The following is a 53687-nucleotide window of genomic DNA, read 5'->3' as shown; positions in this document are numbered from 1 at the left end:
CTGGACCTACACGCTCCTGCCGCTCCCCGACCCGTCGAGCATGCGGTGCGCCGGGTCCAACCTGAACCTCTTCGAGCTCGTCGACGACATCCGCGGCGCCGCGCAGCGTGCGGGAGGCAGCCCGCGGGCGTTCCTCTCCGACTCGGCCTTCCTGCAGCTCGCCCTCAACGTCCTGCTCTTCCTCCCGCTCGGCTTCTTCGTACGGGTTCTCGCCCGCCGCGGCATCCTCGTCGCGTTCGCGGCCGGCCTCGGCATCTCTCTCATCGTCGAGCTGACTCAGCTGACCGGAGTCTGGGGCGTCTACCCGTGCGCCTACCGCGTCTTCGACGTCGACGACCTGCTCACCAACACCGTCGGAGCGGTCATCGGCTCGATCCTCGCGCTCCTCGTGCCACGCCGCCCGGTCTCCGAAGAGCCGGACGCCCCGCGACCGGTGACGCGCGGCCGCCGCATCCTCGCGATGGTGTGCGACCTGCTCGCCTACTCGCTCGTCGGCATCTTCGTGAGCGTGGGCATCCAGGCGGCCCTCGTCTTCACGGGCAACCGCGACGTCGCCGTCGAGACCGACCTCGCGGGTCAGGCCGGGTCGATCGCCGCGCTCGCGGTCGTCGGCGGATGCGTCCTGGTGTCGGGCCGGACGATCGGCGACCTGACCGTGCGCCTCCGCTACGCCGGTGGCCCGGCCCCCGCCGTGGTGACCCGGCTCACGCGGTTCCTCGGCGGCATCGGCGGGTACGCGCTGCTGGATCAGCTCCCCGACGCCTGGGGCTTCCTCGCCTTCGTCTTCCTCGTGACCTCCACGATCCTCACGTTCACGACGCAGGGCGGCCGCGGCCTGCCCGGCGTGCTCGGCGCTCAGGTACTGCGCGACAGCCGGGAGCATGGTCCCGCAGGACGAGTCGAAATCACCCGTATGGGGGACGCGCCCCGGCGCTGAGATCCGTAGCGTCGAGAGCATGGACGTCGAAGCACTCGCCCACACCGCCACCGGCGCTCTCGTCGGTATCGCCCTCGGATTCCTCGTGGGGCTCCTCACCCTCAACCCGATGCTCGGCGTCATCGTCGGCGGCGTCGCGATGGTCGTGCTCGCCGTCGCTGCGGGCATGCTGCTCCCGCGCGGCGTCTCTCGCTGACCCGGGCACGCCCGCTTGACCCTCACGCGACGTGAGGGCCGAGAGTGGTCGCATGACCGACCACCACACCCCCTACTACGACGCTTTCGAGATCAGCCCCGTTCCCCCGCCCGGACCGGATGCCGTGGCCCCCGAGCCCTATCGCGGTATCTACGGGATGCCGGCGTTCGTCACGATCCCCACACACGATCTGACGGACTCGTCGCGGTTCTGGACCGCGGGCCTGGGATTCTTCGAGCTCTTCTCGATCCCGGGCACGCTCATCCACTTGCGCCGGTGGGCGTTCCAGGATGTCCTGCTCGTCGCCGCCGACCCGGCCTCGGCGCCGACGTCCGAACCGCCCGCGCTGACGTACAGCTACGCCTGCGTCCTCGCCGAGCTCGACGGCATCGTCGAGGCCTGCCGCGCGCTGGACCCGGGGGCGGTCGGCGAGCCCCGTGACACCCCGTGGAACAGTCGCGAGGTCGAGATCCTGACCCCGGAGAAGGCGCGTATCGTCGTCACAGCGGCGAAGCCCTACGAGCCCGACAGTGCCGCAGCACGCTCCCTCGCCGCCATCGGCATCACGCCCCCGAAGAACCCGGCGAAGGAGGAGCAGCAGCCATGAGCGACATCAGCACGGACGGGGTGACGGTCGGGCGGGCGGCATCCGATCTCGGGGTCACGGTGCGCACCCTGCACCACTGGGACGAGATCGGCCTCGCCTCGCCGTCGCTGCGCACCGACGCCGGGTACCGGCTGTACACCGCCGCCGACATCGCTCGCCTGCAGCGCATCGTCGTGTACCGCGAGGTCGGGCTGGGGCTCGACCAGATCCGCGCCGTCCTCGACGATCCCGGTCGCGACGCCTCCGGGGCTCTCCGGGAGCAACGCGACGAGGTGTCGCGATCGCTCGCCCGGCTCGAGGGCCTCCGCGCCGGTCTCGACCGCATGATCGAGGCGCACGAGCGCGGCGTGCTTCTCACCGCCGAGGAGCAGCTGTCGATCTTCGGCCCCGACTGGAACCCCGACTGGCCCGCCCTCGCCCGGCGCCGCTACGGCGACTCCCCGCAGTGGCAGCAGTACGCCGAACGCGCCGCCACCCGCACCCCCGACCAGTGGCGGGCGATCACCGCGACGATGACCGCGCTCGAGGCCGACCTCGCCGCGGCCTCCGACGCGGGCATCGAGCCCGGCGCGCCGGAGGCCGAGGCGCTCGTCGAGCGCCATCGTGCCGCGATCAGCGAGTACTTCCCGGTGAGCCGGTCGATGCAGGTCTGCCTCGGTCGGATGTACGAAGCGGATGCCGCGTTCGCCGCGCACTACGATCGTCTCCGTCCCGGCCTCACCTCGTGGCTGCGCCGCAGCATCGACGCGAGCGCCCGCGCGCACGGCATCGACCCCGACGCTGCGGTTTGGGAGTGACGACGAAGAAGTGACGTCGCGAGCCCGCCGGCTCAGCGGCGTCCGCCGGTGAACGCGCGCCACATGACGGCGGCGTGCGACTCCTTCGCGTGCTCGACGCCGACCTCGTCGCCCTCCCGCGCGCTGAACCACTCCTGCACGCGGTAGCGCGCCGCGCGCCACATGAGGGCGATCCCGCCGTACGCAGGCCGGGGCACGCGTGCCTCCTCCTGCGACATCTGACCGCGGCGCGGCAGGTCGCCCGCGACGAAGGCGTCCATGAGCTTGGCTACGCCGATCGCGTTGCCGTTGATGACCGAGTGCGCGGCGCCGTGGATCTCCCACCGCCACGCGTCGCGCGCGACGGCCAGGAGCTCCGAGTGGAAGTACCGCGGCGACGAGAAGTCGCGCGCGCCGCGGATCAGCAGCACCTGCGCAGAGACGTCCGCCAGGCGCTCGCGCAGCGGATACCGCATCATGTGCGGCAGCACCCGCATGAAGTAGGCGAAGCCGCAGAGCAGGTAGGCGCTGACCGCCAGCATCACGAGACGGAACGGCTCGAACAGCGACGACTGCGCGAACCGAATAGCCTGCAGCACCACCGAGCGCTCGCGGTCGTTCACGACCGGCCCGATGAGGACGGCCTGGCGGATGCCGGGGCGCCGCGTGAGCACCTCCGTGACGATCTGCGTGCCGAAGGAGTGCCCGAGCAGCACGGGATCATCGAGCTCGAACCGATCGAGCACCGCCTCCACCTGGTCGGCGAAGAACGCCACCGACGGCTCGTCGCGCGGCGCACGCTGACCGGCGAAGCCCGGAAGGTCGAGAGCGTAGACCCGCGCGTTCTGCGCGAGCGTCGGGGCGAGCAGGTCGAAGTACGTCGCGGCCACCCCGATGCCCGCGATCAGCACGAAGGCCCGCTCCGCATCCGCCGACGACGCGGTCTGCACCCGCGTGACCCGAGTGCGCACCCCGTCGAACGCGACCGTCTCGACGTCGATGTCGGCCGGCTCCATATCATCTTCACCGCCGCGATCGCGCCCCTCCACCATGCCCCTACCGTCTCACACGCCGCCCCGTGCAGACTGTGCCGATGACCCTCACCTTCGCCATCGTCGGCAGCGGCTGGCGCAGTGACTTCTTCCTGCGCATCGCCGCCGCCCTTCCCGAGCGGTTCCGCATCTCCGGCCTCGTCACCCGCAGCGCGGCGACCGCGGCCGAGATCGAGAACCGGTGGGGTGTCCGCGGCTACAGCGACCTCGACGCTCTGCTCGCCGACGGCACCCCCGACTTCGTCGTCGTCTCGGTGCCGCGCGACGTGGCTCCCGGGATCATCGTCGACCTCGCCGACCGCGGCATCCCGGTCCTGACCGAGACACCGCCCGCCGCCGGGATCGACGACCTCGTCGACCTGTGGGAGCACCTCGCCCGCCCGGGGATGCCGACGGTGCAGGTCGCCGAGCAGTACCACCTGTCGCCGCTGCTGTCGGCGCAGCTCGCGGTGGCCCGTTCCGGACGGCTGGGCACCCCGTCACAGGCGCTCGTCGCGCAGTGCCACGACTATCACGGCGTCAGCGTCATGCGGCGAGCGCTCGGCATCGGCGCCGACGAGACCGAGATCACGGCATCCGTCTTCCGGTCTCCGCTCGTGGCGGGACCGGGCCGCGACGGCGACCCCACCGAGGAGCGGATCGTCACCGCGACGCAGACCACGGCACGGTTCGCGTTCGGCGACCGCCTGGGCGTGTACGACTTCGCCGGCGAGCAGTACTTCTCGTGGATCCGCGGCAACCGCCTGCTGATCCGCGGCGAGCGCGGCGAGATCGAGAACGGCGAGGTGCGCCACCTCCGCCGGTTCGACGAGCCCGTCTTCGACTCGCTGCGACGGGTCATGACGGGCGAGGGCGGCAACCTGGAGGGGATGTTCCTGCGCGGCATCCTCCTCGGCGACGAGTGGGTCTTCCGCAACCCCTTCCTCCCGGCCCGCCTCAACGACGACGAGATCGCGATCGCGCGGATGCTCGACGGCATGCCGGGCGCCATCGACGGGCACGCGCCGGTCTACTCGCTGGCCGAGGCCAGCCAGGACCACTACCTCGCGCTGCTGATGCAGCAGGCGGCCGACTCCGGTAACACCGTGCGTTCGACGCGTCAACCCTGGGCCGATGTCGTCGACGAGGAATTGCACGCCCGGGAGGCCAGCGGGTAATTTTTCGGTATGCCGAAAAATCGACATCGCCGCCTTTCCGCGCTGGTCGCCCTGGGGGCGACGGCTGCGCTCCTCGTGGGCTGCGCGACGGGCTCGAACGCCGACGTCGCCGGCGAGCCGTCGGGCGACCGGCCCGTCGTGCTGACGACGTTCACGGTGCTCGCCGACATCGCCCGCAACGTCGCGGGAGACCGACTCGATGTGCGATCGATCACGAAGGCCGGGGCCGAGATCCACGGCTACGAGCCCACCCCGCGCGATATCGCGGCGGCGTCCGACGCCGACCTGATCCTCGACAACGGGCTGGGCCTCGAGTCATGGTTCGCGCGGTTCGTCGAGACCGCGGACGCACCGCACGCCGTCGTGTCCGAGGGCGTCGAGACGATCGACATCACCGGAGACGCCTACGCCGGCAAGCCCAACCCCCACTCCTGGATGAGCCCCCTGAACGTGCAGCTGTACGTCGACAACATCGTCGCGGCGTTCAGCGAGCTCGATCCCGCGGGCGCCGACGCCTACGCCGCGAACGGCGCCGCCTACAACGACGAGCTGCAGCGCATCCACGACGATCTCGTCGCCGACCTCGAGACGGTGCCCGCCGAGCAGCGCGCGCTCGTGACGTGCGAAGGCGCCTTCTCGTACCTCGCTCGAGATGCCGGGCTCACCGAGGCCTACATCTGGCCCGTCAACGCCGAGCAGCAGGCGACGCCCCAGCAGATCCGGCAGACGATCGAGTTCGTCGACGACAATGACGTGCCCGCCGTGTTCTGCGAGTCGACGGTCTCGGACCGCCCGATGCAGCAGGTCGTCGAGGCGACGGATGCCGTCTTCGGCGGCACCCTCTACGTCGACTCGCTCTCCGAGCAGGACGGCCCCGTGCCGACCTACCTCGACCTGCTCCGCCACGACGCCGAGACGATCACGGCGGCGCTGACCGGGAGCGCCTCGTGAGCGGCGTGGCCGGCGCGTCCCCGGGCATCGAGGTCACCGGAGTCTCGGTGCGCTACCGCGACATCGTGGCGCTCGACGACGTCGACCTCACCGTCACGCCCGGCCGCGTGACCGCGCTGATCGGCATGAACGGATCGGGCAAGTCGACGCTGTTCAAGTCGATCACGGGTCTCGTCCGTCCCGCGAGCGGCCGCGTGAGCATCGCCGGCCAGACCCCCGCGGTCGCCCGCCGCCGCGGCGTCATCGGGTACGTGCCCCAGAGCGAGGACGTCGACTGGACCTTCCCGGTCTCGGTGCGAGACGTCGTGATGATGGGCCGGTACGGTCGCCTCGGCCTCACCCGCCGCCCGCGCCCCGAGGACCATCGCGCCGTCGACGCCGCCCTCGAGCGGGTCGAGCTGGGCGACCTCGCCGACCGCCAGATCGGCCGGCTGTCGGGCGGGCAGCGCAAACGCGCGTTCGTCGCACGCGGCATCGCCCAGGATGCCGGCGTCCTGCTCCTCGACGAGCCCTTCGCAGGAGTCGACAAGAAGTCCGAGGCGACGATCGTGCGTCTGCTCCGCGAGATCGCGGCCGACGGCCGCACCGTGCTGGTCTCCACCCATGACCTGCACGCCCTCCCCTCGCTCGCCGACGAAGCCGTGCTGCTGCTGCGCCGCGTCGTCTTCCAGGGAGCCGTCGACGAGGCGCTCCGCCCCGAGCTGCTCGCGCGCGCCTTCGGCCTGACCATCGAGGAGCGTCCGTGAACCTCATCGACATCCTGCTCGAACCGCTCCGGTACGAGTTCATGCTGCGGGCCCTGTCGGCCACGGCGATCGCCGCGATCGTCTGCGCCGTCCTGTCGTGCTGGCTCGTCCTCATCGGCTGGTCGCTCATGGGCGACGCCGTCAGTCACGCGGTGCTGCCCGGCGTCGTGCTCGCGTACGTCCTCGGCGCCCCCTTCGCGATCGGCGCCCTCGTGTTCGGGTTCCTCGCGGTCGCCCTCATCGGCATCATCCGGGGCACGAGCCGCGTCAAGGAGGATGCCGCCATCGGCATCGTGTTCACGACGCTGTTCGCGCTCGGCCTCGTGCTCATCTCGGTCACGCCGAGCCAGACCGACCTCAACCACATCCTGTTCGGCAACGTCCTCGGGGTCTCCACCGGCGACCTCGTGCAGATCGCGGTCCTGGCCGCAGTGGCCTTCGCGGTCCTGTTCGTCAAGCGCCGCGACCTCACGCTGTTCGCCTTCGATCCGATCCACACCTTCGCGATCGGGCTCTCGCCCCGGCTCCTCTCGGGGCTGCTCCTGGGCGTGCTCGCGCTGACGGCGGTCGTCGCGCTCCAGGTCGTGGGCGTCGTGCTCGTCGTCGCGATGCTCATCATCCCGGGAGCCACGGCGCACCTGCTCACCGACCGCTTCGGCCGCATGCTCGTCATCGCGCCGGTGCTCTCGGCGGCATCCTCGATCGTCGGCATCTACCTGAGCTACTGGGTGGACGCCTCGTCGGGCGGACTCGTCGTGCTCGTGCAGGGCGTCGTGTTCGCCGCGGTCTACCTCTTCAGCCCGAGACACGGGATCATCGGGCGTCGGATGGCCTCGCGCAAGTCCGTCGCCGAATCCGTTCCCGCTGGCTAGCGTGCCGCTATGAAGATCAGCGAGATCCACTGGAACGACGAAGCCCGCCAGAAGGTGCTCGACGACGCCGACCGTGTCCTGCAGGATGCCGTCGCCGCCGTCGCCGCGACCGATGACGCGAACGACGCCGACAAGGCCTACGCCGCGCTCGTCAGCCACATGAAGGACAAGTTCATCGACTGGGAGCCCGGCCCCGACGTCCGCACGTACGCCGACGCCCTCGCCGCCGGCGAGATCGAGCTCGAGCAGGCCGGCTGACCGGCCGGATGTCCCGGGATCGGGCCCCGCTGCTGCAGATCAGCCGCATCTACGCCGAGGAGGCCGCGCTCGCGCTGCCCCGCGGGCAGGAGATCGTGGCGCGGTGGCCCGATGCCGAGATCGTGCCGATCGACTCGCACTGGCTCGTTCCCGAGATCCACGGCGACGAGACGAACGTGCGCCGCTGGGTGCGGATCAAGACCGAGGCGCTCGTGCTCGGTGTGAAGAAGTCGGTCGCGACCCGCCTCAACGGCCGCTCGGCCGACTTCATCGCGCCGTCAACGGCGAACGGCTGCGCCATGGCCTGCTCCTACTGCTACGTGCCGCGACGCAAGGGCTACAGCAATCCCGTGACCGTGTTCGCGAACATCGACGAGATCTCGCGCCATCTCGCACGGCACATCTCCCGGCAGGGCCCCAAGACCGAGCCGAACCAGTGCGACCCCGAGGCGTGGGTCTACGACATCGGCGAGAACAGCGACTGCTCGGTCGACGCGATGATCAGCGAGAACGTCCGCGATCTGTGCGAGCTGTTCCGGATGTCGCCGACGGCCAAGGCCTCGTTCGCGACGAAGTACGTCAATCGCGACCTGCTCGACTGGGACCCGCTCGGGCGAACCCGCATCCGCTTCTCGCTCATGCCGCACGACACGGCGAAAGTGACCGACATCCGGACGTCGCCGGTCGCCGAGCGGATCGCCGCGATCAACGACTTCGTCGACGCTGGCTACGAAGTGCACCTGAACTTCTCGCCCGTCATCCTCACCCCGACCTGGGTGGCCGACTGGACCGCGCTGCTGCGCGAGCTGAACGACGTGCTCTCCGACCGCGCCAAGGCGCAGCTGGCGTGCGAGATCATCATGCTCACCCACAATGAGGGGCTGCACGAGGTCAACCTCGGGTGGCATCCGCGCGGCGAGGACCTGCTGTGGACCCCGCGGATGCAGGAGACCAAACGCTCGCAGAACGGCGCCATCAACGTCCGGTACCGCTCACCGCTCAAGGGCGAGGCCGTCGCGACGCTCTGCGCTCTCATCGAGCGCGAGCTGCCGTCGTGCCGCATCCGCTACGCGTTCTGATCCCCCCTCCCTTGCGCGACCGCGCGGATCTGCGCCACCCTGGCGGGGTGTATCTGCTGCTTCCCCTGCTCGTCTTCGTCCTGATGGTCGCCGCCCTCGTCGACGCGATCACCCGCCGCGAAGACCAGGTCAAGCACCTGCCCAAGTTCGCCTGGGTGCTGTTCATCATCTTCTTGCCGTTCGTGGGCTCCGTGCTCTGGTTCACCCTCGGGCGCGAGTGGGACACGGCCTCGCGGGAGTCGATGAGCTTCGGCGACCCGCGCCGGTGGTCGCGGGACGAGCCGGCACCGCCCGCGCCCGCGAGCCGTCCGCAGCCCCGCGACTACCGCACGACCGCGCAGCAGCTCGCCGACCTCGAACGCGAGATCGAGATCGCCGAGCTCGAGGCCGAGGTCCGGCGGCGCCGTGCGCGCGGCGGCTCCTCGTCGTCGGAGGGGCCTCAGTCGCCCGAGGCCGGCTGACGCCGCCCGACGACCCGCCCGCGGGCGATCAGCCAGCCGGCGGTCGCGCCGAGGGTGTTGGCCACGACGTCCCACACGCTCGCGGTCCGCTGTGCGAGCAGAACGCCCTGCGCCGTCTCGATCACGGCAGAGATGATGAGCCCGGCGGGAATGACGTACGCCTGCCAGCGGGGCCAGCCCCGGGCCGCGCACCACCCGAACGGGACGAACAGGGCGATGTTGGCGGCGAACTCGATGCGGGCATAGGTCAGCCACGGCACGGCCGAGGTGATCGCCTGGAGGATCGGGCCGGCGTCGCGGTCGACGGGCGTCGGCCAGAACGCGATGAGCGCGAGGACGACGACGTAGCCGGCGAGCAGGACTCGCGCGGCGCGCGTCACCGCACGATGACGGTCGGAGAGCCGACGTGCGAGGCCACGCGCTCGCTGACCGACCCGAGCAGCAGACGTGACAGCCCGGTACGACCGTGCGAGCCGACGACCGTCAGCGTGGCGCCGCGGGAGGCGTCCTCGATGAGCGTCGAGGCGTCGCCGACGTCGATGCGCGTGCGCACCTCGAGCTGCGGGTGTTCCGCGCGCACCGGCTCGAGCATGCGGTCGAGCATCCCGGCGGTCGCTTCCGTCAGGTCGACCGGCATCGGCCCCGTCCAGAGGTCGAGGCCCGGCTCCGTGCCGACCGAGACCGGCTCCCATGCCGCGAGCGCCACGAGCGGCTGCCCCGTTCGCTGAGCCTCGCGAGCGGCGAAGTCGAGAGCGCGGGCCGAGACGTCCGACGCGTCGACGCCGACGAGCACGCCCTCCCTCGCCACGGCGGGAGCCCCGTCGTCGCTGCTGCGCTGGTCGGGCACGATCGCGATCGGGCAGTGCGCGTGCGCGATGAGCGTGCGATACGGATGACCGTGCTCTTCGGGGAGCACGAGGATCTCGGCATCCGCCGTGGCCGCGGCGACCCGATCGACATCGTCGCGCGTCGGGGCGATCAGCAGCTCACGCAGCGCGAGGCCGAGCGCCTCGGCCCGGCGCACCGCCCACTCGCGCGCCCCCGCGCCGGTCGCGTCGGTCACTCCCAGGATCACGTCGCCCATGGCCCCAGGGTATCGGCCACGGCGGACCGGCACGATGGGCCTCGCGGTCACCAGCGGTTAGAGTCAGTCCGTGGCACAGCGACCCGGCTCCGATGCATCGCATCCCGATGCCGGTCGCGATGCCGGTCCCTATGTCGTGAGCGGCCACTACGAAGCGCCGCCGCGTCCCGAACGGCCCGCACCGCCGCGGCCCTCTCGCCGGCGACGTCGGCTGCCTCGCTGGGCATGGATCGCGATCATCGTCGCCGCCGTCGCCCTCATCGTCGCCGGGATCGCCCTGGCGGTCTCCCTCGTGATGGGCGGAGTGCAGGCGCTCACGGCGAGACCCCCGGGCGTGGGCACCGCTTTCGTCGCGCCCGCGGAGTCGAAGGCCGCGCGCGCCGTCGCCGAGGGCGGCTCGGCCGACGAGGTCGCCGCCGCCGAGTACCTCGCCGCCCAGCCGACGGCGTACTGGCTCACCCCCGAACAGGACCCCATCGGCGAGGTCGGCGAGCGCGTGCTCAACATCGCACAGGAGGCCCGCGAGACGGATACGGCGATGGCCGTCGTCGTCTACGGCCTCCCCGGACGCGACTGCGGCAATCACTCCGCGGGCGGCCTCGACGAGGCGGACTACGAGACGTGGACGACGCAGATCGGCACGGCCCTGCGGTCGGTTCCGGACGTGAAGAAGGTCGTCATCGTCGAGCCCGACAGCCTCGCGCTCGCGCCCCAGTGCGGCAACGTCGACGAACGCGTCGACCAGCTGCGCGGCGCCCTGGGCCGCCTCACGGGCACGGACACCTGGGTGTACGTCGACGGCGGGCATTCGAACTGGCTCGGCGCCGACACGATGGCCGAGCTCGTCGAGCGGGTCGCGGTCTCGGGCGTCCGCGGCTTCGTGACGAACGTGTCGAACTTCAACGACACCTACGACGAGTTCGCCTACGCCCACGCCCTGTCTGATCGGCTCGGCGGCATGCACGCCCTCGTCGACACCTCGCGCAACGGCGCAGGCGCTCCCGGTGACGACGAGTGGTGCAATCCGCCGGGACGCACCGTGGGCGATCCGAGCGGCACCTACGGCGACGACGTCGTCGACACGAACCTGTGGATCAAGCCACCGGGAGAGAGCGACGGGCCGTGCAACGGCGGCCCCGACGCCGGCGTGTGGTGGCCCGCCGGGGCCGTCGAGCTCACCCGCGGCGTCGCGCCCTGACCCGCCTCGTTCGGACGACACTGCCGAGCCCCGTGCTTATGGCAAAATTACCCGAACCTGAGGGAGAAGAGTGGCGAGCATGATGTCCGAGCAGCTGAAGACGGCGGTCATCGTCGAGGACGACCCCGACATCCGCCATCTCCTCGTCGAAGTGCTCGAGGCGGCCGGATTCTCGACCGTCTCGGTGGGCAACGGCATCGACGGCATCCAGGCCGTGCTGTCGTACCGGCCGCTGCTGACGACCCTCGACGTCAACATGCCCGGCATCGACGGCTTCGAGGCCGCCCGGCGCATCCGCGCTCAGAGCGACACCTACATCATCATGCTCACCGGCCTGTCCGAAGAGGCCGATGTCGTCCTCGGTCTGGGCTCCGGTGCCGATGAGTACATCGTCAAGCCGTTCCGCCCGCGCGAGTTCCGCGCACGTGTCGACGCGCTGCTGCGACGCCCCCGCGCCGCCGCGCCCCAGCAGACTCCGCAGCAGGATTCGGTCGGCCCCTCGTTCCCCGGCGCGCGCCCCGCGGCCTCTACCCCGACGCCGGCACCGGCACCGGCCCCGGCGCCGACCCCCGCCGAGGCTGCGCCGATGTCGTACGAGGAGTACCTGGCCCGCTTCCCCGGCGCGGCCCCGCAACAGCCGATGCCGCAGCAGCCCGTGCCGCCCCAGCAGGTGCCACCGCAGCAGGTCATCGTCCACCACCCGAGCGATGCCCCGATGCCCGCCCCGGTCCCGACGGCCGGCGCCGACCTCGTCGTTCACCAGCCCGCCGGCGACCTCGTGCCGGCCGCGGGAGAGCACTGGCTCGCGCACCGCGACCTGCAGGTCGACACCGACACGCGGCTGGCCTACGTGTCCGGACGCGAGCTGGAGCTCACGCGCACCGAGTTCGATCTGCTCTCGACCCTGATGGCCTCGAAGCGCCGCGTGCGGTCGAAGGCCGACCTGACGCTCGTCCTGCGCGGTGAGTCCTACGTCACGAGCTACTTCGTCGGCGAGGCGGACAAGCGGGCGATCGAGGCGCACATGACGAACCTGCGCCGCAAACTCGGCGACAACCCGACGACCCCGCGCTACATCGAGACGGTTCGGGGCGTCGGGTACCGCATGACGTCGGAGACCGCAGCGGTCTGATCGCTCAGACCGGCATCCGGTTCAGACCTTGTAGCCGTTCTGACGACGGACGAGCTTCGAGAACATCAGCAGCGTCTGCAGCACGGTCACGACGCCGACGATCGGCCATCCGATCCACAGGATCGACGACTGCGCGACGGGTCCGATGAGGTTCCAGACCACGGCCATCGCCAGCAGCACGGCGGCGAGGATGACCATCGGCATCCAGTGACCGATGCTGCCGCCTCCGCTCTCGGCCTTGGCCTGCATCGCCCAGTTGTCGACCTTCTTCTTCGACAGGAACCGCGACCACGAGCGCATGAAGTGGCCGAGCCTGATCCACATGAACGCCTCCGCGGGGAAGACGAGGATCGCGAAGAGGATGTCGCGCTGGTTGTGGTCCTTGATGCTGCGGGCCATGCGGAGGTTCAGCAGCACGGCGACGAGCGGCGGGATCAGCCACAGCGGCGAGAAGACGAACGCGCTGATCGACAGCGAGCCGGCGAGCAGGACGAGGAACGCGACGCGCACGAACAGGTTCGTCAGCATCCCGAAGTTCTCGAACCAGCGCAGTCGCAGGTTCGGGTGGAACGGCTGTCCCTTCGTGTCGCCGCGCTGGCCCGGCCACATCAGCTCGATGGCGCCGTAGGTCCACTTCACCTGCTGCGCGTCGTACCCCTTGAGGGTCGTCATGCCGCCGACGTTGGCGCGGGCGTACGGGCTGATCTTCGTCAGGTAGCCCGCGCTCTTGATCTGCAGCGACAGCAGCGAGTCCTCGACCTCGGAGTCCTTCACCCACGGCGTCGACTGGTGGTTCTGCTTCATCGCGTCGCGCAGCGCGTTCGTCGAGAAGATCGAGAACTGCCCGCCGAGGACGGCCATGTTGCGTCCGCGCAGCAGGTTCTGCATGTTGAACGCCGCGAACTGCGTGCGCTGACCGGCGATGAGGAACTTGGCGATCGTTCCCTTGATGGGCTTGTCGTCGATCGAGTAGATGGCCGAGATGCCGCCGATGCGCGAATCGCCGACCGCCTCCGACTCCAGGTACTCGACCGCGCGCCGGTCGGCGATCGTGTCGCCGTCCACGCCGAGCAGGTAGTCGTACCCCTCCACGAGCGAGTAGCCGTAGTTGAGCGCCCCGACCTTCTTGTCGGGGTTCTTGCCGATGTCGTGGACGAAGACCTCGGTGAACTGCGTGCCGAGCTCGGTCGTGACCTCGTGCGGCCCGGCGTACCTGGCCGCGATCTTCACCGTGTTGTCGGAGGTATTGTTCGCAATGACGTGGATGACGTCCGGCACGCGCGTCTGGGCGAGCAGGCCCTCGATCACGTCGGCGATCGACTCCTCCTCGTTGTACGCCGGGATGACGCAGCCGATGGTGGAACGGTGGACCGTCGTGTTCTCGAGGACCGACTCGAAGTCGTCGGGGAACGCCGTCTCGAAGTGGTCGGCCAGCTGCACCGGCGCCTGCGGGGCGGGGTGCTGCTGCTGGCCGAACGCCGGGTTGGGCGTGTACGGCGTGTACGGCGTCTGAGTCATGCGGTCACATCCTGTGCGAGGTGATGGGCGGCTGTTGCCTGCCGGGAACCATTCTGGAACGCGCCGTGTTCAGAGAGGACGAAGTCAACCGCAATTTCTGCGCAAGGAATTCCGGGCGTCTGACGGTCAGGGAGTCGCGGTGGGAGCCGGCGCGGGAGCGGCATCCGCGGCCTGCTCGTCGCTGAAGATCGCGACCGGCAGGTACTGGTACACCGTCTGCTGGGTGAAGCTGGCGTCGTCGTTGGCGTTGCCCTCGACCCAGACAGTCATCGCGAACTCGAGCGTCATGCCGTAGGTGTCGGCCGGCAGCCCGTGGATGACCGTCTCGGGCACGTAGAGCCCGCCCTGGAAGCTGTTGAGCAGCAGCCCACGGTCGGAACGGATCGTGTCGCTGGGAACGAGCGTGCGCGGGTCGGCGCTGAACTGGAACGGGCTCTGCACCTGGCCCGAGGTCTGCGCGGTCTGCGAGGTGATCGAGATCGACGAGATGAACACGCGTCGCTTCTGCGAGAGCACCGACTTCTCGTCGACGCGGTTGTCGTGGACGTTGACGGCGAAGCCGAACGTCTTCTCGGCGCCGGGAGTCCACTCCTGCGTCCGCTTGGGGTCCTGAGCCCACACGTCGAGTCGCAGCTCGAGGTCCTGCGCCACGTCGGAGGAGAGCGAGACCGAACCGTCGTAGGTGAACTGCGAGTTGAAGGCCATGGCGGGCGACTGCGACGGCGCCGGCGCCGGAACCGCCGACACCGGCTCGCCCTGGACCGAGTTGATCATCCCGGTCAGCTGCGAGCAGCCCGACAGGGCGACGAGCGAGAGGGCGATGGCGCCCGCCGACACGGCGGTGCGGAGGGCACGAGTGCGGGATGCGGGTGTGCGGCGCGGAGACATGGCAGACCGGATTTCTCAAGGCGGGACCAGCGTCGGATGCCGCGGGCCTCGCCATACAAGCACCCCGGCCGACGCGATCCCGGCCGCTTTCCGATCTCTTCAGGTTGCCTTGCGGCGACCTTGAGGTTTCACCCGCCGTCGGCCTCGGATGCCGCCGCGATCGCGACGGTGATGCTGTCGGTCGCGGTCTGCTTCGCGAACTCGTCGGAGGTCGGCGTCGTCTGCACGAGGAAGTCGTAGGTGAACCGGATGGTCACGAACGTCGCCTCGGGCGGAACCTCTCCGACGTAGAAGGTCTGCGAGTAGCTGTAGGGCGAGAGCACGAGGTAGCCCGGGTTCGTGGCCGACTGGTCCGACGTCGGCGCGAGCGGGCTGAGGTCGCCCTGGGCGTTGCCGGGGACGGCGATCATCGTCGCCTTCTGCAGGTAGACCTTCTGTCCGTCGTCGGGACTGACGGTGGTCACGAGCGACAGGCTGACCGGTTTGAGGGCCGTCGCCGACCACCGATCCATCGACAGGTCCGACCAGTAGTTCAGCGACCCGGTCACGGCGCCGGCAGTCACCTGGCGCTCGGTCGACCCGCTCGAGAGGTCGTTCGGCACCGGTGGCGGTACGGCGGTGCGCGAGACGCTCGGAGAGGGCGCGGGACTGCTCGCGTCGCCGTCGTCACCGGACGGGAGGTTCCACGGCGCGGGCCCGCATCCCACGAGAGCCACAGCCATCACCGCTGTCGCGGCGGCCGTCCCCCAGCGTCGCTTCATCGAGTCCTCCGCTTCCTCTTGCAAAGTGTACGCACGCCCCCGCCCCTTAGAGTGATCGGGTGCGCACCGCTGACCAGCCCCGCCCTCTGCGCCGGACGCAGCTCGTCTTGGCAGCCTTCGCCGGGGCGCTCCTGATCGCCCTCGTCGCGATCGCCGCGTGGGTCGGGGTGCGCGGCGCCCTCGCCTACGGCGAGCTCCGCGAGGTCGAGGCATCCGCCCGCACCGCCGTCGATCTGATCGCCGACCCGGCGGCGGCCGCACCGCACATCAACGACGTCGCCGACCACGCCGAGCGGGCGCGCGAGCTCACGTCCGACCCGGTCTGGTCGCTCGTCGAGGGCACCCCCTGGGTCGGCCCTCAGCTCCACGCCGTCGGCACGATCGCCGCCGCGGCCGATGACATCGCGCGTGATGGCCTCCTCCCGCTCGCCGATGTCGCGTCGGCCTTCTCGCCCGATTCCTTCCGACCGGTCGACGGCCGCATCGACACCGCCGTGTTCCGCGAGATCGCCGAGCCCGCCCGCGCCGGCGCCGACACCGTGGCCGCCGCCGCGGCATCCGTGCGGGCTCTCGACGACACCCCCCTCATCGGCCCGGTGCGCGCCGCCGTCGACGACGTCACCGACCTCCTCGACACGGGCGCCACGGCCACGGACGCTCTCGCCCGCGCCGCCACGCTCCTGCCCGCGATGCTCGGCGCCTCCGGCGAACGCAACTATCTCTTGGCGTTCCAGAACAACGCCGAGTGGCGCTCGACGGGCGGCATCGTCGGCGCGATGGCGATCGTGCGCACCGTCGACGGCCGGATCGAGCTGGCCGGCCAGGCCTCGTCCTCGGATTTCTCGAACTTCGGCGACCCGGTGCTCCCCCTCGACGCCGAGGTCGAGCGCATCTACGAGACCCGTCCGGGCCGCTACATCCAGAACGTCACGCAGATCCCCGACTTCTCTGTCGGCGGGCCGCTCGCGCGAGAGATGCTCCTGCGGCAGACCGGGCAGAGCGTCGACGGTGTGATCGCGACCGACCCCGTCGCCCTGTCGTACATCCTCGACGCCACGGGCCCCATCGAGCTTCCGACGGGCGATGTGATCTCCGCCGACAACGCCGTCTCACTGCTCCTGAACGACGTGTACGCGCGCTACGAGAGCCCGCGCGAGCAGGACGCGTTCTTCGCCTCGGCGTCGGCAGCCGTCTTCGAGCGGCTCGCGGCCGGCGGCGCCGACCCGGCCAAGCTGATCGCCGCGCTCGGTCGTGCCGGCGACGAGCGACGGCTGCTGCTGTGGAGCGCGATCCCGGAGGACCAGGCGGTCCTGGCCGACACGACGCTGGCGGGTCCGCTGCCGACCACCGATGCCGACACCGCCGGGTTCGGAGTGTTCCTCAACGACGGCACCGGCTCGAAGATGGACTACTACGTCACCGCCGACACCCGCCTCGCCTGGGACACGTGCGCGGTGGGTGGCGACGGGCGCACCTCGTCGCCCGTGACGCTCGAGGTCACGATCGCGAACAACGCCCCGGCGGATGCCGCGACCTCGCTCCCGTCGTACGTCACCGGCGGCGGCAGCTTCGGCGTTCCCGCGGGCGTCGCCCGCACCGTCGCCTACCTGTACCTGCCCGAGGGCTACGCCCTGTCGTCTGCGGCCCGATCCGACGGCGCGGGCTTCGGCGGCGGCTCGCACGCCGGGCGCCAGGTGATGGTGTTCTCCTCCGATCTCGCGCCCGGCGAGTCGGTCACAGCCACCGTGAGCGTGGTCGCGCAGGGCGGTCCGACGACGGCGACAGCCGCCGTCACCCCGACGGTCGACGCGGACCGGCCTACCGTTGTTGTCGCTCGTTGCGGCGACGCATAGACTCACCGATCATGCGCCGCACCGTCTCCCTCGTCGCCGTCGCGACCCTCGCCGCCGCGATCATCGCGCTGCCGGCCGCGGCGTCCGCCGCCACCGGCGCGACCATCTACCCGCCGACGAACTCCTGCACGACCACGCCGAGCGCGTTCGTCGCCGGCGGCACGGTCGAGTTCGCCTGCGCCGAGGGCACGTTCGGTCCGGAGGAGGCCGTGACCATCACGGTCCGCGGCGAGAACGGCGCCGGCGTCACGTTCGCACGCGTCGCCTTCGCCGTCTCCACGGGCAGCACGGTGCGCGAATCGTCCGCCGAGGGCGCGCTCGCCCCCGTGGCCCTGACCTTCCCTTCCGACGCGGTCGGCGTCTACAACATCGAGGCGATCTCGGCGTCATCGGCCGGCGGCACCGCGAGCGCCTCGGTCGTCGACGCGGCCGGTCTTCCCGCCACCGGTGGCGACGCGCGCACCACGCTCGGGCTGTGGGTCGGGGGCGGCGCACTCGTGGCCGCGGGCGCGACGATCGCGCTCGCCTCGGTTGTGCGCCGCGCACGCGACGCGCGCTGAATCCCCCGTCCACGGCGCGCCGCCGGGCATCCGGATCGCGAAATGTTAACGCGATGGAAATGTTCCAGCTTGCATCCAGGACCTCCGACCCTGAATACTTGCTATGACCACTCCTGACGTAATCCTTAGTATTACTTCTCCGTTGGGTGTGAGCCTCCGGATGACCCCAAGGAAAGCAGGACACATGAAGAACCGTCTCATCAAGGCGGCGGCGGCCTCGGCCATCGCAGCAGCGGCTGTCTTTGCAGCCCCCGCGATCGCCAACGCTTACACCCCGGCACCGGTGGGCGGCTCGTCCGTCACCGTCACCGCGGGTGGCACCGTGACGATCGCGTTCAACAACTTCGAGCCCAACGAGTCCGTGACCGGCACCCTGACGGGCGAGAACGCTGCCGCCGGCAGCGTCGCGTTCGTCAAGTTCGCCGTGACCTCGACCAGCACCACCAAGGCCGCCAACGCTGCCGGTGAGGTCGCCTTCCAGGTGACTCTCCCCGCCAACGCGACCGGCGAGTACACCCTGACCGCTGCGGGCACCGTCTCGGGCGCCAGCACCGTCACCATCGCCGTTCCGGCCGCCGCCGGCGGCACGGGCGGCACCGGCGGATCGGGCACCCTGCCCGCCACCGGTGGCGACAACGCTGCTCTCCTCGGCCTGTGGATCGGCGGTGGCGCTCTCGCCCTCGCCGGCGGCAGCATCGCCGTGGCCAGCACGGTCCGCCGTCACCGCAACGCGGAGGCCGCTGCCTGATCAGGCGCAACGCATGATCGGATGCCCCGGAGCTTCGGCTCCGGGGCATCCGTCGTTCTCAGACCGGTTCGGGCGTCTCAGACCGGTTCAGCTCACACCGGTTCAGCACTGACCAGGATCGGCAGGTGGTCGCTCGCCCCCTGCGGCAGCGTCTGCACCCGTGAGATGTCGAACCCGACGCTCGTCGCGAAGTCGTAGTGCCCGCGGAAGAACTTGTACCGCGTGTACGTGCGGGCATCGCTGAGCGTCAGCTCGTACCCCTGCTTGCGCACCACCTGCCCGAGGTTCTCCTTGAAGACGGGGTAGTTGTAGTCGCCGACCATGAGGATCGGCAGGCCCGCGCCGAGCTCGGACAGCGCACCGAGCGCCGCCTGGATCTGGTTGCGGCGCAGCGAGTTGAGCGCGGTCAGCGGCGCCGCGTGGAAGCTCGCGACGATCAGGTCGCGCCCGTCGTCGATGTCGCGCAGCCGAACACCGAGCATGCGCTCCTCCGCGGGCTTCAAGACGCGGTCGTGCAGCGACTTCTTCAGCGCGAGCGAACGCACCTCGACGGCGCGGTAGGTGTTCTCGCGGTAGTAGACGGCGAGTCCGAGCCGGTTGCGGGCTGTGGCATCGGCCAGCCGCAGGCCGCCGATCCGGTCCGGGATGCCGCTGGTGTCGGCCTCCTGCAGGCACAGGACGTCGGCACCGTGCTGCTCGACGAGCTCGGAGAGCTCGGATGCGGCGCGGTGCTTGCGCAGGTTGTACGAGATGACCTTCATGGTGCCGCCAGGCTACGCCCGCTTCCTTTCGGTCAGGTGTCTGTTGCGCGGCGGGCGCGGGTCTGCTCCGCCCGCGCCGCGAGGAGGTCGTCGGCGGGGTACCCGACCTCTGTGAGGGTGAGCCCGCGAGCGGCGAGCACCGCGAAGGCGCTGGTGCGCTGACGCTCGTCGCGCAGCGCCGCCACGTCCTCGACGCCCAGCCGCCCCTCGCCGACCGCGACGCAGGCTCCGACGAGCGCGCGGACCATGCTGTGGCAGAACGCGTCGGCCTTGACGTTCGCGACCAGCACGCCGCTCTCGTCGCGCCGCCAGTCGAACTCGAGCAGCGTGCGGATCGTCGTCGCCTCGGGGCGCGGCTTGCAGTAGGACGCGAAGTCGTGCAGCCCGGTGAGGCTGCGGGCTGCGGCATCCATCGACGCGTCGTCGAGAGCGACGGGCACGAACGTCGTGCGGAAGCGCTCGAGCGGGTCGTATCCGGTCGTCCGGTCGGCGACCCGGTAGGCGTACCGTCGCCAGACCGCCGAGAACCGCGCATCGAAACCGGCCGGCGCTTCCGACGTCGCCCGCACGTGCACGTCTGCGTAGCGCCCGAGCACGCCGTTCAGCCGCCCGGCGAGGGCGGCCGGTTCGGGGTCGCGTCCGCGTCGCAGTCTCGCGGCCTGCGCCTCGCTCAGGTCGAGGTGCGCCACCTGGCCCGACGCGTGGACACCGGCATCGGTGCGCCCGGCCACGACGAGCTGAGCGTCGCCGCCGAGGACCCGGCTGACGGCGGCCTCGATCGACCCCTGCACGGTGCGCAGACCGGGCTGGCGCGCCCACCCCGAGAAACCCGATCCGTCGTAGGCGATGTCCAGTCTCAGGCGCACCCGATCAGTCTTCCAGCTCTGCGCGCGAGGGCGGGTTCGCCCCCGGCCGCGACACCGTGATCGCCGCGGCGCGCGCAGCGGTCCGCATCGCCTGCGCGAGCGCTTCGCCGTGGGCCGGCGCGCCGCTTTCGACGAGGGTGACGATGAGGCTCGCCATGAACGAGTCGCCCGCACCGATCGTGTCGGCCACGGTCACGGCGACCCCGGCGACCTCGACGATCGCACCGTCGGGCGCCCGGCCGATCGCTCCCTCTCCCCCGCGCGTCATGACGACCGCCGAGGCGCCGAGGTCGGCGATGGTCTCGAGCACCGTCCGCGAGCCGGCGCCGGGCCAGAGCCACGCGGCATCCTCGTCGCTGAGCTTCACGAGGTCGGCCGCGGCGGCCGCACGCGCGAAGCGCGCGTGTGCGCTCTCGCGCGAGCCGACGAGCGCCGGACGGATGTTCGGGTCGACCGTGACGACGGCGTGACCACGAGCCGACTCGAGGGCCGCGAGACAGGTCTCTCCGCCCGGATCGAGGAACAGCGCGATCGATCCGGTGTGCACGAGGACGGCATCGCCACGGGGAGCGGGCTCGACGACGCCGGCGACCTCGAACGTGTACTCGGCCGAGCCATCGGGGCGGATGCGGGCGTGCGCCGTGTCGGTGGCGGCGTCGGTCCACGACGCCTCGGCGATAACGGCGCCGGCCTCGCTCACGTGGCGGGCGACCCGCTCACCGCGCTCGTCGCGTCCGAGCCGCGTCGCCAACCGGGCGGGAACGCCGAGCCGGGCGACGCCCACCGCCACGTTCGCCGGGCTGCCTCCGACGTGCTCGGTCACACCATCGTCGGTCTCGACGATGTCGACCAACGCCTCACCCAGCACCAGCACCTCGGGAGCGCCCATGTTCCACCTGTTCTCGCGACACGGTCCGCGCGGGATCCGCGCCTCTCCTCCGGTCTACCACATCACCCCCAGGCACCCGCTCTACACTGGGAGGCTGCCGCCGCCCGTCCCCCCGACGACCCCGGACACAGCCGTATGACTCCTCCGCCTCTTCCGCGCGCCCGCATCGCGGGACTCGACGGCCTGCGCGCCGTCGCCGTGGTGCTCGTCGTCGTGTACCACCTCTTCCCCGACGCCTTCCTGCGGAGCGGCTACGTCGGCGTCGACGTGTTCTTCGTGATCTCCGGCTTCCTCATCACGACGCTCCTCCTGCGCGAACGTGCGCGCGAGGGGCGGATCCGGCTGCGACGCTTCTGGGCGAGGCGCGCGCGGCGCCTGCTGCCCGCCCTCGCGGCCGTCGTCACCGTGAGCGCCTCGCTGGCCTGGCTGGTCGGCGGCGACGTCCTCGTCGACATGGGCCTCCAGGTGCTGGGGGCGGCCACGTTCTCGTACAACTGGGTGTCGATGGCCGACGGCGGCACCTATTTCTCCGCGGCCGACCCCGAGATCTTCCGCAACCTGTGGTCGCTCGCGGTCGAGGAGCAGTTCTACCTGCTCTGGCCGCTCCTGCTGCCGCTCTTCCTCCTGCTTACCGGCCGCCGCTCGCGCGCCGCGGCCGCGCTGGGGCTCGCGGCGCTGTCGGCCGCGTGGGCGTTCGCGAGCGTCACCGCGGGCGCCGACCTCACTCGCGTCTATTTCGGCACCGACACGCACGCCTTCGGGCTCCTGATCGGCGTCGCCGTCGCGTTCGCCCTCCACGGCCTCGTCGTCAGGAGGTCGTCGGTCGCCGGCGTCGGACCCGTGTGGGGCGTGATCGTCGGAGCGCTCGCGACCGCGGGCATCGTGGCCGCCGCAGCCGTGGGCGGCGGCGAGGCGATCACGTTCCCGGCCTCGAGCCTCGCCGCGTCGCTCCTCACCGCCGTCGTGCTGCTGATCGCGGCGTGGCCGGGCTCGTGGTTCGGTCGCGCGCTCGACATCGCCCCGCTGCGGTGGCTCGGCGAACGGTCGTACGCGGTGTACCTGTGGCACTGGCCTCTCCTCGTGCTGCTGTCGTTCCAGCTCACCGGCGCGGGCCCCGAGACGGGCGTCCCGGTCCTGGCGGGCGCGGGCGTGGCGCTGGCTTCGGTCGTTCTGGCGGCCGGGTCGTACCGCTGGCTCGAGCAGCCCGTCCGCCGCCACGGATTCCGAGGTGCGCTCGCTCTGGCCCGCCACGGGCTGCGCGCCCGCCCGTCGCGGCGCGCCGCGACGCTGGCGGTCGCCCTCGTCGCGGCGCTCGCCCTCGGCGGCACGACGGCGGCGGTGGCGGCGGCGCCGCGCACCACGACGAGCCAGAGCGCGGTGGACGCCGGTCGCGATGCCCTGGAGCAGGCGCGGCGGCTGCCGACACCGGCCCCCGCGCCGGGGGCGCAGACGGTCGACGGCACCCGCGTGAGTGCCGTCGGCGACTCGGTCATGCTCGCCTCCGCCCCGGGGCTCCTCCAGGCGATGCCGGGTATCGAGGTCGACGCCGAGGTGTCGCGATCGCTGTGGGCCGGGGCGCGGATCATCGATGATCTGGCCGCCTCTGGCGAACTGCGCGAGTATGTCGTGGTCGGCCTCGGCACGAACGGCCCGGTCTCGACCGAGGCGCTGCAGAGCATCGTCGACGCCGCCGGCCCCGATCGCTACGTCATCCTGGTGAATGCGTACGGACCGCGGGACTGGATCCCCGGCGTCAACAGCGACCTCACGGCGTTCGCGGCGTCGCACCCTCGCGTCGCCGTCGCCGACTGGTCGCAGGCGATCGCCGGGCACGACGATCTGCTCGCCGGCGATCAGATCCACCCCGAGTCAGCCGGCGGCGACATCTACGCGCGCACGGTGAAGCGCGCGGTCGACGGTGCCGCGACCCAGCTCGCGGCGGCACAGTGGGCCGCCGAGCAGACCCGCACGACCCTGCTCGAACTGTTCGGCCGCGCCGAGGATCAGTAGCGGCGGACGAGCACCCGGTCGCGCTCGTACGGCGTGAACCCGAGACCGCCGTAGAGCGCGTTGGCGCCCGTCGGGCTCTCGGTGTCGACGTCGAGTACCGCCACGCCGAGGCCCGCTTCCCGCATTGCAGCGAGCGACCGCGAGATCACCGCCGGCGCCAGCCCGCGCCTGCGGTGCGACCGGACGACGCCGACGAGGTCGATGTACGCGTTGGGGCCGAGGACGGCGAAGTCGCCCTCGTTCACGGAAGCCAGGCAGAACGCGACGATCTCGCCGCCGTCGAGGGCCAGGGTGCACAGATCGGGCCGCAGGAACGGACCACCGATGAACTGCTGCCAACGCTCCGGCGGGCTCGGCAGGCTACCCCAGTGGTCGCGGAACGCGTCGTTGCGCGCCAGCCGCGCGTCCTCGGCACGATCGGACGAGAACGGCACCAGCTCGATGCCGTCCGGCGTCGTCACCTCGGCGATCGGTTCGGACAGGTCGCGGTGCATCGTCGAGAACCAGCGCTCGGTGCGGTAGCCGAGCGATTCGGCGATGCGCTCGAGAGCCGTGTCCTTCTCCGACGCGTACACCTGGATCTCGGCGGGCAGGCTCGCCGCCGCGGCATCCGCTGCCGCCGCCTCGCGCAGCTGCTCCTCGGCGCGTTCGTGCTGCCATCCGAAGAGCGCGGTGCCGATCCCGCGGCCGCGCCGGTCGGGCCGCACCGCGCCGGTGAGGTAGATGTGCAGGTGCTCCTCGCGCGAGGGATGCAGGGTGACGGTACCGACCGCGAGCGCCTCGCCGGTCTCATCGAACGCGATCAACGTGTCGCGTTCATGGTCGACGTGCGACAGCTCGAACGTCTCGGCGACGTCCTCGCGCGGAGTCGTCCATGTCGGGTGGTCCACCCGGTCGGCGGCCACCAGCACGCCGTGGATGACGTCGATGTCGTCGCGGGTCGCCGTGCGCCAGTGCGCGACGGCGGGGCAGGTCGGTGCGTTCGGCGTGCTCACCCTTCCACCCTTGCACATCGGGCCCGCACCCTCCGAAGAGAGTGCGGGCCCGATGTCAGCGCGAGGCGCTGTTACTTCTTGTCGTCCTCGGCGGGAGCCTCAGCGGCGTCCTCGGCGGCAGCCTCAGCGGCTGCGCCCTCCTCCGGCGACTCGGCGCCGGCGCCGGCCGCGGCGTCGTCGGCGGGAGCCTCGGTGGTCTCCTCGACGGGAGCCTCCTCGACCGGAGCCTCCTCGGCGGCGGCCGGAGCGGCAGCAGCCGACTTCTTGGCCGACTTCGGCTTCGGGTTCACCGGCTCGAGCACGAGCTCGATGACAGCCATGGGAGCGTTGTCGCCCTTGCGGTTGCCGATCTTGGTGATGCGCGTGTAGCCACCCTCGCGCTCGGCGACGAGCGGAGCGATCTCGGCGAAGAGCTCGTGAACGACGCTCTTGTCGCCGATGACCGACGCGACGCGACGGCGGGCGTGCAGGTCGCCGCGCTTCGCGAAGGTCACCAGACGCTCGGCGTACGGACGCAGGCGCTTGGCCTTGGTCTCGGTCGTGGTGATCGACTTGTGGGTGAACAGGGCCGCGGCGAGGTTCGCGAGAAGCAGGCGCTCGTGTGCGGGGCCGCCTCCGAGGCGGGGACCCTTGGTGGGCTTAGGCATTTTTGATTACTCCAGGAAGAAAGGGGGGCTCAGAGGTTCTCGTCGTCGTATCCGCCGTAGAAGTGCGCACCGTCGAACCCGGGAACCGAGTCCTTCAGCGACAGGCCGAGCGAGACGAGCTTGTCGCGCACCTCATCGACCGACTTCTGACCGAAGTTGCGGATGTTCATGAGCTGGGTCTCCGAGAGGGCGACCAGCTCGGACACCGTGTTGATGCCCTCGCGCTTGAGGCAGTTGTACGAGCGGACCGACAGGTCGAGGTCCTCGATCGGCATCGACAGCTCGTTGGTGAGAACCTCGGCGACCGGCGCGGGGCCGATCTCGATGCCCTCGGCCTCGACGTTCAGCTCGCGGGCGAGACCGAACAGCTCGACGAGCGTACGACCGGCCGAAGCGACGGCGTCGCGCGGCGAGATGGACGCCTTCGACTCGACGTCGAGGACGAGCTTGTCGAAGTCGGTGCGCTCACCGGCACGGGTGGCCTCGACGCGGTAGCTGACCTTGAGCACGGGCGAGTAGATCGAGTCGATCGGGATCTGACCGGCCTCGGCGTACTCGTTGCGGTTCTGGGTCGCGGAGACGTAGCCGCGACCGCGCTCGATGACGAGCTCGAGCTCGAACTTCGCGCTGTCGTTGAGCGTCGCGATGACCAGGTCGGGGTTGTGCACCTCGACACCGGCGGGAGCCGAGATGTCGGCGGCCGTGACCTCACCGGCACCGGTCTTGCGCAGGTACGCCGTGATGGGCTCGTCGCGCTCGGACGAGACGACCAGCTGCTTGATGTTGAGGATGATCTCGGTGACATCCTCCTTCACGCCCGGAATCGTGCTGAACTCGTGCAGCACACCGTCGAAACGGATGCTGGTGACGGCGGCACCCGGGATGGACGACAGCAGGCTGCGGCGCAGCGCGTTGCCGATGGTGTAGCCGAAGCCGGGCTCGAGCGGCTCGACGACGAACCGGCTGCGGAACTCGCCGATCTTCTCCTCGGTCAGAGTGGGACGCTGTGCGATGAGCACTATGTGTTCCTTTCGATCACGTGACCGCTATATGACACGTGCAATTCAGTGAGGTGTTGAGTTTTCAAGGAAACGACGGAAGTCCGGATGCCGCGCGATGCGGCATCCGGATCCGTGTCAGCTCAGACGCGGCGGCGCTTGGGGGGACGGCAGCCGTTGTGGGCCTGCGGCGTGACGTCCTGGATGGACCCCACCTCGAGGCCGGCGGCCGTCAGCGAGCGGATCGCGGTCTCGCGGCCCGAACCGGGGCCCTTGACGAAGACGTCGACCTTCTTGACGCCGTGCTCCTGCGCCTGGCGCGCAGCGGACTCGGCGGCCATGCCGGCGGCGTAGGGGGTCGACTTGCGCGAGCCCTTGAAGCCGACGCCACCCGAGGAGGCCCAGCTGATGACGGCGCCCGACGGGTCGGTGATCGAGACGATCGTGTTGTTGAACGTCGACTTGATGTGGGCGTGGCCCAGCGCGATGTTCTTCTTCTCCTTGCGGCGCGGCTTGCGCGCTGCGGACTTGGCCTGTGCCATGTGCGTGTTCTCCTAAACCTGTGGGGGCCGCGCCTTAGCGCGCCTTCTTCTTGCCGGCGACGGTGCGCTTGGGACCCTTGCGCGTACGCGCGTTGGTCTTGGTGCGCTGACCGCGCACGGGCAGGCCACGGCGGTGGCGCAGACCCTCGTAGGAACCGATCTCGACCTTGCGGCGGATGTCGGCGGCGACCTCGCGGCGCAGGTCACCCTCCACCTTGTAGTTGCCCTCGATGTAGTCGCGGAGCGCGACGAGCTGGTCGTCGGTGAGGTCCTTGACGCGGATGTTCTCGTCGATCTCCGTCGCTGCGAGGATCTCGTTCGAGCGGGTACGGCCCACGCCGTAGATGTACGTGAGGGCGATCACCACGCGCTTGTCGCGCGGGATGTCAACGCCGGCAAGACGTGCCATGCGGTTCTCCTAGGAGTAATCGAAGGTGTGGAGCAGGATCGGTGCTCGGGCCTTCGTCCCGAGGTGTCCCCCGCCGGCTGCGCCGCGCGGGTTCTGATCTGCCTGAGGTGTATTGAGTTGTCGTCGTACCGGGTGCCGCGCGGACGCGGCATCCGATCAGCCCTGGCGCTGCTTGTGACGCGGGTTCGACTTGCAGATGACCATGACGCGACCGTGGCGACGGATGACCTTGCAGTGGTCGCAGATGGGCTTGACGGAGGGGTTGACCTTCATGATGTTCCTGATTCGCTGTCTTCGCCGACGGAGCAGGGGCTCCGGGGCGTTACTTCTCGACCGGCGTGCGCTGGGCTCAGCGGTAGCGGTAGACGATGCGACCGCGGGTCAGGTCGTAGGGGCTGAGCTCCACGACCACGCGGTCTTCGGGGATGATGCGGATGTAGTTCTGCCGCATCTTGCCCGAGATCGTTGCGAGGACCTTGTGTCCGTTGCTGAGCTCGACGCGGAACATCGCGTTGGGCAGAGCCTCGGAGATCACGCCCTCGATCTCGATGACACCGTCTTTCTTCGCCATACGCTCGCTTACAGTTGTGCAGGCCGGTCGGTCTGCGTTGGATGGGATTTTCGGTGACACGCCAAGAGAGGCGCAACGCACCAAAGAGCAAGCATACGCGCTACCGCACGCTCGAGCAACTCGCCGTATCTCGCACGGCGCGTCGCCCCGCTCCGCTCAGTTGAAGAGCGTCGCGAACGAACCGCGGGCCGGGATCGTGCTGTTCGAGATCGTCTCGCCGTTGACGGCGATCGTCGGCGTTCCGACGCGGTCCGATCCGGGCTGGAGCGGCGTCTCCTTGGTCTTCGCGGCGACGTAGGACTCGTAGGTGCGGTCGGTGACGCACGAGTCGATGCCCGTCACCCCCGCATCGGATGCGATCTGCAGGAGCTGCTCGTCGGTGAGACCCGTCGACTGCTCGGCGGGCTGCTGCTCGAAGAGGGCCTGCATGAACGGGACGGCGGCGTCGGGATCGGCCTCGGCTACGCAGTACATCGCATTGGCCGAACGCGTCGAGTACTCGGTGCCCTGCGACGCACGGTCGAGGATCGAGATCGGGTGGATCTTGAGGGTGATCGTTCCGTCGTTCACGAGATCGAGGATCTCGGGTCCGTAGGTCGTCTCGAACTGACCGCAGATCGGGCACATGAAGTCGACATACGTGTCGAGCGTCTGCGAGCCGTCTCCGACGACGACGGCGCCGGTCTCCTGCTCGATGCCCGACCCCGTGGGCGGGGTGCCGGGGTCGGTCGCGCTGTTGTTCATCCACACGACCAGCGCGACGATGAGGGCCACCACGACCACCACGGCCGTCGACACCCAGATCGCGAACCAGTTGGTCTTGCCCGTCGCCGCAGTAGCCATCACTTCTCTCCTCAGCCGATTTCCGTCGGCACGATTCCATACGGGGCGAGCCCCGCGGCGCCACCGTCGGGCGCCGTGAGAACCCAGATGCCCCCATCATGCACCGCGACGCTATGTTCCCAATGGGAGCCGTCCGAGCCGTCGATCGTCGAGACCGTCCAGTCGTCGTCCTCGGTGAACGTCTCCTCCGAGCCGGCCACGACCATCGGCTCGATCGCGAGCACGAGACCGGGCTTCACCTCGGGGCCCAGGTCGGCCACGCGGTAGTTGAAGACCGAGGGCGCTTCGTGCATCTTGCGGCCGATGCCGTGCCCGACGTAGTCGCGCAGGATGCCGTACTGCTCGCCGGACGCCTCGATCGAGGTCTGGATCGCGTCACCGATCTCGCCGATGCGCTTGGCGCTGGCCATGGCGGCGATGCCGGCCCACAGCGATTCCTCGGTGACCTGCGACAGCCGCTCGCGCGACGCAACGAGCTCCGGTCGCTCGGGATCGGGGATGACGATCGTGAACGCCGAGTCGCCGTTCCAGCCGCGGAACTGCGCGCCGGCGTCGATCGAGAGGATGTCGCCCGGCTCCAGCGGACGCGAGTTCGGGATGCCGTGCACGACCTGCTCGTTGACCGAGGCGCACACGGTGTGGCGGTAGCCCCGGACGAGCTGGAAGTTCGACTCGGCACCGCGTGAGCGGATCACGTCCGCGGCGATGGCATCGAGCTCGAGCGTCGTCACGCCCGGCGCGACGTGGTCGCGCACCGCCTGCAGGGCCGCGGCCGTGATCAGGCCGGGCTCGACCATCGCCTGCAGCTGCGCGGGCGACTTGTAGATGGAGCGGCGACCGATCACGCCGTGATGCCGCGGGCCGTCAGAGCCGCGGTGATCCGCTCGGTGATCTCGTCGAGCGAGCCGACACCGTCGATCTGATCGACGATCCCGCGCTCGCGGAAGACGTCGAGGATCGGGGCGGTCTCGTTCTCGTAGATCGAGAGGCGCTTGGCGATCGACTCCTCGTTGTCGTCGTCGCGACCCTGCTCGGCCGCACGCTTGGAGAGTCGCGCGATGGACTCCTCGCGGGGGACGACGAGCTCGATCACGGCCGTCAGCTCTTCGCCGCGACCCTGGAGGAAACCGTCGAGATCGCGGACCTGAGCCAGGTTGCGCGGGTACCCGTCGAGCAGGAAGCCGCCGGCAGCGTCGGCCTGCTCCAGCCGGCCGCGCACGATCGCGCTCGTCAGCTCGTCGGGAACCAGGTCGCCGGCGTCGATGATCGCCTTGACCTGCTGGCCGAGCTCGGTGCCCTCCTTGACGTTCGCCCGGAAGACGTCGCCCGTCGAGACGGTGGGGATGCCCAGCGCCTCGGCGATGCGCACTCCCTGAGTACCCTTGCCCGAGCCCTGGGGCCCGACGATCAGCAGACGTGCAGCCGTCATCGCAGCAGCCCTTCGTAGTGGCGCTGCTGGAGCTGCGCGTCGATCTGCTTCACCGTCTCGAGACCGACACCGACGATGATGAGGATCGAGGCGCCGCCGAACGGGAAGTTCTGGTTGGCACCGACCGTCGCCAGCGCGATCAGCGGAAGCAGGGCGATGAGACCCAGGTAGATCGAGCCGGGAGCGGTGATGCGGGTGAGGACGTAGTCGAGGTACTCCGCGGTGGGCCGGCCGGCGCGGATGCCGGGGATGAACCCGCCGTACTTCTTCATGTTGTCCGCGACGTCGACCGGGTTGAACGTGATGGCGACGTAGAAGTAGGTGAAGCCGATGATCAGCAGGAAGTAGACCGCCATGTACAGCGGGCTGTCGCCCGTCGTGAAGTACTGCTGGATCCACGCCACCCAGCCGGGCACGTTGCCGTCGGCATCCGGGTTCTGGTTGAACTGCGCGATCAGCGCGGGGATATACAGCAGCGACGACGCGAAGATGACCGGGACGACACCCGCCATGTTGACCTTGATGGGAATGTACGTGTTCGTGCCGCCGTACGTGCGCCGGCCGACCATGCGCTTGGCGTATTGGACCGGGATGCGCCGCTGCGACTGCTCGACGAAGACGACGAGGGCGACGACGGCGATGCCCACCGCGAGCACGAGCAGGAAGATCTCGAAGCCGCGGGCGATCGCGATCGACCAGAGGGCCGCGGGGAACGTGGCGGCGATCGAGGTGAAGATGAGGATCGACATGCCGTTGCCGACGCCGCGCTCGGTGACGAGCTCGGCGAACCACATGATCAGGCCGGTGCCGGCGGTCATCGTGATGATCATCAGGAGCTGGGCGTACCAGGCTTCCGAGGTCACGAGCTGGGCGCACTCGGGAACACCGGTCACCGGGATCAGCTGACCCGAGCGGGCGACCGTGACGAGCGTCGTGGACTGCAGCAGCGCCAGCGCGATGGTCAGGTAGCGGGTGTACTGCGTGAGCTTCGCCTGGCCGGACTGACCCTCCTTGTAGAGGGTCTCGAAGTGCGGGATGACCACGCGCAGCAGCTGCACGATGATCGTCGCGGTGATGTACGGCATGACGCCGAGCGCGAAGATCGACAGCTGCAGCAGGGCGCCGCCCGAGAACAGGTTCACGAGCGAGAGCAGGCCCTGCGCGGTGCCGCTCTGGTCGAGACAGCTCTGCACGTTCGGGAAGTTCACGAACGGCGTCGGCACGTGCGCGCCCAGGCGGTAGATGGCGATGATCGCCAGGGTGAAGCCGATCTTCCGCCGGAGATCCGGAGTGCGGAAGACCCGCGCTATGGCGCTGAACAAGTGGATTCCTCCCAAGGGATGGGCGGCGTCTCGGGAAGACACCGTCAACCAGGGTATCCCAGGCCGTTCACAGGCGCGCCTCGGATACGACGAAGCGAGGGCCGGAGCGAACTCCGGCCCTCGCTGGCGAATTACTTGATGGACCCGCCGGCCGCGACGATCTTCTGCTCGGCAGAGCCCGAGACCTTGTCGACCGACACGTTCAGCGCCACCGAGATGTCGCCGGTGCCGAGCACCTTGACCTTCTCGTTCTTGCGGACGGCACCCTTCGCGACCAGGTCGGTGATGGTGACGTCACCGCCCTGCGGGTAGAGCTCCGCGAGCTTGTCCAGGTTCACGACCTGGTACTCGACGCGGAACGGGTTCTTGAACCCGCGCAGCTTGGGGGTGCGCATGTGGAGCGGCATCTGGCCACCCTCGAAGCCCGCCTTGACCTGGTACCGGGCCTTCTGACCCTTGGTTCCGCGGCCCGCGGTCTTACCCTTCGAGCCCTCACCGCGGCCGACACGGGTCTTCGCCGTGTTGGATCCGGGCACGGGACGCAGGTGGTGGACCTTCAGCACACCGGGACGAGCGGCCGTGGTCTCGGCCTTCGCCTTCTTGTCGTCCTTCTTCTCAGCCATCAGTCGATCTCCTCAACCTTCACGAGGTGCGCGACGGTCTTGACGTAGCCGCGCGTCTGCGCGTCGTCGGGACGGACGACCGAGTCGCCGATCCGCTTGAGACCCAGCGAACGCAGCGTGTCGCGCTGGTTCTGCTTCTCGCTCACCTTGGACTTGACCTGGGTGACCTTCAGTCGAGCGGCCATCAGGCACCTACCTTCTGTGCGGCGTTCGCCTCGGCCTCAGCGCGCACGAGGCGAGCCGGTGCGACCTGGTCGAAGTCCAGGCCACGGCGTGCGGCGACCGCACGGGGCTCCTCGAGCTGCTTCAGTGCCTCGACGGTCGCGTGCACGATGTTGATCGTGTTCGACGAGCCGAGCGACTTCGACAGGACGTCGTGGATACCGGCGCACTCGAGCACGGCGCGGACGGGACCACCGGCGATAACACCGGTACCGGCGGCGGCGGGGCGCAGGAGCACGACGCCGGCGGCTGCCTCACCCTGCACGGGGTGCGGGATGGTCGAGCCGGTGCGGGGAACGCGGAAGAAGTTGCGCTTGGCCTCTTCGACACCCTTCGAGATGGCGAGGGGGACCTCACGCGCCTTGCCGTAGCCGACGCCGACCAGCCCGTTGCCGTCGCCGACGACGACGAGAGCGGTGAAGCTGAAGCGACGACCACCCTTGACGACCTTCGACACGCGGTTGATGGTGACGACGCGCTCCAGGAACTGGCTCTTGTCGGCGTCGCGCGAACCGCGGTCGCGGTTGTTGCTGCGCTCGCGGCTTCCGCGGCGGGGCTCGCGGGCCTCGCGCTCGACGGGAGCGGTGCCTGCGGCCTGCTCGGTCGTAGCCTGTTCGGTCACAGGGTTCTCTCCGTTGTTGTTGGTCACTGCATCGCTCACAGGTTCAGACCTCCCTCGCGAGCGCCGTCGGCGATCGCTGCGACACGGCCCGCGTAGCGGTTGCCACCGCGGTCGAACACGACGTCTTCGACGCCGGCGGCCTTGGCGCGCTCGGCGACGAGCTCGCCGACCTTGCGGGCCTTGGCGGTCTTGTCACCGTCGAACGTGCGCAGGTCCGCCTCGAGGGTCGACGCCGAAGCCACGGTGTGACCCTTGGCGTCGTCGACGAGCTGCACGAAGACGTGGCGGGCCGAGCGGGTCACGACCAGGCGCGGCCGGGCCTCGGTGCCCACGATCTTCTTGCGAAGGCGGGCGTGACGACGCGCGCGCGCGTCGGACTTGCTCTTCACAGCCATGCTTACTTACCAGCCTTTCCGGCCTTGCGGCGGACGACCTCGCCCGCGTACCGCACACCCTTGCCCTTATAGGGCTCGGGCTTGCGGATCTTGCGGATGTTGGCCGCGGTCTCGCCGACCGCCTGCTTGTCGATGCCGCTGACCGTGAGCTTGTTGTTGCCCTCGACGGTCAGGGTGATGCCGGCGGGTGCCTCGACGGTGACGGGGTGCGAGAAGCCGAGAGCGAACTCGACGGACGAGCCCTTCTGAGCGACGCGGTAACCGGTGCCGACGACCTCGAGACCCTTGGTGTAGCCCTGGGTCACGCCGATGATGTTGTTGTTGATCAGGGTGCGGGTCAGGCCGTGCAGGGCACGCGACTCGCGCTCGTCATCCGGACGGGTGACGAGAACCTGGTTCTCCTCGACCTTGGCCTCGATGGGCTTGGCGACGGTCAGTCGCAGCTCGCCCTTGGGGCCCGTGACGAGGACGTCCTGTCCGGTGACCTCGACGGTCACACCGGCAGGGATGTCGATGGGGAGACGTCCAATACGCGACATCAGATCACCACACGTAGGCGAGGACTTCCCCGCCGACGCCCTTCGAGTCGGCCTGGCGGTCCGTGAGGAGGCCAGAGGAGGTGGACAGAATCGCGACACCCAGGCCACCGAGGACCGTGGGCAGCTCGGTCGACTTCGCGTACACGCGGAGACCGGGCTTGGAGACGCGCTTGATGCCGGCGATCGACCGCTCGCGGTTGGGGCCGTACTTCAGCGTCATGGTGAGGGTCTGGCCGACGCGGGCATCGGTGACCTCCCAGCCGGAGATGTAGCCCTCCTGCTTGAGGATCTCGGCGATGTTGGTCTTGAGCTTCGAGCTCGGCAGCGACACGGAGTCGTGGTGCGCCGAGTTCGCGTTGCGCAGACGGGTCAGCATATCTGCGACCGGGTCTGTCATCGTCATAGGTGTGTTCCTTCGATCATGAGGTTTCGACTGCCGTTACACGACAGGCGACCTTCGATGAATGTCCATATTCAGTTGTGCAGTCGTTCGGCCCCGGAGCATGCCCCGAGGCCGAACGATCGATTGTACCGGATTACGCCTGGGCGTCGTCCGACTTGAACGGGAAGCCGAGCTGGCGGAGCAGCGAGCGTCCCTCGTCATCCGACTTCGCCGTGGTGACGATCGTGATGTCGAAACCACGGACGCGGTCGATCCGGTCCTGGTTGATCTCGTGGAAGACCGCCTGCTCCTGCAGACCGAAGGTGTAGTTGCCGTGACCGTCGAACTGCTTGGGCGACAGACCGCGGAAGTCGCGGATGCGGGGCAGCGCGAGGTTCACGAGACGGTCGATGAACTCCCACGCACGGTCACCGCGGAGGGTGACGTGCGCGCCGATGGCCTGGCCCTCGCGCAGCTTGAACTGCGCGATGGACTTGCGGGCCTTCGTGACGATCGGCTTCTGACCCGTGATCTTCGTCAGGTCGTCCACGGCGCCGTCGATCACCTTGCTGTCGCGAGCTGCCTCGCCGACACCGGTGTTCACGACGACCTTCACGAGACCGGGGATCTGCATGACGTTGGCGTAGCCGAACTCTTCCTGCAGAGCCTTCTTGATCTCGCTCTGGTACTTCTGCTTCAGGCGGGGCTGGATCTTGCCAGCCGCCGCGGCAGTGGTGCTGCTCATATTCAGAGGTCCTTGCCGCTCTTCTTCGCGTAACGCACGCGGACGGTGCGCTTCACGCCGTCCTTCGTCTTCTCCTCGACGCGGTGGCCGACGCGGGTCGGCTTCTTCGTCTCGGGGTCGACGACCTGGACGTTCGAGATGTGGATGGGGGCCTCGAAGGTCTCGATGCCGCCCGTCTTGGTGCCACGCTGCGTCTGGCCGACGCGGGTGTGCTTGGTGACGTAGTTCACGCCCTCGACGATGACGCGGTTCTGCTCGACGAGGACCTCGAGGACCTTGCCCTGCTTGCCACGGTCGCCGCCGCGCTCGGGCTTGGCGCCCGTGATGACCTGAACCAGGTCACCCTTCTTGATGTTCGCCATGATCAGATGACCTCCGGGGCGAGCGAGACGATCTTCATGAACTTCTTGTCGCGAAGCTCACGACCGACCGGTCCGAAGATGCGGGTGCCACGGGGCTCCCCGTCGTTCTTCAGGATGACGGCGGCGTTCTCGTCGAACTTGATGTACGAGCCGTCGGGACGGCGCGTCTGCTTGACGGTGCGGACGATGACGGCCTTGACGACATCACCCTTCTTGACGTTGCCACCGGGGATCGCGTCCTTGACGGTGGCGACGATGATGTCGCCCAGTCCGGCGTACCGGCGGGCGGAGCCGCCGAGCACGCGGATGGTGAGCAGCTCCTTGGCGCCGGTGTTGTCGGCGACCTTGAGGCGGGATTCGGTCTGAATCATGAGATCACTTCGCCTTCTCGAGGACCTCGACCAGACGCCAGCGCTTGGTGGCGCTCAGCGGGCGAGTCTCGTTGATGAGGACGAGGTCGCCGATGCCGGCGGTGTTGGCCTCGTCGTGGGCCTTGACCTTCGACGTGCGGCGGATGACCTTGCCGTAGAGCGGGTGCTTCACGCGGTCCTCGACCTCGACGACGATCGTCTTGTCCATCTTGTCGCTCACGACGTAGCCGCGACGAGCCTTGCGGTAACCGCGGGCCTGCGGGTCGCGGACGTCGTGCTCGCCGTGCTCGTGGCCCTCGGCGACAGCCTCAGCGGCGTTCTTGTCGGTAGCCATTACTCGGTCTCTTCCTTCGCGGCCTCGGTGGCGTCATCCGCCTTCTTGGCCTTGGTCTTCTTCGCCTTCGGCGCCTCCGCGACGGGCGTGGCACGAATGCCGAGCTCGCGCTCGCGGATCACCGTGTAGAGCCGCGCGATGTCGCGCTTGACCGCACGGATGCGGCCGTGGCTCTCGAGCTGGCCGGTGGCCGACTGGAAGCGCAGGTTGAACAGCTCTTCCTTGGCCTTGCGCAGCTCCTCGACGAGGCGCTGGTCTTCGAACGTGTCGAGCTCGCTCGGGGCGAGCGTCTTGGTGCCGACAGCCATTACGCGTCGCCCTCCTCGCGCTTGATGATGCGTGCCTTCAGCGGCAGCTTGTGAATGGCACGGGTCAGGGCCTCGCGAGCGAGCTCCTCGTTGACTCCGGCGACCTCGAAGAGGACGCGACCCGGCTTGACGTTGGCGACCCACCACTCCGGCGAGCCCTTACCCGAACCCATGCGGGTCTCGGCGGGCTTCTTGGTGAGCGGACGGTCGGGGTAGACGTTGATCCACACCTTGCCGCCACGCTTGATGTGACGCGTCATGGCGATACGAGCGGACTCGATCTGACGGTTGGTCACGTAAGCGGGCGTGAGTGCCTGGATACCGAACTCGCCGAAGGAGACCTTCGTGCCGCCGGTGGCCTGGCCATCGCGCTTGGGGTGGTGCTGCTTGCGGTACTTGACCTTGCGGGGGATAAGCATCAGGCCGACGCTCCTTCTGCCACGGGGGCCTCGTTGCGGGGACCGCGACGGCGGTCACCGCGGTCGTCGCGACCGCGCGAGGTCTTCGGCGCGTTGGCCTGCTCGCGAGCGAGCTCCTTGGCCGTCAGGTCGCCCTTGTAGATCCAGACCTTCACGCCGATGCGGCCGAAGGTGGTCTTGGCCTCATAGAAGCCGTAGTCGATGTTCGCGCGGAGCGTGTGCAGGGGCACGCGGCCCTCGCGGTAGAACTCCGAGCGGCTCATCTCCGCGCCGCCGAGGCGGCCCGAGACCTGGATCCGGATGCCCTTGGCACCGGCGCGCTGAGCGCCCTGCAGACCCTTGCGCATCGCGCGGCGGAAAGCCACACGAGCGGAGAGCTGCTCGGCGATGCCCTGCGCGACGAGCTGGGCGTCGGCCTCGGGGTTCTTGACCTCGAGGATGTTGAGCTGGATCTGCTTGCCGGTGAGCTTCTCGAGGTCGGCGCGGATGCGCTCGGCCTCGGCGCCACGACGACCGATCACGATGCCCGGGCGGGCGGTGTGGATGTCGACGCGGACGCGGTCACGGGTGCGCTCGATCTCGATGTTGCTGACGCCGGCGCGGTCGAGCGACGTGGTCAGCAGACGACGGATCTTGATGTCCTCGGCGACGTAGTCGGCGTAACGCTGGCCCGGCTTGGTCGAGTCCGAGAACCAACGCGACACGTGGTCCGTGGTGATGCCGAGGCGGAAGCCGTACGGGTTGACTTTCTGTCCCATTACTTGCTCGCCTTCTTGCTCGTACCGGCGGCCGCGGCATCCGCGTTCTCCGGCGTCGACAGCACGACCGTGATGTGGCTCGTGCGCTTCTTGATCTGGAAGGCACGACCCTGGGCGCGGGGCTGGAAACGCTTGAGCGTCGTGCCCTCGTCGACGTACGCGTTCTTCACGTACAGGTCTGCATCGTCCAGGAACTCGTTGTCCTTGTCGGCCTTGACGCGAGCGTTCGCGACGGCCGAGGCGACGAGCTTGTAAATCGGCTCGCTGGCGCTCTGCGGGGCGAACTTCAGGATGGCGAGTGCCTCCTGAGCCTGCTTGCCCTTGATGAGCGCGACGACACGACGAGCCTTCTGAGGGGTCACGCGGATGTGCTTCACGCGCGCGGTGGATTCCACCATGTCTCTCCTCCTCTGTCCTCTCTGGAACTGCCCCCGCGTCAGCGGCGGCGGCCCTTCTTGTCGTCCTTCACGTGGCCGCGGAAGGTGCGGGTGGGCGCGAATTCGCCCAGCTTGTGGCCGACCATGGTCTCGGACACGAACACGGGGATGTGCTTGCGTCCGTCGTGAACGGCGATCGTGTGGCCGAGCATGGCCGGGATGATCATCGAACGGCGCGACCAGGTCTTGATGACGTTCTTGGAGCCGGCTTCGTTCTGCGCGACCACCTTGCGAAGCAGGTGCTCGTCGACGAAGGGGCCCTTCTTCAGGCTGCGAGGCATCTTCCTCTACTCCTACTTGCGCTTCTTGCCGGCGTTGCGACGGCGGACGATGTACTTGTCGCTCTCCTTGTTGGGGTGGCGGGTGCGACCCTCAGCCTGGCCCCAGGGAGTGACGGGGTGACGTCCACCGGACGTCTTGCCCTCACCACCACCGTGCGGGTGGTCGACCGGGTTCATGGCGACACCACGAACCGTCGGGCGAACGCCCTTCCAGCGCTTGCGGCCGGCCTTGCCCCAGTTGATGTTCGACTGCTCGGCGTTGCCGACCTCGCCGATGGTCGCGCGGCAGCGCGCATCGACGTTGCGGATCTCGCCCGAGGGCAGACGCAGCTGAGCGTAGGGGCCGTCCTTCGCGACCAGACGCACGCTGGCGCCGGCCGAGCGAGCCATCTTCGCGCCGCCGCCGGGACGGAGCTCGATGGCGTGGATGACCGTACCGGTCGGGATGTTGCGCAGCGGCAGGTTGTTGCCGGGCTTGATGTCGGCGCCGGCACCCGACTCGACGATGTCGCCCTGCTGGAGCTTGTTCGGGGCGATGATGTAGCGCTTCTCGCCGTCGAAGTAGTGCAGCAGCGCGATGCGCGCGGTGCGGTTGGGGTCGTACTCGATGTGAGCGACCTTGGCGTTGACGCCGTCCTTGTCGTTGCGACGGAAGTCGATCACGCGGTACTGGCGCTTGTGGCCACCACCGATGTGACGCGTCGTGATGCGGCCCTGGTTGTTACGGCCACCGGTCTTGGCGATCGGGCGGAGGAGCGACTTCTCGGGCGTCGATCGGGTGATCTCGGCGAAGTCGGCCACCGACGAACCGCGGCGACCCGGGGTCGTGGGCTTGTACTTGCGAATAGCCATGTTCGTTGTCCTCTATCCCGACCGTCAGCCGACTGCCGTGAAGATGTCGATGGTGCCCGACTTCAGGGTGACGATGGCGCGCTTGGTGTCCTTGCGCTTGCCGGTGCCGAAGCGGGTGCGACGGGACTTGCCCGCGCGGTTGAGCGTGTTGACCGCTGCGACCTTGACGCCGAAGATCTTCTCGATCGCGAGCTTGATCTCGGTCTTCGACGCACGGGGGTCCACGAGGAACGTGTACTTGCCCTCGTCGATGAGCCCGTAGCTCTTCTCGGAGACGACCGGCTTCAGGATGATGTCGCGCGGGTCCTTGTTGACGGCGGTCATGCCGAGACCTCCTCGGTGGCGCCGGCCTTGGACGCGACGAACGCGTCGTAGGCGGCCTTGGTGAAGACGAGGTCGTCCGAGACGAGCACGTCGTAGGCGTTGAGCTGGTCGAACGTCAGCACGTGGACGTACGCGAGGTTGCGCACGCTCTTGACGGTGATCTCGTCACCGCGCTCGATGACCACGAGGACGTTCTTCGTGGCGCCGAGGCCGGTCAGAACCGCCGCAGCAGCCTTGGTCGAGGGCGTGCCCTCGACACCGAACGAGTCGACGATGTGCAGACGCTGGCCGCGAGCACGGTCGCTGAGCGCTCCGAGGAGCGCGGCGGCGACCATCTTCTTGGGGGTGCGCTGCGAGTAGTTGCGCGGCTTGGGGCCGTGCACGATGCCACCACCGGTCATGTGCGGCGCGCGGATCGAGCCCTGACGGGCGTTACCCGTGCCCTTCTGCTTGAAGGGCTTGCGGCCGGCGCCCGAGACCTCACCGCGACGCTTGGTCGAGTGGGTGCCCTGGCGAGCCGCCGCGAGCTGCGCGACGACGACCTGGTGGATGAGGGGAACGTTGGTCTTGACGTCGAAGAGCGCGGCAGGCAGCTCCACGGAGCCGGCCTTCTTGCCGGAGGCGCTCCGGACGTCGAGCGCGAGAGTCGAGTCAGCCATGATCAGGCACCCTTCACAGCGTTGCGGACGTAGACGATGCGGCCGCGTGCACCGGGGACGGCGCCCTTGACGAGCAGCAGACCCTTCTCGGCGTCGACGGCGTGCACCGTGAGGTTGAGGACGGTCACGCGCTCGCCACCCATGCGGCCGGCCATGCGCATGCCCTTGAAGACGCGGCTGGGCGTCGACGAGGCACCGATGGAACCGGGCTTGCGGTGGTTGCGGTGCGCACCGTGCGAGGCCGAGACGCCCTTGAAGTTGTGGCGCTTCATGACACCCGCGGTGCCCTTGCCCTTGCTGGTGCCGACGACGTCGACCAGCTGGCCGGCCTCGAACGTGTCACCGGCGGTGAGCTCCTGACCGAGTGAGTAGTCAGCGGCATCCGCCGTGCGCACCTCGGTGAGGTGGCGACGGGGGGTCACGCCGGCGGCCTCGAAGTGGGCCGTGAGGGGCTTGTTGACCTTGCGGGGGTCGATCTGGCCGGCAGCGATCTGGACGGCCGAGTAGCCGTCCTTCTCGGGCGTACGGACCTGGGTGACCACGTTCGGCGCGATCTCGATGACCGTGACGGGGACGAGCTTGCCCTGCTCGTTCCAGACCTGGGTCATGCCGAGCTTGGTGCCGAGGAGGCCCTTGGAAACCTTGGAGTTGATGTCAGCCATGTCGAACCTCAGAGCTTGATCTCGATGTTGACGTCGGCCGGGAGGTCGAGTCGCATGAGCGAGTCGACAGCCTTGGGCGTCGGGTCGACGATGTCGATCAGACGCTTGTGGGTGCGCATCTCGAAGTGCTCGCGGCTGTCCTTGTACTTGTGGGGCGACCGGATGACGCACACGACGTTCTTCTCGGTCGGCAGCGGCACGGGTCCGACGACAGTCGCGCCCGCACGGGTCACGGTGTCGACGATCTTGCGTGCCGAGGTGTCGATGACCTCGTGGTCGTACGACTTCAGGCGAATGCGGATCTTCTGTCCCGCCATTTGTCTGCTCACTCTCTTTATCGCGTCTTACGTCTCGCTGGTCGCGAGCGCATTGGACGCCCGGTGGCGCGGTCTGCGCCGGGCACTTCTCACCGCCGGGGCGGTGATGCTGCACCACTGTTCTGATGTCAAACCCGCGGGTCTCCCTGCGGTTCCGCACCGTGCGCGCACGCGCGCATCCTGTCTCCAGGTCGGTGTGGGGTTCGATGTTCATCTGCCCGCGGCCTAGGACTCTGCGCTTCGCGCCGCCTATGCACTGTCGTGACAGTGATCCGGGATGCTGGGCACCCGTCGGAATGTGGAACCTGAATAGTCTACGTGCCGCCCGGGCGTGTCGCAAACCCGGGCGTGTCGCGATATCCGCGTCGCGTCCCGCACCGTGGCGGCGGGCCGCCGAGCACGCACTCTCCCCGCGAACACGCACCTTCTATGGTGCACCCTCGCGGCGACGGTGCGTCCTCGGAGCGACGGATCGCGCTCAACGCAGGAGACCGTGGGCGCGGAGGAACGCGGCGAACGTCGGGCGGGATGCCAGGCGCTCCCAGCCCCAGCGCACCGGGGTCCAGCCGGTCGCCGCGACGACGCGGCTCTCGCGCTCGCGCTGGGCGCGCAACACGTCGCGGGGCGAGCGTCCGGCCGTCAACGCCGGGTCGAGGTACTTGCCGTCGCCGTCGAACTCGCCGAACCTCCGCAGCCGAGGCCACGCGAAGTCGAGGAACGCCCACTGCCCATCGCCGATCGCGACGGGCTGCTGGAGCGCCGGTTCCGCAGCGCCCAGCTGCAGCATCCACAGCCGGCTGATGCTCTCGCCCGGCAGCTGTGCCCGCCCGTCGGCGATCGAGGCGACGAACCGCGCACTGCGGATGCCGCGGGCACCGGGCGCCTGCTCGATGCGAGCAGTCACATCGGCGACGAGCGCTGCGGCGGCGGCGGGGTCGTAGGCGCCGTTGCCGCGCCACGCCGCCGCTCGCAGCGCCGCGTCCATCGCTGCCGTCGCGGTCTCGGCCTTCTCGGCGCAGAGCAAGTCGAACAGCGTGCGCGCGAGGTTCGTCGCCTGCAACGCACCGATGCGCGAGACGTCGGCGTCCGCGACCTCGTGCCGGTGGCGCACGACGTCGCTGCGACTCGGCGCGGGCGCCGGACCGAGCTCGAGCGTATGCACCCGGGAGTCGTCGCCTCGGTGGACCGGCAGTCCGTGCAGCGCGGCGGCCGTCGTGTGCGAGAAGACCGGCTCGCGGGTCGCGACAGCGGCGAGGGCGTGCGCGCGCAGCCGCATCCGCTCCTCCGGTCGCGCGGCCGCCCAGCGCGCCGCCGCGACGTAGACGCCCCGCCGGACGCGCACGAGCTCTCCGTCACCGACGGCCCGTTCGAGCGTGGACGTCTCGCCGCGACGGCGCGCATCGCGCCGGAGGATGAGGTCATCGCATTCGGTCACTCCCCCACGATGCCGCCCGCGCCGCCCCCGCATCCGCGCCCCCCTGCTCCCCGTGCACGCTCCCGCCCCCGCCCGTCCTGGGGAGAAACCACCGCCCCGAACGCGAGAACGCACCGACACCACGACCACGCACCATTCACGGTGCGCTCTCGCGGAGGCGGTGCGTTCTCGGCGCTCGGCCTACTGGTTGCCGATGTTCTTGTCGACGTTCTCGCGGACCTCGTCGACCTTGCCATGGTGCTGCTCCGGGACGACCTTCTTCACGGCATCCGCCGCACCCTGGAGGAACTTGTCGCTGACCTCCTCGGCCTTCTCGCTCTTGAGTGCTTCCTCGATCTTGTCGCGATTCTGCTCGAACATCTGCTTGCCCTTGTTGATGATGTCGTCGACGCCCATGATCGTCCTTTCGTCGGGTCGCTATCCCGCTATGACAGCGCGTGCCGGCACACCACGTCAACAGCTTGCGGAAACGACGAAACCCCCCGGACCCGAAGGTCCGAGGGGTTCCGCGAAGGAAGTCGCGAGACTTACTTGATGATCTTGGTCACCGTGCCGGCGCCGACGGTGCGGCCACCCTCACGGATCGCGAAGCCGAGGCCCTCTTCCATGGCGATCGGCTGGATGAGCTCGACCGACATGTCGGTGGTGTCACCGGGCATGACCATCTCGGTGCCCTCGGGCAGCGAGATGACGCCGGTGACGTCCGTGGTGCGGAAGTAGAACTGCGGGCGGTAGTTCGTGTAGAAGGGGTTGTGACGGCCACCCTCCTCCTTCGAGAGGATGTAGGCAGTGCCCTCGAAGTTGGTGTGCGGGGTAACCGAACCCGGCTTCACGACGACCTGGCCACGCTCGACGTCGTCACGCTTGGTGCCGCGGAGGAGCAGACCACAGTTCTCGCCGGCCCAGGCCTCGTCGAGCTGCTTGTGGAACATCTCGATACCGGTGACCGTGGTCTTCTGCGTCGGGCGGATGCCGACGATCTCGACCTCGGAGTTGATGGCGAGGGTGCCGCGCTCGGCGCGGCCCGTGACGACGGTTCCACGACCGGTGATCGTGAAGACGTCCTCGACGGGCATGAGGAACGGCTTGTCCTTGTCACGCACCGGGTCGGGGATCGACTCGTCGACGGCGTCCATGAGCTCGACGATCGCGTTGACCCACTTCTCGTCGCCCTCGAGAGCCTTCAGGCCCGAGACGCGGACGACAGGAGCGTTGTCGCCGTCGAAGTCCTGCGACGACAGGAGCTCGCGAACCTCGAGCTCGACGAGCTCCAGGATCTCCTCGTCGTCGACCATGTCCGACTTGTTGAGCGCGACCAGCAGGTAGGGAACGCCGACCTGCTTGGCGAGCAGGACGTGCTCGCGGGTCTGAGCCATCGGGCCGTCGGTGGCGGCGACCACGAGGATCGCGCCGTCCATCTGAGCGGCACCGGTGATCATGTTCTTGATGTAGTCAGCGTGACCCGGGGCGTCGACGTGAGCGTAGTGACGCTTGGGGGTCTCGTACTCGACGTGCGAGATGTTGATCGTGATACCACGCTGACGCTCTTCGGGCGCCGAGTCGATGGACGCGAAGTCACGCTGCACGTTGGTGGCCGACGGGTACTTGTCGGCGAGCACCTTCGAGATCGCCGCGGTGAGCGTCGTCTTGCCGTGGTCGACGTGACCGATGGTTCCGATGTTGACGTGCGGCTTGGTCCGCTCGAACTTGGCCTTAGCCACTGGGTCCTCCTCAGGACTGTCGTTGTAGATCTCCGGGCGCTGGATTGCGACCGGTTCTCTACGGGGATGTTTTCACTCTAGTAGAGAGGTCGATATTCAGTTTGAGTGGATGCCGGGAGCCTGGGCCCCCGGCATCCCGAGGGCTTACTCGCCCTTGTTCTTCTGGACGATCTCGTCGGCCACCGCGCGCGGGACCTCGGAGTAGCTGTCGAACTCCATCGAGTAGACCGCGCGGCCCGAAGTCTTCGAGCGCAGGTCGCCGATGTAGCCGAACATCTCCGACAGGGGGACGAGAGCGCGGACGATCTTGATGCCCGAGCCGTCCTCCATCGACTGGATCTGGCCACGACGCGAGTTCAGGTCGCCGATGACGTCGCCCATGTACTCCTCGGGCGTACGCACCTCGACAGCCATCAGGGGCTCGAGGATGACCGGGTTGGCCTTGCGCAGCGCCTCCTTGAAGCCCATCGAGCCGGCGATCTTGAACGCCATCTCGGACGAGTCGACGTCGTGCGACGCGCCGTCGATGAGGATCGCCTTGACACCCACGATGGGGTAGCCGGCGAGCACGCCGACGTTCATCGCGTCCTGGAAGCCCTGGTTGGTCGGCTCGATGTACTCGCGCGGGATGCGGCCACCGGTGACCTTGTTCTCGAACTCGTACGTCTTGTCGGCCGTGACCTCGAGCGGCTCGATCGCGAACTGGATCTTCGCGAACTGACCCGAACCACCGGTCTGCTTCTTGTGGGTGTAGTCGTGACGCTCGACGGCCTTCTTGATCGTCTCGCGGTACGCGACCTGCGGCTTGCCGACGTTCGCCTCGACGCGGAACTCGCGCTTCATGCGGTCGACGAGGATGTCGAGGTGCAGCTCGCCCATGCCCTTGATGACGGTCTGACCCGTCTCGGGGTTGAGCTCGGTGCGGAACGTCGGGTCCTCTTCGGCGAGCTTCTGGATGGCGACACCCAGCTTCTCCTGGTCGGCCTTGGTCTTCGGCTCGATCGCGACCTCGATGACGGGCTCGGGGAACGTCATCGACTCGAGGACGACGGGCTCGGCCGGGTCGGCGAGGGTGTCACCGGTGGTGGTGTCCTTCAGGCCGATGACGGCGTAGATGTTGCCCGCGGTGAGCGAGTCGACCGGGTTCTCCTTGTTGGCGTGCATCTGGAAGATCTTCCCGATGCGCTCCTTCTTGCCCTTGGTCGAGTTGATGACCTGCGCGCCGGAGTCGAGGTGACCCGAGTAGACGCGGACGTAGGTGAGTCGACCGAAGAACGGGTGCACCGCGACCTTGAACGCCAGCGCGGCGAACGGGTCGTTGGCGTCGGGGTGACGCTCGATGATCTTCTCTTCGTCCTTCGGGTCGTGCGCCTCGATGGCGGGCACGTCGAGGGGCGACGGGAGGAAGTCGACGACCGCGTCGAGCATGGGCTGCACACCGCGGTTCTTGAACGCGGAGCCGCAGAGCACCGGGTACAGCTCGCCGGCGACGGTGAGCTTGCGGATGGCGCCCTTGATCTCGGCGACGCTGAGCTCCTCGCCACCGAAGAACTTCTCGAGCAGCGCGTCGTCGGACTCGGCGACGGTCTCGAGGAGGCGCTGACGGTACTCGGCGGCCTTGTCGGCGAGGTCGGCCGGGATCTCCTGGATCTCGTACTTCGCGCCCATGGTCACGTCACCCTTGGCGTCGCCGGGCCAGACCAGCGCGCGCATCTCGACGAGGTCGATGACGCCCACGAAGTCGTTCTCGGCGCCGATCGGGAGCTGCAGCACGAGCGGCTTGGCGCCCAGGCGGCTGACGATGGTGTCGACGGTGAAGTAGAAGTCGGCGCCCAGCTTGTCCATCTTGTTGACGAAGCAGATGCGCGGGACGTCGTACTTGTCGGCCTGACGCCAGACGGTCTCGGACTGGGGCTCGACGCCCTCCTTGCCGTCGAAGACCGCCACCGCACCGTCGAGGACGCGCAGCGAACGCTCGACCTCGACCGTGAAGTCGACGTGACCGGGGGTGTCGATGATGTTGATCTGGTTCTTGTTCCAGAAGCAGGTCACGGCGGCAGACGTGATCGTGATGCCGCGCTCCTTCTCCTGCTCCATCCAGTCGGTGGTCGAGGCGCCGTCGTGCGTCTCGCCGAGCTTGTGGTTGACGCCCGTGTAGAACAGGATGCGCTCGGTCGTCGTCGTCTTGCCGGCATCGATGTGCGCCATGATGCCGATATTGCGGACCTTGTTGAGGTCGGTGAGCACTTCTTGTGCCACGGGCTGTTCCTTACGTTTGGTCGGGAGCGCCGGCCGGAGAGGTTCCCCCGGCCGGCGCCGAGAAGCTGTTTACCAGCGGTAGTGCGCGAAGGCGCGGTTCGACTCGGCCATCTTGTGGGTGTCTTCGCGGCGCTTGACCGCGGCACCGAGGCCGTTCGAGGCGTCGAGGATCTCGTTCTGCAGGCGCTCGGTCATCGTCTTCTCACGACGGCCCTTGGCGTACGAGACGAGCCAGCGCAGCGCGAGCGTGTTCGCGCGGTGCGGCTTGACCTCGACGGGCACCTGGTAGGTCGAGCCACCGACGCGGCGGCTCTTGACCTCGAGGGTCGGACGGACGTTGTCGAGCGCCTTCTTCAGCGTCGCGACGGCGTCCTGGCCGTTCTTGGCCTCGACACCCTTGAGGGCGGTGTAGACGATCGACTCGGCGATCGACTTCTTGCCGTCGACGAGGATCTTGTTGACGAGCTGCGTGACGATCGGCGCACCGTAGACCGGGTCGTTGACGACGACGCGGCGGGGTGCGGGTCCCTTACGAGGCATCTAACTCAACCCTTCTTCGCGCCGTAGCGGCTGCGAGCCTGCTTACGGTTCTTGACGGCCTGGGTGTCGAGCGCACCGCGGACGATCTTGTAGCGGACACCGGGGAGGTCCTTCACACGACCGCCGCGGACGAGCACGAGCGAGTGCTCCTGCAGGTTGTGGCCCTCGCCGGGGATGTAGGCGGTGACCTCGGTGCCGTTGCGGAGCTTGACACGAGCGACCTTGCGCATGGCCGAGTTCGGCTTCTTGGGCGTGGTCGTGTACACGCGGGTGCAGACACCCGCCTGCTGGGGGTTCGCCTTCAGAGCGGGCGCCTTGGTCTTGGTGACCTTCGGCGAGCGACCCTTGCGAACCAACTGCTGAATGGTTGGCACGTTCTCTCCTTGTAGTGCTGCACGGTGACAGCGTCGTGGTTTCACCACAGATCCACCGGCGCGTCACGAATGCTGCGTTTTCGAAGGGTGGATATGCCGTGGGGGCGTCCTGTTCGCAGAACGATCCCGATTCGCGTGCTCCGCTTCGACCTGATCATCGGACCGAGGCACGACGCAGGGCGCGCACGAGCGCACACCCGATCAATGATACGCCTCTCCGGCGAGGCGGGCAAACGCCGATGCGAGCCGGTGGTATCGGCGTCAGGCTCCGGGCCGCTCGATGCGCAGTTCGGCGTCGCCGAGGAGGAAGCGCTCGCCCGCCGGCGCGTCCGATCCGGGCTCGAGCTCGATCTCGGTCCCGAGGAAGTTCGTCAGCACGACGCCGTTCGTCGAGTGCAGGTCGGTGATGTGCCACAGCCCCGAGCGCAGTTCGAGACGGGCGTGCGTCTTGGAGACGGTGCGCGTGCGGTCCTCGATGGCCACGAGCTGGGCACGCGGGTAGGCGGGGTCCGGCGCGGGCTGACGCCCGACGATCGCGACGTCACCGGTGAGCGGTGCGATCTCCCCGTCGGGCAGCACCAACTGCCAGTACACCCGGCGCCGAGCGACGACGACGGTGTGGTCGACGTCGCCGTCGTCGGAGACCTCGGCGCGGCGCAGCTGGGCGGGGACCGCCGCTTCGGCCGTCCGCGGAGCCCCCGCCGCCGGAGCGCTCGCGACCGCGGAGACCTCGTCGGACAGCTCCGGGAACTCGTCGGGCGTGCGCGCGAAGGCGCGGCGGGCGATCGGCGTCGCCGAGACGGCATCCCAGGTGCGGCGACCCGCCCCGAAGCCGGACGCGGAGTCGGGGTCGGCGAACGACGGGACCACACCGGGACGATCGGATGCCGCCCGCGACGGGAACGGCGACGGCGAGATCGCCGAGACGTCGTCGATCTCGGACGGCCAGCGCGCGTCGTCGGATCCGTCTTCGTCGGCGTCCGCGTCGCGGATGGCGGCATCCTCATCGGGCCGCGTCTCGACCTGCGGGGCGGGTTCGCGCAGGATCGGCTCGCGCGCCTCTCTCGGGGCCGGCTCCGAGAACGCGGGCCGGGCCTCGGGCTGCGCCGGGGCGTCGTCGGGCTGCTGCTCAGGAGAGGATGCCGCGGCGGGCTCGGCGGCCACGGGTTCCGGCTCGACCGGGTGAACGTCCGGAGCGGCCGGCTCGACGGCCGGCTCGGTCGCCGACCGGCTGCGATCGGGTGCCGGCGCGGAAACGTCGGGGGTGGACGAGGCTGGGGTGGTCGCGGCGGGGGCGAACGGCGACGGCGGCGCCCACGGCGACGGCTGCAGGTCGGTCGGCGCCTCTTCGCGCTCGGGTACGGCGGCCGCGTCGGCCTCACCGCTGGCGGCGTGCGGCTCGGGGCTGAAGTGACGTGCCGACAGGGTCGGGCTCGCCAGCGTCGGCGGCGCCGCCGGCTCGGGAGAGCGGGCCGGGCGGAACTGCGCGTCGCGCTCCGGATCCGACTCGGACAGCGGCGGGGTGAAGACCCACGGCGGCGCCGTGACCTCGGCGGCCTGCTCGCCCCGCCAGCGGGCGGGACCGAGACCGAGGATGCTGGCCCACACGACGAAGAGCAGTGCGGCGAGCACCGTCATGCCGGGACCGGCGCCGAAGCCGCGGCCGATGCGGTGCGCCGCCATCACCAGCAGCACGTACACCGCGAGCGGCCCGAGCACCGGGACGAGGCCGATGAGGACGAGCCACGGGCTGAAGCCGCCGATGCGCAGCACGACCGCGATGTTCAGCAGCGGCACCCACCCCTGCCACGGCTCCTCGTCGGTCTTGCGGAAGAGCCCGGCCAGCGCCAGCGCCGTCCAGACATAGAGGACCGCACCCAGCACCGTCGAGAGGACGACGAGCAGGATGAGGAGCGATTCGTTGCCGGAGGTGGTCATCGCATCCCACGATAGGGCCCGCGACGCCGCGTCACCGCCGTCACGGTTCACCGCCGCGCTCCGCGCCGGGCTCGAAGGGCGCATCGAGCGACCGCGTGAGCTCGGCGAGCATCGCCTCGATCTGGGGCTCGACATGCTGCGCGACGGCGGCCTGCACGCGCAGCCGGTGGTGCAGCAGCACCGCGCAGACCTCGCGCCCGATCATGTTGGCGTAGTCGTCGGCGAGACCGACCTCCTGCCGCAGGGCGGCTTTCGCCTCGCTGCTGAGCGGCGGCAGTTCGGGCACGGCGTCGTCGGACTCCTGCGCGAGGCCGGAGATGGTGAAGAGGAACGGCGCCCCGGCCACCGGTTCCGGATCGAGCGGCAGGCCGTCGAACTCGGGCTCGAGCCCTTCGGAGGGCCGGTACGTACGCGCGCGGTTGCGTGCGGCCTGCTGGTCGAGCTCGGCCTGCAGCATCGGCAGGTTGCGCGAGGTGTACTCAGCGACGGCGGCATCCACGATCGCCTTCATGCGTGTGGAGAGTCCGTGCTGCACGCCGTGCGGGACGTCCGACCCGAGACCCACCGCCGACAGCACCGGCGAACCGATGCAGCGACGGCAGGGAGCGATGCGCCCTCGGTGCGTCGCTGGCTGCCAGCGCGGCAGCCAGCGCAGCCAGGCATCCACCGCCTGGCTGACCTGGGTCTCGAGCGACCGCTCCACGGGCCTATTGTGACCGATCCGAGCCGGTCGGTCCGGGATTTCGCGTCATTCGTCCTCGTCGCGTTCCCAGGCCCACCGTGGCGGAGTCGCGCGCGTGCGGACCAGCGCGACGGCCGTCCAGCCCGAGATCGCCGCCGCGGCGACGAGGAGCACGCCGAACCAGGAGACCGCGAAACCGCCGGCCGCGGCCAGGGCTCGCGCCGCGTCGACCCCGACGAGCAGCGCGGCCACGACCAGGCCGGCGAGATACGACAGCAGCGCGACGATGCCCACCGGAACCGAGATCGCGTACGAGGGGCGCGGCACCCGCAGCACGGTGGCCAGCGTGGCAGCGATCGCGATGACCGCGGCGCCGAAGCCGACGGCGCCCGGGATCGGGCCGAGACCGCGGACGGCGACGACGTCCTGGCCGGTCACCAGGCTCAGGATGCCGAGGCCGCAGATGGCGAGCGCCCCGAAGCCCACGACCGCGAATGCGGTGGCGAGCCCGGGGCGCATTCCGCCGGAGGGGGTGGACATCAGTAGCGGTGCAGCTGAGGCCCCGCCTCGAGGGTGCGCTCGTATTCGCGCTGCGCCTCAGCGTTGAGCTCGGTGACTCGGCGTCCGCGGGCGGCGACCCACGCGCCGAACCAGATCGTCAGCTCGCGACCCGCGACCAGAGCGACGAGTGCGAGCGGCGCGAACGCCTGCTCGCCGACGATGGTCAGGGCCTGGCTCGGGGCGATCGTCCAGAACGGCGCCTGGAAGAGCTGTCCGGCGATGTGCCCCGCGTAGGACGCGAGGCCCACGAGGAGTCCGAGGAGGACCCACAGGCCCCAGCGGCCGCGGTTGATGAACGCGCCCAGGATCCAGAAGGCGAGGAAGAACACCACGACGGGAACCCAGAACCACCACGAGGTGGCGGCGGCGAGGGCCTGATCGCCGATGTTGGCCGTCGTCACCTCGCCGCGTACGGCGTCGATGCCCAGGGCCGCGCCGAGGTAGATCAGCGCGAAGGCGATGGCCGCCAGGAGGCCGATGGCACCGGCCGCTCCACGGTTGCCCCGCGGAGTCGGCGCCTCGGGGGCCTGGACGAAGATCGGCTGCGGGCTCGGGGCCGCAGCCGCCGGCGTCTCGGCGACGGGCTCGCTCGCGCTCACGGTGCGCGTGGCGCCGGCGTCGGTGTCATCGGCACCGTAGGCGCGCGTGGCGGTGTCGCTCGCGGCTGCTCCGCCCGCGGCGGTCGTAGCGGCGGCGGCGCCTGCTGCCCCGCCCGCGGCGGCATCCCGGTCAGTCGTCGCCGCAGCATCCGCCTCGGCGTCGCGCGGGGTGTCCCACTCGCTCGGCGAGTTCCACGCGTCGTTCGACGACGAGCCGACGGTGTCGGTGCGCTCGTCGCGCGCTGCGGCGGCATCGATCCGAGCGGCATCCGCGTCGGAGGTCGTTCCGTCGGCGACGGCTCGGTCGGTCGAGGCGTCGGCGCTCGCGGACCGCTCGGGGAGAGTTCCGGAACCGGCGTAGGCGGCATCCCAGTCGTCGGCCGAGACCGCATCGCGCGACGCCTCGGCGTCGGCGAGCCCGGCCCGGGCGCTGCCCACGACGTCGTCCACCGGCTTCGGCTCTTCGACCGGCTCGCCGTACTTGGGGTCGCTCATGCGATGTGCTCCTCACGCGGTGGCCGGTGCCGCCGCAGAGGCGAGGATATCCCGGCGATGCGGGCGTGCCGCGCAGGCGTGCCGACGTGTCTGCGCACCCGCGCGTGCGAGCGGACGTATCGTCGTGCCATGACCTCGCGCGCCCTTCCCCGCCTCGCGCCGGCCGCTCTCCTCATCGCGGCCGCATTGCTCGCGGGATGCGCCCCGGAACCGGGGACCGCCGCCGGGCCGGCACCCGATACGAGCGCGTCCGCAGATGCCCCGAGCCCGACCCCGGCCATGACGGTCTCCGCCGAAGCGGGCGGCCCGCCGCCGACGGCATCCGGCTCTGTCGTCTCGACGACGGTCCTCCCCCGCGACTGCGCCGGCATCCTGGGCGCCCCCGCACGCGCCGCGCTCGCGTCGGTGCCGCTGAACGACGCGGCCTTCGGCGAGAGCGGGTCGCTTCCGGACGGGTCACTGCGCTGCGTCTGGGCCGACCCGGCCGCCGATACCGCGAAGATCGAGACCACGATCGCCTACGCCGAGCGCAACCCGGTGATCGATTTCTTCAACGAGCTCACCGAGATCGGGTTCACCTGCTACGAACCGGCGGGCGGCGTGCGCTGCGAGAAGACCTGGCAGAACGCGCGCTACCCCGTCACCGACGGACGGACGCTCTTCTTCCGCGACGGCGTGCTCATCGACACCCAGTTCTCGCACCTCGCCCCCGAGGGGTACACGACCGGCATCATCGCCTCGGTGTGGCCGGCGGGAGCGGCCACACCCGCTCCCTGAGGGGTCGCACGACCCGGGGCGACCGGGCGCGCAACGAGGTCAGTCGCCCGACGTGAAGACCGCGTTTCCGACCCGGCTGGCGTACTGCTCGGGATGCCACGCCGACTGCGACGTCGACACCCAGCGCCCGCCCCCTGCCTCGATCGTCTCGACGAGGTCGCCGGCGGTGCGCGAGCAGAGCGTGCGCGCGCCGCGCTCGTCGCACGTGAAGCCCTGAGCGGGCAGCGCGGATGCCGCGATCGAACCGGCATCCGTCCCCACCGCTCCGACCGTGGTCGAGATCGACCCCGCGTCGGAGGTCCAGCTGCAGGTGAAGCGCACCTCCGGCGCGAGCGCCTCGACGAGGGCCACGGCGGTCGACACGGGGGCGTCCTGCGACTGCTCGAGCTTCGCGCCGGGGGCGTACTGGAGGGTCACCCAGAGCGCCTCGGGGTACAGATCCCGACATTCCTGCGGGCCGTCCGCCGCAGCGGCCTCACCGCCGGCGCCCGCTCCGCTGCCGCCGAGCAGTCCCATGCCCGTCGACACGAGCGGCACGGTCAGCACTGCCAGCACCCCGATGACGCCCGCGCAGAGGACCCCGACGATCCACGCGAAGACGACATTCCGACCACCGATGCGTGCCACGTCTCCACGCTAATCCGACGGGAAGCGCTCTCGCCCACCGACACGACGAAGGGCCCCGGGACATGCCCGGGGCCCTTCGCGAGATCAGCGATCGATCAGTTGTAGCTGGTGAAGTCGCCGTCGGTGGAGAAGCTGTCGAAGTCGACGTAGCTCAGGTCGGCGTCGCTGTACGCACCGTCCGACGCGAAGATGCGGTTGGGGTACCGCTCGCTCTTCGCCTCCTCCGTCGCCTCGACGGCCACATTGCGGTACTTCGCAAGGCCCGTTCCGGCGGGGATGAGCTTTCCGATGATGACGTTCTCCTTGAGGCCGACGAGCGGGTCGCTCTTGCCCTCCATGGCCGCCTGCGTGAGGACGCGGGTGGTCTCCTGGAACGACGCGGCCGACAGCCACGATTCGGTCGCGAGCGACGCCTTCGTGATACCCATCAGCTCGGGGCGGCCCGACGCGGGACGCTTGCCCTCGGCCACGGCCTCGCGGTTGATCTGCTGGTACTTCTTGAAGTCCACCAGCTCACCCGGGAGCAGCGTCGTGTCGGCGTGGTCGACCACGGTGACCTTCCGCAGCATCTGACGGACGATGACCTCGATGTGCTTGTCGTGGATCGGCACACCCTGCGAGCGGTAGACGCCCTGCACGCCGCCGACGAGGTACTTCTGCACCTCGCGGGCACCCTGCACGCGCATGATGTCCTTCGGGTCGAGCGTGCCCACCTGCAGCGGGTCGCCGACCTCGACGTGCTGCCCGTCCTCGACGAGGAGCGTCGCACGCTTCAGCACCGGGTAGACGAAGGGCTCGTCGCCGTTGTCGGGCGTGATGATGACCTTCTTGGCCTTCTCGGTCTCGTCGATCGTGATGCGGCCGCTGGCCTCCGCGATCGGCGACGCACCCTTGGGGGTACGGGCCTCGAAGAGCTCCTGCACGCGGGGCAGACCCTGCGTGATGTCGTCG

The 53687-nt window shown here is 69.5% G+C and carries 70 protein-coding genes (2 of these 70 only partly in view); 18 read left to right on the top strand and 52 right to left on the bottom strand.

Annotated features, from left to right (window positions below):
• The 4 genes in view from DO944_RS14360 to DO944_RS14350 are tightly spaced (at most 52 nt apart) and all read left to right on the top strand, a layout consistent with a single transcriptional unit that may run on beyond the window.
• Positions 1-937 carry the 3' portion of a VanZ family protein gene (locus DO944_RS14360; RefSeq protein WP_112617817.1) on the top strand. It extends 164 nt beyond the left edge of the window, so 937 of the gene's 1101 nt are visible here — the last part of the coding sequence; its start codon lies beyond the left edge, outside the window; its stop codon occupies positions 935-937.
• A 19-nt stretch (positions 938-956) separates the two neighbouring features.
• On the top strand, positions 957-1133 hold the full coding sequence (locus tag DO944_RS15725) for a hypothetical protein (protein ID WP_181574261.1): 177 nt from the start codon (positions 957-959) through the stop codon (positions 1131-1133).
• Between the two features lie 52 nt (positions 1134-1185).
• Entirely contained in the window at positions 1186-1740 is a 555-nt protein-coding gene (locus DO944_RS14355; protein ID WP_112617816.1) for a VOC family protein, read from the top strand.
• Complete coding sequence (locus tag DO944_RS14350; protein ID WP_112617815.1) at positions 1737-2537, top strand: MerR family transcriptional regulator; 801 nt, start codon at positions 1737-1739, stop codon at positions 2535-2537. The genes DO944_RS14355 and DO944_RS14350 overlap by 4 nt, the downstream gene beginning before the upstream one ends.
• Before the next feature lie 32 nt (positions 2538-2569).
• Here the strand turns inward: DO944_RS14350 and DO944_RS14345 are convergent, their stop codons facing one another.
• Complete coding sequence (locus tag DO944_RS14345) at positions 2570-3532, bottom strand: alpha/beta fold hydrolase (RefSeq protein WP_112617814.1); 963 nt, start codon at positions 3530-3532, stop codon at positions 2570-2572.
• Positions 3533-3609: 77 nt separating this feature from the next.
• Between DO944_RS14345 and DO944_RS14340 the strand changes: the two genes are divergently transcribed.
• The 7 genes from DO944_RS14340 to DO944_RS14310 are packed head-to-tail and all read left to right on the top strand — an operon-like array spanning position 3610 to position 9092.
• Positions 3610-4725: a Gfo/Idh/MocA family protein gene (locus tag DO944_RS14340; RefSeq protein WP_112617813.1), complete on the top strand. Its 1116-nt coding sequence runs from the start codon at positions 3610-3612 to the stop codon at positions 4723-4725.
• 9 nt (positions 4726-4734) lie between these two features.
• Complete coding sequence (locus tag DO944_RS14335) at positions 4735-5676, top strand: metal ABC transporter substrate-binding protein (RefSeq protein ID WP_112617812.1); 942 nt, start codon at positions 4735-4737, stop codon at positions 5674-5676.
• Positions 5673-6422 carry a metal ABC transporter ATP-binding protein gene (locus tag DO944_RS14330; protein ID WP_240309772.1) on the top strand — a complete coding sequence of 250 codons (750 nt, stop codon included), beginning with the start codon at positions 5673-5675 and terminating at the stop codon, positions 6420-6422. The genes DO944_RS14335 and DO944_RS14330 overlap by 4 nt, the downstream gene beginning before the upstream one ends.
• A gap of 41 nt (positions 6423-6463) precedes the next feature.
• Positions 6464-7294 carry a metal ABC transporter permease gene (locus tag DO944_RS14325; RefSeq protein ID WP_396652031.1) on the top strand — a complete coding sequence of 277 codons (831 nt, stop codon included), beginning with the start codon at positions 6464-6466 and terminating at the stop codon, positions 7292-7294.
• 9 nt (positions 7295-7303) lie between these two features.
• Positions 7304-7552: a hypothetical protein gene (locus DO944_RS14320; RefSeq protein WP_023954097.1), complete on the top strand. Its 249-nt coding sequence runs from the start codon at positions 7304-7306 to the stop codon at positions 7550-7552.
• Positions 7553-7560: 8 nt separating this feature from the next.
• Positions 7561-8631, top strand: a complete 1071-nt coding sequence (locus DO944_RS14315; RefSeq protein ID WP_112617810.1) for a spore photoproduct lyase family protein — start codon at positions 7561-7563, stop codon at positions 8629-8631.
• Positions 8632-8678: 47 nt separating this feature from the next.
• Positions 8679-9092, top strand: a complete 414-nt coding sequence (locus DO944_RS14310) for a PLD nuclease N-terminal domain-containing protein (RefSeq protein ID WP_309300114.1) — start codon at positions 8679-8681, stop codon at positions 9090-9092.
• Here DO944_RS14310 and DO944_RS14305 read toward each other — a convergent pair.
• The gene (locus DO944_RS14305; RefSeq protein ID WP_112617809.1) at positions 9071-9472 is read right to left on the bottom strand and encodes a VanZ family protein; all 402 of its coding nucleotides are present in this window, start codon (positions 9470-9472) and stop codon (positions 9071-9073) included. The genes DO944_RS14310 and DO944_RS14305 overlap by 22 nt on opposite strands.
• On the bottom strand, positions 9469-10176 hold the full coding sequence (locus DO944_RS14300) for a universal stress protein (protein ID WP_112617808.1): 708 nt from the start codon (positions 10174-10176) through the stop codon (positions 9469-9471). Before DO944_RS14300 ends, DO944_RS14305 begins: the two co-directional genes overlap by 4 nt.
• A 70-nt stretch (positions 10177-10246) precedes the next feature.
• Between DO944_RS14300 and DO944_RS14295 the strand changes: the two genes are divergently transcribed.
• Both DO944_RS14295 and DO944_RS14290 read left to right on the top strand, forming a co-directional pair.
• Positions 10247-11374: a glycoside hydrolase family 6 protein gene (locus DO944_RS14295; RefSeq protein WP_258524767.1), complete on the top strand. Its 1128-nt coding sequence runs from the start codon at positions 10247-10249 to the stop codon at positions 11372-11374.
• A 79-nt stretch (positions 11375-11453) separates the two neighbouring features.
• Complete coding sequence (locus DO944_RS14290; RefSeq protein WP_220118364.1) at positions 11454-12506, top strand: response regulator transcription factor; 1053 nt, start codon at positions 11454-11456, stop codon at positions 12504-12506.
• 21 nt (positions 12507-12527) lie between these two features.
• Here the strand turns inward: DO944_RS14290 and DO944_RS14285 are convergent, their stop codons facing one another.
• The 3 genes from DO944_RS14285 to DO944_RS14275 all read right to left on the bottom strand — a co-directional run bounded on the left by DO944_RS14285 (position 12528) and on the right by DO944_RS14275 (position 15673).
• Positions 12528-14024, bottom strand: coding sequence for a glycosyltransferase (locus DO944_RS14285; RefSeq protein WP_112617807.1), 1497 nt, complete (start codon positions 14022-14024; stop codon positions 12528-12530).
• 126 nt (positions 14025-14150) lie between these two features.
• Positions 14151-14912: a fructose 1,6-bisphosphatase gene (locus tag DO944_RS14280; protein WP_112617806.1), complete on the bottom strand. Its 762-nt coding sequence runs from the start codon at positions 14910-14912 to the stop codon at positions 14151-14153.
• Positions 14913-15040: 128 nt separating this feature from the next.
• Positions 15041-15673, bottom strand: a complete 633-nt coding sequence (locus DO944_RS14275; RefSeq protein ID WP_112617805.1) for a hypothetical protein — start codon at positions 15671-15673, stop codon at positions 15041-15043.
• A gap of 59 nt (positions 15674-15732) precedes the next feature.
• On the opposite strand from DO944_RS14275, the gene DO944_RS14270 reads away from it, so the two are divergent.
• From DO944_RS14270 to DO944_RS14260, 3 genes are all read left to right on the top strand, one after another.
• On the top strand, positions 15733-17526 hold the full coding sequence (locus DO944_RS14270) for a DUF4012 domain-containing protein (protein ID WP_240309770.1): 1794 nt from the start codon (positions 15733-15735) through the stop codon (positions 17524-17526).
• An 11-nt stretch (positions 17527-17537) separates the two neighbouring features.
• Complete coding sequence (locus DO944_RS14265) at positions 17538-18086, top strand: cell wall protein (RefSeq protein ID WP_112617804.1); 549 nt, start codon at positions 17538-17540, stop codon at positions 18084-18086.
• 184 nt (positions 18087-18270) lie between these two features.
• Positions 18271-18834 (top strand): hypothetical protein, encoded by a 564-nt coding sequence (locus tag DO944_RS14260; protein WP_112617803.1) that lies wholly within the window; start codon positions 18271-18273, stop codon positions 18832-18834.
• A 92-nt stretch (positions 18835-18926) separates the two neighbouring features.
• On the opposite strand, the gene DO944_RS14255 is transcribed toward DO944_RS14260, so the two are convergent.
• Genes DO944_RS14255 through DO944_RS14245 form a run of 3 tightly spaced genes read right to left on the bottom strand, consistent with a single transcriptional unit; the run spans position 18927 to position 21350 of the window.
• Positions 18927-19595 (bottom strand): endonuclease/exonuclease/phosphatase family protein, encoded by a 669-nt coding sequence (locus tag DO944_RS14255; protein WP_112617802.1) that lies wholly within the window; start codon positions 19593-19595, stop codon positions 18927-18929.
• A 32-nt stretch (positions 19596-19627) separates the two neighbouring features.
• Positions 19628-20461 carry a tRNA pseudouridine(38-40) synthase TruA gene (gene truA, locus DO944_RS14250; protein WP_112617801.1) on the bottom strand — a complete coding sequence of 278 codons (834 nt, stop codon included), beginning with the start codon at positions 20459-20461 and terminating at the stop codon, positions 19628-19630.
• Positions 20462-20465: 4 nt separating this feature from the next.
• A complete protein-coding gene (locus DO944_RS14245; RefSeq protein WP_112617800.1) occupies positions 20466-21350 on the bottom strand; it encodes a PfkB family carbohydrate kinase in 885 nt (294 codons plus the stop codon).
• Positions 21351-21485: 135 nt separating this feature from the next.
• On the opposite strand from DO944_RS14245, the gene DO944_RS14240 reads away from it, so the two are divergent.
• On the top strand, positions 21486-23360 hold the full coding sequence (locus tag DO944_RS14240; protein WP_112617799.1) for an acyltransferase family protein: 1875 nt from the start codon (positions 21486-21488) through the stop codon (positions 23358-23360).
• Here the strand turns inward: DO944_RS14240 and DO944_RS14235 are convergent.
• The 41 genes from DO944_RS14235 to DO944_RS14040 all read right to left on the bottom strand — a co-directional run bounded on the left by DO944_RS14235 (position 23354) and on the right by DO944_RS14040 (position 51332).
• The gene (locus DO944_RS14235) at positions 23354-24355 is read right to left on the bottom strand and encodes a GNAT family N-acetyltransferase (RefSeq protein WP_258524766.1); all 1002 of its coding nucleotides are present in this window, start codon (positions 24353-24355) and stop codon (positions 23354-23356) included. The genes DO944_RS14240 and DO944_RS14235 overlap by 7 nt on opposite strands.
• Positions 24356-24426: 71 nt before the next feature.
• Positions 24427-25002 (bottom strand): 50S ribosomal protein L17, encoded by a 576-nt coding sequence (gene rplQ / locus DO944_RS14230; protein ID WP_112617797.1) that lies wholly within the window; start codon positions 25000-25002, stop codon positions 24427-24429.
• A gap of 29 nt (positions 25003-25031) precedes the next feature.
• Positions 25032-26021: a DNA-directed RNA polymerase subunit alpha gene (locus DO944_RS14225; RefSeq protein ID WP_023954080.1), complete on the bottom strand. Its 990-nt coding sequence runs from the start codon at positions 26019-26021 to the stop codon at positions 25032-25034.
• A 122-nt stretch (positions 26022-26143) separates the two neighbouring features.
• Positions 26144-26542, bottom strand: coding sequence for a 30S ribosomal protein S11 (rpsK, locus tag DO944_RS14220; RefSeq protein ID WP_023954078.1), 399 nt, complete (start codon positions 26540-26542; stop codon positions 26144-26146).
• A gap of 34 nt (positions 26543-26576) precedes the next feature.
• Positions 26577-26951: a 30S ribosomal protein S13 gene (gene rpsM / locus DO944_RS14215; protein WP_023954076.1), complete on the bottom strand. Its 375-nt coding sequence runs from the start codon at positions 26949-26951 to the stop codon at positions 26577-26579.
• 156 nt (positions 26952-27107) lie between these two features.
• Positions 27108-27224, bottom strand: coding sequence for a 50S ribosomal protein L36 (gene rpmJ / locus DO944_RS14210; protein ID WP_005050492.1), 117 nt, complete (start codon positions 27222-27224; stop codon positions 27108-27110).
• A 76-nt stretch (positions 27225-27300) separates the two neighbouring features.
• Entirely contained in the window at positions 27301-27522 is a 222-nt protein-coding gene (gene infA / locus DO944_RS14205; RefSeq protein ID WP_017201569.1) for a translation initiation factor IF-1, read from the bottom strand.
• A 156-nt stretch (positions 27523-27678) separates the two neighbouring features.
• A complete protein-coding gene (locus tag DO944_RS14200; protein WP_112617796.1) occupies positions 27679-28365 on the bottom strand; it encodes a thioredoxin domain-containing protein in 687 nt (228 codons plus the stop codon).
• Between the two features lie 11 nt (positions 28366-28376).
• Positions 28377-29210: a type I methionyl aminopeptidase gene (gene map, locus DO944_RS14195; protein ID WP_181574260.1), complete on the bottom strand. Its 834-nt coding sequence runs from the start codon at positions 29208-29210 to the stop codon at positions 28377-28379.
• Complete coding sequence (locus DO944_RS14190; RefSeq protein ID WP_112617795.1) at positions 29207-29794, bottom strand: adenylate kinase; 588 nt, start codon at positions 29792-29794, stop codon at positions 29207-29209. Before DO944_RS14190 ends, map begins: the two co-directional genes overlap by 4 nt.
• The gene (gene secY, locus DO944_RS14185; RefSeq protein ID WP_112617794.1) at positions 29791-31116 is read right to left on the bottom strand and encodes a preprotein translocase subunit SecY; all 1326 of its coding nucleotides are present in this window, start codon (positions 31114-31116) and stop codon (positions 29791-29793) included. The genes DO944_RS14190 and secY overlap by 4 nt, the downstream gene beginning before the upstream one ends.
• 131 nt (positions 31117-31247) lie before the next feature.
• Positions 31248-31739, bottom strand: coding sequence for a 50S ribosomal protein L15 (gene rplO, locus DO944_RS14180; RefSeq protein ID WP_181574259.1), 492 nt, complete (start codon positions 31737-31739; stop codon positions 31248-31250).
• Positions 31739-31924, bottom strand: a complete 186-nt coding sequence (rpmD, locus tag DO944_RS15720) for a 50S ribosomal protein L30 (RefSeq protein ID WP_023954062.1) — start codon at positions 31922-31924, stop codon at positions 31739-31741. Before rpmD ends, rplO begins: the two co-directional genes overlap by 1 nt.
• Positions 31924-32622 carry a 30S ribosomal protein S5 gene (gene rpsE / locus DO944_RS14175; protein WP_023954060.1) on the bottom strand — a complete coding sequence of 233 codons (699 nt, stop codon included), beginning with the start codon at positions 32620-32622 and terminating at the stop codon, positions 31924-31926. Before rpsE ends, rpmD begins: the two co-directional genes overlap by 1 nt.
• A complete protein-coding gene (gene rplR, locus DO944_RS14170; RefSeq protein ID WP_112617793.1) occupies positions 32619-32978 on the bottom strand; it encodes a 50S ribosomal protein L18 in 360 nt (119 codons plus the stop codon). Before rplR ends, rpsE begins: the two co-directional genes overlap by 4 nt.
• Positions 32979-32980: 2 nt before the next feature.
• Positions 32981-33517: a 50S ribosomal protein L6 gene (rplF, locus tag DO944_RS14165; protein WP_112617792.1), complete on the bottom strand. Its 537-nt coding sequence runs from the start codon at positions 33515-33517 to the stop codon at positions 32981-32983.
• 4 nt (positions 33518-33521) lie between these two features.
• Entirely contained in the window at positions 33522-33920 is a 399-nt protein-coding gene (gene rpsH / locus DO944_RS14160) for a 30S ribosomal protein S8 (RefSeq protein WP_112617791.1), read from the bottom strand.
• 133 nt (positions 33921-34053) lie between these two features.
• Positions 34054-34644: a 50S ribosomal protein L5 gene (gene rplE, locus DO944_RS14155; RefSeq protein WP_112617790.1), complete on the bottom strand. Its 591-nt coding sequence runs from the start codon at positions 34642-34644 to the stop codon at positions 34054-34056.
• Between the two features lie 2 nt (positions 34645-34646).
• A complete protein-coding gene (rplX, locus tag DO944_RS14150; protein WP_112617789.1) occupies positions 34647-35006 on the bottom strand; it encodes a 50S ribosomal protein L24 in 360 nt (119 codons plus the stop codon).
• Between the two features lie 2 nt (positions 35007-35008).
• Entirely contained in the window at positions 35009-35377 is a 369-nt protein-coding gene (gene rplN / locus DO944_RS14145; RefSeq protein WP_023954050.1) for a 50S ribosomal protein L14, read from the bottom strand.
• 4 nt (positions 35378-35381) lie between these two features.
• Positions 35382-35711: a 30S ribosomal protein S17 gene (gene rpsQ, locus DO944_RS14140; RefSeq protein ID WP_023954049.1), complete on the bottom strand. Its 330-nt coding sequence runs from the start codon at positions 35709-35711 to the stop codon at positions 35382-35384.
• Positions 35711-36019: a 50S ribosomal protein L29 gene (rpmC, locus tag DO944_RS14135; protein WP_023954048.1), complete on the bottom strand. Its 309-nt coding sequence runs from the start codon at positions 36017-36019 to the stop codon at positions 35711-35713. Before rpmC ends, rpsQ begins: the two co-directional genes overlap by 1 nt.
• Entirely contained in the window at positions 36019-36438 is a 420-nt protein-coding gene (gene rplP / locus DO944_RS14130) for a 50S ribosomal protein L16 (RefSeq protein WP_023954047.1), read from the bottom strand. Before rplP ends, rpmC begins: the two co-directional genes overlap by 1 nt.
• A complete protein-coding gene (rpsC, locus tag DO944_RS14125; RefSeq protein WP_023954045.1) occupies positions 36438-37196 on the bottom strand; it encodes a 30S ribosomal protein S3 in 759 nt (252 codons plus the stop codon). The genes rplP and rpsC overlap by 1 nt, the downstream gene beginning before the upstream one ends.
• Positions 37196-37594: a 50S ribosomal protein L22 gene (rplV, locus tag DO944_RS14120; RefSeq protein ID WP_036304774.1), complete on the bottom strand. Its 399-nt coding sequence runs from the start codon at positions 37592-37594 to the stop codon at positions 37196-37198. The genes rpsC and rplV overlap by 1 nt, the downstream gene beginning before the upstream one ends.
• 38 nt (positions 37595-37632) lie before the next feature.
• On the bottom strand, positions 37633-37914 hold the full coding sequence (rpsS, locus tag DO944_RS14115; protein WP_023954043.1) for a 30S ribosomal protein S19: 282 nt from the start codon (positions 37912-37914) through the stop codon (positions 37633-37635).
• Positions 37915-37926: 12 nt separating this feature from the next.
• Positions 37927-38766 (bottom strand): 50S ribosomal protein L2, encoded by an 840-nt coding sequence (gene rplB / locus DO944_RS14110; RefSeq protein WP_023954042.1) that lies wholly within the window; start codon positions 38764-38766, stop codon positions 37927-37929.
• Positions 38767-38790: 24 nt separating this feature from the next.
• Complete coding sequence (gene rplW / locus DO944_RS14105) at positions 38791-39090, bottom strand: 50S ribosomal protein L23 (RefSeq protein WP_023954040.1); 300 nt, start codon at positions 39088-39090, stop codon at positions 38791-38793.
• Complete coding sequence (rplD, locus tag DO944_RS14100; RefSeq protein ID WP_023954038.1) at positions 39087-39749, bottom strand: 50S ribosomal protein L4; 663 nt, start codon at positions 39747-39749, stop codon at positions 39087-39089. Before rplD ends, rplW begins: the two co-directional genes overlap by 4 nt.
• A 2-nt stretch (positions 39750-39751) precedes the next feature.
• Positions 39752-40411 (bottom strand): 50S ribosomal protein L3, encoded by a 660-nt coding sequence (gene rplC / locus DO944_RS14095; protein ID WP_023954036.1) that lies wholly within the window; start codon positions 40409-40411, stop codon positions 39752-39754.
• 8 nt (positions 40412-40419) lie between these two features.
• Positions 40420-40728 carry a 30S ribosomal protein S10 gene (rpsJ, locus tag DO944_RS14090; RefSeq protein WP_017201594.1) on the bottom strand — a complete coding sequence of 103 codons (309 nt, stop codon included), beginning with the start codon at positions 40726-40728 and terminating at the stop codon, positions 40420-40422.
• Positions 40729-41206: 478 nt separating this feature from the next.
• Complete coding sequence (locus DO944_RS14085) at positions 41207-42163, bottom strand: hypothetical protein (protein ID WP_112617788.1); 957 nt, start codon at positions 42161-42163, stop codon at positions 41207-41209.
• 180 nt (positions 42164-42343) lie between these two features.
• A complete protein-coding gene (locus tag DO944_RS14080; protein WP_023954031.1) occupies positions 42344-42559 on the bottom strand; it encodes an Rv0909 family putative TA system antitoxin in 216 nt (71 codons plus the stop codon).
• Between the two features lie 131 nt (positions 42560-42690).
• Positions 42691-43884 carry an elongation factor Tu gene (tuf, locus tag DO944_RS14075; RefSeq protein WP_023954029.1) on the bottom strand — a complete coding sequence of 398 codons (1194 nt, stop codon included), beginning with the start codon at positions 43882-43884 and terminating at the stop codon, positions 42691-42693.
• Positions 43885-44028: 144 nt separating this feature from the next.
• Positions 44029-46143, bottom strand: a complete 2115-nt coding sequence (gene fusA, locus DO944_RS14070) for an elongation factor G (RefSeq protein ID WP_112617787.1) — start codon at positions 46141-46143, stop codon at positions 44029-44031.
• 69 nt (positions 46144-46212) lie between these two features.
• Positions 46213-46683, bottom strand: coding sequence for a 30S ribosomal protein S7 (gene rpsG / locus DO944_RS14065; protein WP_023954027.1), 471 nt, complete (start codon positions 46681-46683; stop codon positions 46213-46215).
• 5 nt (positions 46684-46688) lie between these two features.
• Positions 46689-47057 carry a 30S ribosomal protein S12 gene (rpsL, locus tag DO944_RS14060; RefSeq protein ID WP_018187369.1) on the bottom strand — a complete coding sequence of 123 codons (369 nt, stop codon included), beginning with the start codon at positions 47055-47057 and terminating at the stop codon, positions 46689-46691.
• A gap of 261 nt (positions 47058-47318) precedes the next feature.
• Complete coding sequence (locus DO944_RS14055; protein WP_112617926.1) at positions 47319-48995, bottom strand: DUF5684 domain-containing protein; 1677 nt, start codon at positions 48993-48995, stop codon at positions 47319-47321.
• 40 nt (positions 48996-49035) lie between these two features.
• Entirely contained in the window at positions 49036-49698 is a 663-nt protein-coding gene (locus DO944_RS14050) for a spermidine/putrescine ABC transporter substrate-binding protein (protein ID WP_112617786.1), read from the bottom strand.
• 45 nt (positions 49699-49743) lie between these two features.
• Positions 49744-50217, bottom strand: coding sequence for a hypothetical protein (locus DO944_RS14045; protein WP_112617785.1), 474 nt, complete (start codon positions 50215-50217; stop codon positions 49744-49746).
• Positions 50217-51332 (bottom strand): ABC transporter, encoded by a 1116-nt coding sequence (locus tag DO944_RS14040; protein WP_112617784.1) that lies wholly within the window; start codon positions 51330-51332, stop codon positions 50217-50219. Before DO944_RS14040 ends, DO944_RS14045 begins: the two co-directional genes overlap by 1 nt.
• Positions 51333-51461: 129 nt before the next feature.
• On the opposite strand from DO944_RS14040, the gene DO944_RS14035 reads away from it, so the two are divergent.
• Entirely contained in the window at positions 51462-52109 is a 648-nt protein-coding gene (locus tag DO944_RS14035) for a hypothetical protein (protein ID WP_112617783.1), read from the top strand.
• A 39-nt stretch (positions 52110-52148) separates the two neighbouring features.
• On the opposite strand, the gene DO944_RS14030 is transcribed toward DO944_RS14035, so the two are convergent.
• Together DO944_RS14030 and DO944_RS14025 are read right to left on the bottom strand one after the other, a co-directional pair.
• Complete coding sequence (locus DO944_RS14030) at positions 52149-52736, bottom strand: hypothetical protein (RefSeq protein WP_112617782.1); 588 nt, start codon at positions 52734-52736, stop codon at positions 52149-52151.
• Between the two features lie 95 nt (positions 52737-52831).
• Positions 52832-53687, bottom strand: partial view of a DNA-directed RNA polymerase subunit beta' gene (locus DO944_RS14025; RefSeq protein WP_112617781.1) — the end only. 3017 nt of this gene lie beyond the right edge of the window; 856 of the gene's 3873 nt are visible here — the last part of the coding sequence; the start codon falls outside the window, past its right edge; the stop codon is at positions 52832-52834.

It is taken from the genome of Microbacterium sp. SMR1 (assembly GCF_003289625.1).
Taxonomy (GTDB): Bacteria; Actinomycetota; Actinomycetes; order Actinomycetales; family Microbacteriaceae; genus Microbacterium; species Microbacterium plantarum.
This window is presented reverse-complemented; position numbering and strand designations above follow the sequence as displayed.

Bases quoted from the DNA above. Each gene is read 5' to 3' on its own strand.
- DO944_RS14340 (WP_112617813.1), top strand. From the start codon at position 3,610: ATGACCCTCACCTTCGCCATCGTCGGCAGCGGCTGGCGCAGTGACTTC.
- rplB (WP_023954042.1), bottom strand. From the start codon at position 38,766: ATGGCTATTCGCAAGTACAAGCCCACGACCCCGGGTCGCCGCGGTTCG.
- DO944_RS14350 (WP_112617815.1), top strand. From the start codon at position 1,737: ATGAGCGACATCAGCACGGACGGGGTGACGGTCGGGCGGGCGGCATCC.
- DO944_RS14035 (WP_112617783.1), top strand. From the start codon at position 51,462: ATGACCTCGCGCGCCCTTCCCCGCCTCGCGCCGGCCGCTCTCCTCATC.
- rplE (WP_112617790.1), bottom strand. From the start codon at position 34,644: ATGAGCAGCACCACTGCCGCGGCGGCTGGCAAGATCCAGCCCCGCCTG.
- infA (WP_017201569.1), bottom strand. From the start codon at position 27,522: ATGGCGAAGAAAGACGGTGTCATCGAGATCGAGGGCGTGATCTCCGAG.
- DO944_RS14290 (WP_220118364.1), top strand. From the start codon at position 11,454: ATGATGTCCGAGCAGCTGAAGACGGCGGTCATCGTCGAGGACGACCCC.
- DO944_RS14040 (WP_112617784.1), bottom strand. From the start codon at position 51,332: ATGAGCGACCCCAAGTACGGCGAGCCGGTCGAAGAGCCGAAGCCGGTG.
- rpmD (WP_023954062.1), bottom strand. From the start codon at position 31,924: ATGGCCGCTCGACTGAAGGTCACCCAGGTCAAGTCCAAGGTGAGCGAG.
- DO944_RS14045 (WP_112617785.1), bottom strand. From the start codon at position 50,217: ATGTCCACCCCCTCCGGCGGAATGCGCCCCGGGCTCGCCACCGCATTC.
- rpmC (WP_023954048.1), bottom strand. From the start codon at position 36,019: ATGGCTGTCGGCACCAAGACGCTCGCCCCGAGCGAGCTCGACACGTTC.
- DO944_RS14055 (WP_112617926.1), bottom strand. From the start codon at position 48,995: ATGACCACCTCCGGCAACGAATCGCTCCTCATCCTGCTCGTCGTCCTC.
- rplV (WP_036304774.1), bottom strand. From the start codon at position 37,594: ATGGTGGAATCCACCGCGCGCGTGAAGCACATCCGCGTGACCCCTCAG.
- DO944_RS14240 (WP_112617799.1), top strand. From the start codon at position 21,486: ATGACTCCTCCGCCTCTTCCGCGCGCCCGCATCGCGGGACTCGACGGC.
- DO944_RS15725 (WP_181574261.1), top strand. From the start codon at position 957: ATGGACGTCGAAGCACTCGCCCACACCGCCACCGGCGCTCTCGTCGGT.
- DO944_RS14345 (WP_112617814.1), bottom strand. From the start codon at position 3,532: ATGGAGCCGGCCGACATCGACGTCGAGACGGTCGCGTTCGACGGGGTG.
- rpsK (WP_023954078.1), bottom strand. From the start codon at position 26,542: ATGGCACAGGCCAAGTCCGCAGCGCGCAAGCCGCGCCGCAAGGAGAAG.
- rpsG (WP_023954027.1), bottom strand. From the start codon at position 46,683: ATGCCTCGTAAGGGACCCGCACCCCGCCGCGTCGTCGTCAACGACCCG.
- DO944_RS14245 (WP_112617800.1), bottom strand. From the start codon at position 21,350: ATGGGCGCTCCCGAGGTGCTGGTGCTGGGTGAGGCGTTGGTCGACATC.
- rplR (WP_112617793.1), bottom strand. From the start codon at position 32,978: ATGGCTGTGAAGAGCAAGTCCGACGCGCGCGCGCGTCGTCACGCCCGC.
- rplN (WP_023954050.1), bottom strand. From the start codon at position 35,377: ATGATTCAGACCGAATCCCGCCTCAAGGTCGCCGACAACACCGGCGCC.
- DO944_RS14265 (WP_112617804.1), top strand. From the start codon at position 17,538: ATGCGCCGCACCGTCTCCCTCGTCGCCGTCGCGACCCTCGCCGCCGCG.
- rplQ (WP_112617797.1), bottom strand. From the start codon at position 25,002: ATGCCTAAGCCCACCAAGGGTCCCCGCCTCGGAGGCGGCCCCGCACAC.
- DO944_RS14275 (WP_112617805.1), bottom strand. From the start codon at position 15,673: ATGAAGCGACGCTGGGGGACGGCCGCCGCGACAGCGGTGATGGCTGTG.
- rpsJ (WP_017201594.1), bottom strand. From the start codon at position 40,728: ATGGCGGGACAGAAGATCCGCATTCGCCTGAAGTCGTACGACCACGAG.
- DO944_RS14300 (WP_112617808.1), bottom strand. From the start codon at position 10,176: ATGGGCGACGTGATCCTGGGAGTGACCGACGCGACCGGCGCGGGGGCG.
- rpsQ (WP_023954049.1), bottom strand. From the start codon at position 35,711: ATGGCTACCGACAAGAACGCCGCTGAGGCTGTCGCCGAGGGCCACGAG.
- rplC (WP_023954036.1), bottom strand. From the start codon at position 40,411: ATGGCTGACATCAACTCCAAGGTTTCCAAGGGCCTCCTCGGCACCAAG.
- rplW (WP_023954040.1), bottom strand. From the start codon at position 39,090: ATGACCGCCGTCAACAAGGACCCGCGCGACATCATCCTGAAGCCGGTC.
- rplP (WP_023954047.1), bottom strand. From the start codon at position 36,438: ATGCTTATCCCCCGCAAGGTCAAGTACCGCAAGCAGCACCACCCCAAG.
- DO944_RS14260 (WP_112617803.1), top strand. From the start codon at position 18,271: ATGAAGAACCGTCTCATCAAGGCGGCGGCGGCCTCGGCCATCGCAGCA.
- DO944_RS14280 (WP_112617806.1), bottom strand. From the start codon at position 14,912: ATGTCTCCGCGCCGCACACCCGCATCCCGCACTCGTGCCCTCCGCACC.
- DO944_RS14200 (WP_112617796.1), bottom strand. From the start codon at position 28,365: ATGGCTACTGCGGCGACGGGCAAGACCAACTGGTTCGCGATCTGGGTG.
- DO944_RS14320 (WP_023954097.1), top strand. From the start codon at position 7,304: ATGAAGATCAGCGAGATCCACTGGAACGACGAAGCCCGCCAGAAGGTG.
- rplX (WP_112617789.1), bottom strand. From the start codon at position 35,006: ATGGCGAACATCAAGAAGGGTGACCTGGTTCAGGTCATCACGGGCGCC.
- DO944_RS14285 (WP_112617807.1), bottom strand. From the start codon at position 14,024: ATGACTCAGACGCCGTACACGCCGTACACGCCCAACCCGGCGTTCGGC.
- rplD (WP_023954038.1), bottom strand. From the start codon at position 39,749: ATGGCTGACTCGACTCTCGCGCTCGACGTCCGGAGCGCCTCCGGCAAG.
- DO944_RS14355 (WP_112617816.1), top strand. From the start codon at position 1,186: ATGACCGACCACCACACCCCCTACTACGACGCTTTCGAGATCAGCCCC.
- DO944_RS14335 (WP_112617812.1), top strand. From the start codon at position 4,735: ATGCCGAAAAATCGACATCGCCGCCTTTCCGCGCTGGTCGCCCTGGGG.
- rpmJ (WP_005050492.1), bottom strand. From the start codon at position 27,224: ATGAAGGTCAACCCCTCCGTCAAGCCCATCTGCGACCACTGCAAGGTC.
- rpsM (WP_023954076.1), bottom strand. From the start codon at position 26,951: ATGGCACGTCTTGCCGGCGTTGACATCCCGCGCGACAAGCGCGTGGTG.
- rplF (WP_112617792.1), bottom strand. From the start codon at position 33,517: ATGTCGCGTATTGGACGTCTCCCCATCGACATCCCTGCCGGTGTGACC.
- rpsS (WP_023954043.1), bottom strand. From the start codon at position 37,914: ATGCCTCGCAGCCTGAAGAAGGGCCCCTTCGTCGACGAGCACCTGCTT.
- DO944_RS14325 (WP_396652031.1), top strand. From the start codon at position 6,464: ATGCTGCGGGCCCTGTCGGCCACGGCGATCGCCGCGATCGTCTGCGCC.
- rplO (WP_181574259.1), bottom strand. From the start codon at position 31,739: ATGGCTGAGAAGAAGGACGACAAGAAGGCGAAGGCCGAGACCACGGCC.
- DO944_RS14315 (WP_112617810.1), top strand. From the start codon at position 7,561: ATGTCCCGGGATCGGGCCCCGCTGCTGCAGATCAGCCGCATCTACGCC.
- DO944_RS14080 (WP_023954031.1), bottom strand. From the start codon at position 42,559: ATGGGCGTCGACGACATCATCAACAAGGGCAAGCAGATGTTCGAGCAG.
- DO944_RS14255 (WP_112617802.1), bottom strand. From the start codon at position 19,595: ATGAAGGTCATCTCGTACAACCTGCGCAAGCACCGCGCCGCATCCGAG.
- rpsH (WP_112617791.1), bottom strand. From the start codon at position 33,920: ATGACGATGACAGACCCGGTCGCAGATATGCTGACCCGTCTGCGCAAC.
- DO944_RS14190 (WP_112617795.1), bottom strand. From the start codon at position 29,794: ATGACGGCTGCACGTCTGCTGATCGTCGGGCCCCAGGGCTCGGGCAAG.
- rpsC (WP_023954045.1), bottom strand. From the start codon at position 37,196: ATGGGACAGAAAGTCAACCCGTACGGCTTCCGCCTCGGCATCACCACG.